48 protein-coding genes and 11 pseudogenes (1 of these 59 cut by a window edge) are annotated in these 55,376 nt (G+C 62.5%); 32 read left to right on the forward strand and 27 right to left on the reverse strand.

The genetic code is table 11. The annotated features are described in order from the left end of the window. A protein-coding gene (locus tag GV044_RS18665; RefSeq protein WP_159873648.1) for a phosphatase PAP2 family protein crosses the window boundary here: on the forward strand, window positions 1-511 show its 3' portion. Its footprint begins 89 nt before the window's first position; the window shows 511 of its 600 coding nt (coding positions 90-600); its start codon lies off the left edge, out of view; the stop codon is at window positions 509-511. Window positions 512-592: 81 nt separating this feature from the next. Here GV044_RS18665 and GV044_RS18670 read toward each other — a convergent pair whose 3' ends face one another. The 10 genes from GV044_RS18670 to GV044_RS18715 form a co-directional block, all read right to left on the reverse strand. Further along, the gene (locus tag GV044_RS18670; protein WP_159873650.1) at window positions 593-2,122 is read right to left on the reverse strand and encodes a peptide chain release factor 3; all 1,530 of its coding nucleotides are present in this window, start codon (window positions 2,120-2,122) and stop codon (window positions 593-595) included. 55 nt (window positions 2,123-2,177) lie between these two features. Continuing rightward, on the reverse strand, window positions 2,178-2,924 hold the full coding sequence (locus GV044_RS18675; RefSeq protein ID WP_159873652.1) for an SDR family NAD(P)-dependent oxidoreductase: 747 nt from the start codon (window positions 2,922-2,924) through the stop codon (window positions 2,178-2,180). Beyond that, window positions 2,921-3,814, reverse strand: a complete 894-nt coding sequence (locus tag GV044_RS18680) for an aldose 1-epimerase family protein (RefSeq protein ID WP_159873654.1) — start codon at window positions 3,812-3,814, stop codon at window positions 2,921-2,923. The genes GV044_RS18675 and GV044_RS18680 overlap by 4 nt, the downstream gene beginning before the upstream one ends. Further along, window positions 3,814-6,222 carry a phenylalanine--tRNA ligase subunit beta gene (pheT, locus tag GV044_RS18685; RefSeq protein ID WP_159873656.1) on the reverse strand — a complete coding sequence of 803 codons (2,409 nt, stop codon included), beginning with the start codon at window positions 6,220-6,222 and terminating at the stop codon, window positions 3,814-3,816. The genes GV044_RS18680 and pheT overlap by 1 nt, the downstream gene beginning before the upstream one ends. Window positions 6,223-6,232: 10 nt before the next feature. Next, the gene (gene pheS / locus GV044_RS18690) at window positions 6,233-7,306 is read right to left on the reverse strand and encodes a phenylalanine--tRNA ligase subunit alpha (RefSeq protein WP_159873658.1); all 1,074 of its coding nucleotides are present in this window, start codon (window positions 7,304-7,306) and stop codon (window positions 6,233-6,235) included. 163 nt (window positions 7,307-7,469) lie between these two features. Continuing rightward, window positions 7,470-7,829: a 50S ribosomal protein L20 gene (gene rplT / locus GV044_RS18695; protein ID WP_159873660.1), complete on the reverse strand. Its 360-nt coding sequence runs from the start codon at window positions 7,827-7,829 to the stop codon at window positions 7,470-7,472. 17 nt (window positions 7,830-7,846) lie between these two features. Further along, window positions 7,847-8,050, reverse strand: coding sequence for a 50S ribosomal protein L35 (gene rpmI, locus GV044_RS18700; protein ID WP_058735573.1), 204 nt, complete (start codon window positions 8,048-8,050; stop codon window positions 7,847-7,849). A gap of 263 nt (window positions 8,051-8,313) precedes the next feature. Beyond that, a complete protein-coding gene (ctrA, locus tag GV044_RS18705) occupies window positions 8,314-9,009 on the reverse strand; it encodes a response regulator transcription factor CtrA (RefSeq protein WP_159873662.1) in 696 nt (231 codons plus the stop codon). 312 nt (window positions 9,010-9,321) lie between these two features. Beyond that, entirely contained in the window at window positions 9,322-10,692 is a 1,371-nt protein-coding gene (locus tag GV044_RS18710) for a DUF5935 domain-containing protein (protein WP_159873664.1), read from the reverse strand. Further along, window positions 10,689-10,862, reverse strand: a complete 174-nt coding sequence (locus GV044_RS18715) for a hypothetical protein (RefSeq protein ID WP_159873666.1) — start codon at window positions 10,860-10,862, stop codon at window positions 10,689-10,691. Before GV044_RS18715 ends, GV044_RS18710 begins: the two co-directional genes overlap by 4 nt. Before the next feature lie 64 nt (window positions 10,863-10,926). On the opposite strand from GV044_RS18715, the gene GV044_RS18720 reads away from it, so the two are divergent. The 5 genes from GV044_RS18720 to GV044_RS18740 all read left to right on the forward strand — a co-directional run bounded on the left by GV044_RS18720 (window position 10,927) and on the right by GV044_RS18740 (window position 20,502). Further along, on the forward strand, window positions 10,927-12,171 hold the full coding sequence (locus GV044_RS18720) for a TIGR04063 family PEP-CTERM/XrtA system glycosyltransferase (RefSeq protein ID WP_159873668.1): 1,245 nt from the start codon (window positions 10,927-10,929) through the stop codon (window positions 12,169-12,171). Between the two features lie 54 nt (window positions 12,172-12,225). After that, a complete protein-coding gene (locus GV044_RS18725; protein WP_159873670.1) occupies window positions 12,226-13,608 on the forward strand; it encodes a hypothetical protein in 1,383 nt (460 codons plus the stop codon). Between the two features lie 250 nt (window positions 13,609-13,858). Further along, the gene (gene gltB / locus GV044_RS18730; RefSeq protein WP_159873672.1) at window positions 13,859-18,496 is read left to right on the forward strand and encodes a glutamate synthase large subunit; all 4,638 of its coding nucleotides are present in this window, start codon (window positions 13,859-13,861) and stop codon (window positions 18,494-18,496) included. Window positions 18,497-18,594: 98 nt separating this feature from the next. Beyond that, window positions 18,595-20,028 (forward strand): glutamate synthase subunit beta, encoded by a 1,434-nt coding sequence (locus GV044_RS18735; protein WP_159873674.1) that lies wholly within the window; start codon window positions 18,595-18,597, stop codon window positions 20,026-20,028. Window positions 20,029-20,184: 156 nt separating this feature from the next. Further along, window positions 20,185-20,502 carry an antibiotic biosynthesis monooxygenase gene (locus tag GV044_RS18740; protein ID WP_159873676.1) on the forward strand — a complete coding sequence of 106 codons (318 nt, stop codon included), beginning with the start codon at window positions 20,185-20,187 and terminating at the stop codon, window positions 20,500-20,502. Window positions 20,503-20,581: 79 nt separating this feature from the next. Here GV044_RS18740 and GV044_RS18745 read toward each other — a convergent pair. After that, a pseudogene (locus GV044_RS18745) lies at window positions 20,582-21,118 on the reverse strand (transposase); the annotation flags it as partial. A gap of 109 nt (window positions 21,119-21,227) precedes the next feature. On the opposite strand from GV044_RS18745, the gene GV044_RS18750 reads away from it, so the two are divergent. From GV044_RS18750 to GV044_RS18765, 4 genes and pseudogenes are all read left to right on the forward strand, one after another. Next, window positions 21,228-21,413, forward strand: coding sequence for a hypothetical protein (locus GV044_RS18750; protein WP_159873680.1), 186 nt, complete (start codon window positions 21,228-21,230; stop codon window positions 21,411-21,413). Window positions 21,414-21,550: 137 nt separating this feature from the next. Continuing rightward, the gene (locus GV044_RS22865; RefSeq protein ID WP_371741650.1) at window positions 21,551-21,697 is read left to right on the forward strand and encodes a winged helix-turn-helix domain-containing protein; all 147 of its coding nucleotides are present in this window, start codon (window positions 21,551-21,553) and stop codon (window positions 21,695-21,697) included. 90 nt (window positions 21,698-21,787) lie between these two features. Then, window positions 21,788-22,935: pseudogene (locus GV044_RS18760) on the forward strand (IS110 family transposase). 340 nt (window positions 22,936-23,275) lie between these two features. Next, window positions 23,276-23,800: pseudogene (locus tag GV044_RS18765) on the forward strand (IS630 family transposase); the annotation flags it as partial. A 430-nt stretch (window positions 23,801-24,230) separates the two neighbouring features. Here GV044_RS18765 and rfbB read toward each other — a convergent pair. The 7 genes from rfbB to GV044_RS22360 form a co-directional block, all read right to left on the reverse strand. Beyond that, window positions 24,231-25,331 carry a dTDP-glucose 4,6-dehydratase gene (gene rfbB, locus GV044_RS18770; RefSeq protein WP_159873684.1) on the reverse strand — a complete coding sequence of 367 codons (1,101 nt, stop codon included), beginning with the start codon at window positions 25,329-25,331 and terminating at the stop codon, window positions 24,231-24,233. Beyond that, the gene (gene rfbD, locus GV044_RS18775; RefSeq protein ID WP_159873686.1) at window positions 25,324-26,181 is read right to left on the reverse strand and encodes a dTDP-4-dehydrorhamnose reductase; all 858 of its coding nucleotides are present in this window, start codon (window positions 26,179-26,181) and stop codon (window positions 25,324-25,326) included. The genes rfbB and rfbD overlap by 8 nt, the downstream gene beginning before the upstream one ends. Further along, complete coding sequence (rfbC, locus tag GV044_RS18780; protein WP_159873688.1) at window positions 26,178-26,723, reverse strand: dTDP-4-dehydrorhamnose 3,5-epimerase; 546 nt, start codon at window positions 26,721-26,723, stop codon at window positions 26,178-26,180. The genes rfbD and rfbC overlap by 4 nt, the downstream gene beginning before the upstream one ends. A gap of 13 nt (window positions 26,724-26,736) precedes the next feature. Next, complete coding sequence (gene rfbA / locus GV044_RS18785; RefSeq protein ID WP_159873701.1) at window positions 26,737-27,621, reverse strand: glucose-1-phosphate thymidylyltransferase RfbA; 885 nt, start codon at window positions 27,619-27,621, stop codon at window positions 26,737-26,739. Between the two features lie 381 nt (window positions 27,622-28,002). Continuing rightward, window positions 28,003-28,197 carry a hypothetical protein gene (locus GV044_RS22350; protein ID WP_236555091.1) on the reverse strand — a complete coding sequence of 65 codons (195 nt, stop codon included), beginning with the start codon at window positions 28,195-28,197 and terminating at the stop codon, window positions 28,003-28,005. A gap of 465 nt (window positions 28,198-28,662) precedes the next feature. Then, window positions 28,663-28,842, reverse strand: coding sequence for a hypothetical protein (locus GV044_RS22355; protein WP_236555092.1), 180 nt, complete (start codon window positions 28,840-28,842; stop codon window positions 28,663-28,665). An 83-nt stretch (window positions 28,843-28,925) separates the two neighbouring features. Beyond that, a complete protein-coding gene (locus GV044_RS22360; protein ID WP_236555093.1) occupies window positions 28,926-29,066 on the reverse strand; it encodes a hypothetical protein in 141 nt (46 codons plus the stop codon). A gap of 597 nt (window positions 29,067-29,663) precedes the next feature. Here GV044_RS22360 and GV044_RS18795 point away from each other — a divergent pair. From GV044_RS18795 to GV044_RS18820, 7 genes and pseudogenes are all read left to right on the forward strand, one after another. Continuing rightward, window positions 29,664-29,900 (forward strand): hypothetical protein, encoded by a 237-nt coding sequence (locus GV044_RS18795; RefSeq protein WP_159873703.1) that lies wholly within the window; start codon window positions 29,664-29,666, stop codon window positions 29,898-29,900. A 167-nt stretch (window positions 29,901-30,067) separates the two neighbouring features. Next, the gene (locus GV044_RS22870; protein ID WP_159873705.1) at window positions 30,068-30,247 is read left to right on the forward strand and encodes a helix-turn-helix domain-containing protein; all 180 of its coding nucleotides are present in this window, start codon (window positions 30,068-30,070) and stop codon (window positions 30,245-30,247) included. 114 nt (window positions 30,248-30,361) lie between these two features. Further along, on the forward strand, window positions 30,362-30,709 hold the full coding sequence (gene tnpB / locus GV044_RS18805; RefSeq protein ID WP_159873707.1) for an IS66 family insertion sequence element accessory protein TnpB: 348 nt from the start codon (window positions 30,362-30,364) through the stop codon (window positions 30,707-30,709). Window positions 30,710-30,772: 63 nt separating this feature from the next. Continuing rightward, window positions 30,773-31,084, forward strand: a pseudogene (locus GV044_RS22875) (IS66 family transposase); the annotation flags it as partial. 15 nt (window positions 31,085-31,099) lie between these two features. Further along, a pseudogene (locus GV044_RS22880) lies at window positions 31,100-31,558 on the forward strand (transposase); the annotation flags it as partial. A gap of 469 nt (window positions 31,559-32,027) precedes the next feature. Continuing rightward, window positions 32,028-33,071 (forward strand): mannose-1-phosphate guanylyltransferase, encoded by a 1,044-nt coding sequence (locus GV044_RS18815; protein WP_159873709.1) that lies wholly within the window; start codon window positions 32,028-32,030, stop codon window positions 33,069-33,071. 105 nt (window positions 33,072-33,176) lie between these two features. Beyond that, entirely contained in the window at window positions 33,177-33,467 is a 291-nt protein-coding gene (locus tag GV044_RS18820) for a transcriptional regulator (RefSeq protein WP_159873711.1), read from the forward strand. A gap of 46 nt (window positions 33,468-33,513) precedes the next feature. Here the strand turns inward: GV044_RS18820 and GV044_RS22365 are convergent, their stop codons facing one another. The 3 genes from GV044_RS22365 to GV044_RS18830 are packed head-to-tail and all read right to left on the reverse strand — an operon-like array spanning window position 33,514 to window position 34,399. Beyond that, a complete protein-coding gene (locus GV044_RS22365; RefSeq protein ID WP_236555094.1) occupies window positions 33,514-33,807 on the reverse strand; it encodes a hypothetical protein in 294 nt (97 codons plus the stop codon). After that, window positions 33,804-34,094, reverse strand: a complete 291-nt coding sequence (locus tag GV044_RS22370) for a hypothetical protein (RefSeq protein WP_236555095.1) — start codon at window positions 34,092-34,094, stop codon at window positions 33,804-33,806. Before GV044_RS22370 ends, GV044_RS22365 begins: the two co-directional genes overlap by 4 nt. Then, window positions 34,091-34,399, reverse strand: a complete 309-nt coding sequence (locus tag GV044_RS18830) for a DUF1778 domain-containing protein (RefSeq protein ID WP_159873713.1) — start codon at window positions 34,397-34,399, stop codon at window positions 34,091-34,093. Before GV044_RS18830 ends, GV044_RS22370 begins: the two co-directional genes overlap by 4 nt. 186 nt (window positions 34,400-34,585) lie before the next feature. Here GV044_RS18830 and GV044_RS18835 point away from each other — a divergent pair, with 186 nt between their 5' ends. The 7 genes and pseudogenes from GV044_RS18835 to GV044_RS18865 all read left to right on the forward strand — a co-directional run bounded on the left by GV044_RS18835 (window position 34,586) and on the right by GV044_RS18865 (window position 40,965). Continuing rightward, the gene (locus GV044_RS18835; protein WP_159873715.1) at window positions 34,586-35,602 is read left to right on the forward strand and encodes a hypothetical protein; all 1,017 of its coding nucleotides are present in this window, start codon (window positions 34,586-34,588) and stop codon (window positions 35,600-35,602) included. Further along, on the forward strand, window positions 35,524-36,690 hold the full coding sequence (locus GV044_RS18840) for a hypothetical protein (protein WP_159873717.1): 1,167 nt from the start codon (window positions 35,524-35,526) through the stop codon (window positions 36,688-36,690). The genes GV044_RS18835 and GV044_RS18840 overlap by 79 nt, the downstream gene beginning before the upstream one ends. Then, window positions 36,615-37,247 (forward strand): hypothetical protein, encoded by a 633-nt coding sequence (locus tag GV044_RS18845; RefSeq protein ID WP_159873719.1) that lies wholly within the window; start codon window positions 36,615-36,617, stop codon window positions 37,245-37,247. The genes GV044_RS18840 and GV044_RS18845 overlap by 76 nt, the downstream gene beginning before the upstream one ends. Continuing rightward, a complete protein-coding gene (locus GV044_RS18850; RefSeq protein WP_159873721.1) occupies window positions 37,244-37,630 on the forward strand; it encodes a hypothetical protein in 387 nt (128 codons plus the stop codon). Before GV044_RS18845 ends, GV044_RS18850 begins: the two co-directional genes overlap by 4 nt. Before the next feature lie 180 nt (window positions 37,631-37,810). Next, window positions 37,811-38,263 (forward strand): hypothetical protein, encoded by a 453-nt coding sequence (locus tag GV044_RS18855; protein ID WP_159873723.1) that lies wholly within the window; start codon window positions 37,811-37,813, stop codon window positions 38,261-38,263. 12 nt (window positions 38,264-38,275) lie between these two features. Beyond that, window positions 38,276-39,085 carry an autotransporter outer membrane beta-barrel domain-containing protein gene (locus tag GV044_RS18860; RefSeq protein WP_159873725.1) on the forward strand — a complete coding sequence of 270 codons (810 nt, stop codon included), beginning with the start codon at window positions 38,276-38,278 and terminating at the stop codon, window positions 39,083-39,085. 388 nt (window positions 39,086-39,473) lie between these two features. Continuing rightward, window positions 39,474-40,965, forward strand: a pseudogene (locus GV044_RS18865) (phosphomannomutase). A 37-nt stretch (window positions 40,966-41,002) separates the two neighbouring features. Here the strand turns inward: GV044_RS18865 and GV044_RS18870 are convergent. Both GV044_RS18870 and GV044_RS18875 read right to left on the reverse strand, forming a co-directional pair. Then, window positions 41,003-42,286 carry a glycosyltransferase gene (locus tag GV044_RS18870; protein WP_159873727.1) on the reverse strand — a complete coding sequence of 428 codons (1,284 nt, stop codon included), beginning with the start codon at window positions 42,284-42,286 and terminating at the stop codon, window positions 41,003-41,005. Window positions 42,287-42,312: 26 nt separating this feature from the next. Further along, a complete protein-coding gene (locus tag GV044_RS18875) occupies window positions 42,313-43,500 on the reverse strand; it encodes a polysaccharide biosynthesis/export family protein (protein ID WP_159873729.1) in 1,188 nt (395 codons plus the stop codon). A 328-nt stretch (window positions 43,501-43,828) separates the two neighbouring features. Here GV044_RS18875 and GV044_RS18880 point away from each other — a divergent pair, with 328 nt between their 5' ends. The 7 genes and pseudogenes from GV044_RS18880 to GV044_RS18910 form a co-directional block, all read left to right on the forward strand. Beyond that, window positions 43,829-44,926, forward strand: a complete 1,098-nt coding sequence (locus tag GV044_RS18880; protein WP_371741651.1) for a hypothetical protein — start codon at window positions 43,829-43,831, stop codon at window positions 44,924-44,926. Between the two features lie 10 nt (window positions 44,927-44,936). Next, window positions 44,937-45,734 carry an ABC transporter permease gene (locus GV044_RS18885; protein WP_159873733.1) on the forward strand — a complete coding sequence of 266 codons (798 nt, stop codon included), beginning with the start codon at window positions 44,937-44,939 and terminating at the stop codon, window positions 45,732-45,734. Beyond that, window positions 45,731-46,393, forward strand: coding sequence for an ABC transporter ATP-binding protein (locus GV044_RS18890; protein ID WP_159873735.1), 663 nt, complete (start codon window positions 45,731-45,733; stop codon window positions 46,391-46,393). The genes GV044_RS18885 and GV044_RS18890 overlap by 4 nt, the downstream gene beginning before the upstream one ends. A 242-nt stretch (window positions 46,394-46,635) precedes the next feature. Beyond that, on the forward strand, window positions 46,636-47,322 hold the full coding sequence (locus tag GV044_RS18895) for a DUF4214 domain-containing protein (RefSeq protein ID WP_159873737.1): 687 nt from the start codon (window positions 46,636-46,638) through the stop codon (window positions 47,320-47,322). 1 nt (window position 47,323) lies between these two features. Then, window positions 47,324-51,037, forward strand: coding sequence for a glycosyltransferase (locus GV044_RS18900; RefSeq protein ID WP_159873739.1), 3,714 nt, complete (start codon window positions 47,324-47,326; stop codon window positions 51,035-51,037). 195 nt (window positions 51,038-51,232) lie between these two features. After that, complete coding sequence (locus GV044_RS18905; protein ID WP_159873838.1) at window positions 51,233-52,321, forward strand: IS5 family transposase; 1,089 nt, start codon at window positions 51,233-51,235, stop codon at window positions 52,319-52,321. Between the two features lie 155 nt (window positions 52,322-52,476). After that, window positions 52,477-52,808: pseudogene (locus GV044_RS18910) on the forward strand (transposase); the annotation flags it as partial. A 49-nt stretch (window positions 52,809-52,857) separates the two neighbouring features. Here GV044_RS18910 and GV044_RS18915 read toward each other — a convergent pair. The 3 pseudogenes from GV044_RS18915 to tnpB (GV044_RS22885) all read right to left on the reverse strand — a co-directional run. Continuing rightward, window positions 52,858-54,384: pseudogene (locus tag GV044_RS18915) on the reverse strand (IS66 family transposase). A 31-nt stretch (window positions 54,385-54,415) separates the two neighbouring features. Continuing rightward, a pseudogene (gene tnpB, locus GV044_RS21935) lies at window positions 54,416-54,619 on the reverse strand (IS66 family insertion sequence element accessory protein TnpB); the annotation flags it as partial. A gap of 13 nt (window positions 54,620-54,632) precedes the next feature. Beyond that, window positions 54,633-54,773 (reverse strand): annotated as a pseudogene (gene tnpB / locus GV044_RS22885) (IS66 family insertion sequence element accessory protein TnpB); the annotation flags it as partial. Between the two features lie 157 nt (window positions 54,774-54,930). Between tnpB (GV044_RS22885) and GV044_RS18925 the strand changes: the two are divergent. After that, complete coding sequence (locus GV044_RS18925) at window positions 54,931-55,134, forward strand: IS3 family transposase (RefSeq protein WP_371741653.1); 204 nt, start codon at window positions 54,931-54,933, stop codon at window positions 55,132-55,134. A 50-nt stretch (window positions 55,135-55,184) separates the two neighbouring features. Here GV044_RS18925 and GV044_RS18930 read toward each other — a convergent pair. Beyond that, window positions 55,185-55,376 (reverse strand): annotated as a pseudogene (locus GV044_RS18930) (hypothetical protein); the annotation flags it as partial.

A 55,376-nucleotide genomic window follows, 5' to 3' on the forward strand; every position in this document is an offset into this window, starting at 1 on the left:
CAGCCTGACCGTGCGCGTCGCCGGCATGCTGAGCGACATCGGCGACCAGCCGCAGGCGCGGATGCTATGTGCCGGCGTTTTGCTGCTGGGGCTGGCGCGACGCGACGCTCGGTTGTTCGGCGCGGGTGCCCGCATGCTCGTCGCGCACGAACTGGCTACAGCGGCCAAGAGCGCGGTCAAGCACCGGGTGGACCGCCGTCGCCCGCGTAGCGCGTCCGATCGCGACGATGAAAAGCCGCGGCCCGGCCACTCGCGTGACAAGGAGGACAACAGCTTCCCGTCCGGCCACAGCGCCGGCGCCATGGCGATCGCGTCTGCCTATGCCGCGGTCTACCCGCAGCACCGGGTACCAGCGCTGCTCGGGGCCGGCGCGGTGGCGGCGGCGCAGATCCCACGTTGCGCGCATTATCCCAGCGATGTCGGCGCGGGGCTGGCGATTGGGGCAGCGTCGAGTGGGGTGGTGAGCCTGGTGTGGCGGATCGTGCTTAGGCTTACTCGCTTGCCGGTCTGAGCTGCCACCAGTGCACCCCCCCATCCCGTTCGTGTCGTGCGAAGAAGGGAGTGGCAGGACGGGGTGAGGCCGGTTTGAGCCTTACCGCTCCTTCGTGGCGCTGAACGCCAGATCCGGGTTGCGTTCCTGCTGGTAGTTCACGTCCCAGGCCGAGCGCGCCATGAACACCGGATCGCCATCGCGGTCGCGTGCCAGGTTCATCTTGTTGAAGTCGGCAAACGTTTTCAGCGCCGCATCGGTGCCTTTCAGCCAGCGGGCGGTGTCGAAGGGCGCGGGCTCCAGCATCGCTTCGACCTTGTACTCGGCTTCGAGCCGCGAGATGAGCACTTCGAGCTGGAGCTGGCCGACGACGCCGACGATCCACTGCGAGCCGATCTCCGGATAGAACACCTGGATCACGCCCTCTTCTGACAAGTCGTCGAGCGCTTTGCGCAACTGCTTGGTCTTGGTCGGGTCCTTCAGCTGGACGCGGCGCAGGATTTCGGGCGCGAAGTTGGGCAGGCCGGTGAAGCGCACATCGTTACGCTCGGACAGGGTGTCGCCCACACGCAAGGTGCCGTGGTTGGGGATACCGATGATGTCGCCCGGCTCGGCGCTGTCGGCGATCTCGCGGTCCTGCGCGAAGAAGAGGATGGGAGAATGCACCGCGATCGGCTTGCCCAGACCGGAGGGCGTCAGCTTCATGCCGCGCTTGAAGGTGCCCGAGACCAGCCGCATGAAGGCAATGCGGTCACGGTGCATCGGGTCCATGTTGGCCTGAACCTTGAAGATGAACCCGGTGACTTCGTCCTTGGACGGCTCGATCGTGCCCTGCTCGCTGGGCTGCGGGCGCGGCGGCGGAGCATAGCGGGCGATTGCATCGATCAGCTCCGCGACACCGAAGTTCTTGAGCGCGGAGCCGAAGTAGACCGGTGTCAGGTTGCCGGCGCGGTACTGGTCGAGGTCGAATTCGGGATAGCCACCTTGCGCCAGCTCCATCTCGTCCGCGACTTCGGTCGGCAGAGTGACGTCCTGATCGACCTTGCCGAGGAACTCACGGCTGGGGCCGTCAGGACGGCTGACCTTGCCAGTCTCCAGGTCGTAGATGCCTTCGAACACGCCACCCATGCCGACCGGCCAGGACATCGGACAGACATCGAGCGCCAGCATGTCGGCCACTTCGTCCATCAGGTCGAAGCAGGCGCGGCCCTCGCGGTCGACCTTGTTGATGAAGGTGATGATCGGCACCGAGCGCAGACGGCAGACCTCGAACAGCTTGCGTGTCTGCGGCTCGATGCCCTTGGCCGCGTCGATCACCATGATCGCCGAATCGACCGCGGTCAGCGTGCGGTAGGTGTCCTCCGAGAAATCCTCGTGGCCCGGGGTGTCGAGCAAGTTGAAGGTGATGCCCTGGCGCTCGAAGGTCATGACCGAGCTGGTCACCGAGATGCCGCGCTGCTGCTCGATCTTCATCCAGTCGGAGCGAGCGCGCCGCGCCGCGCCGCGGGCCTTGACCTGGCCGGCCAAGTGGATCGCGCCACCTTGCAGCAGCAGCTTCTCGGTCAGCGTGGTCTTACCCGCGTCGGGGTGGGAAATAATGGCGAACGTGCGCCGGTTGTCATGGGAACTCATGCGCGGCCCATACTGGTGCCAGGCCACTCTCGCAACGTTACGATCCCGGCAGCGGTCAGCCCTCCCGCGCGACCTGGAAGCCGGCGAAGGACTGGTTCACCGGCATGATCTCCAGCGCGTTGATGTTCACATGCGCCGGCTGGCTGGCGACCCACAGCACGACATCGGCGATATCGGACCCGGTCAGGGGGTTCACACCGGCGTAGAAGCTGTCAGACGCCGCCTGGTCTCCGCCATTGCGCACCACGGTGAACTCGGTTTCCACCATGCCCGGCTCGATCGAGGTCACCCGTACCCCGGTGCCTGCAAGGTCGGAGCGCAAGCCGAGCGCGAACTGGCGCACGAAGGCCTTGGTGCCGCCGTAGATGTTACCACCGGTGTAGGGATACGTCGCCGCCACCGAGGACAGCATGACGATCGCACCCGTGCGCTCGATCAGTTGCGGAAGGAGCTTGTGCGTCAGCGAGGCGAGCGCCGTGACGTTGGTGTCGATCATCGTGCGCCAGGCGTCGAGATCGGCGTCCTGCGCCTTGGAGCTGCCCACGGCCAGGCCGGCGTTGTTGACCAGGCAGTCGATGCCGCGGAACGCTTCGGGCAGATCGGCCAGCGCGGCATCGCGTGCGGCGTCGTTGCGGACATCGTAGACGCAGGGCTGGAAGCGATCGCCAAGCTCAACGGCCAGAGCCTCCAGCCGCTCGGCCCTGCGTCCGGTGCCGACCACCTGCCAGCCGGCGCCGACGAAGGCGCGGGCACAAGCCTCGCCAATGCCCGAGGTGGCGCCGGTGATGAGTGCGGTTTTCATGTGGTCTCCTGCATCACGGTCACATCCATGCGGAAGCTACGCGTCTCACCCGGCGCGAGCGAGACGACGCCCGGCTTGTCGCGGAAGTCGCCTTGGTAGCCCACCGGATCGGCGATGCCCTGCCACGGTTCGATGCACAGGTAGTTCGCCCCTGGCTTCTGCCAGATGCCCAGCATGGGCGTGTCCGGGAACGCGATCTCCAGCGAGGCTGCGGCCGGGGCACCGAACCGCACCGACCGGCTGGTCAGGTGGTCCCAGATCAGCGCGTCTGCTTCGAAGAGTGCCGCGTCGGGTGCCAGCGTGTCGCCTTCGACCGGCGTCGCGGATGTCTGTTCCAGCACCAGACCGCTGTCAGGATCGATGCGGCGGATCGGCTGCGGCTCGGGATCGGCGAAGACCACGCGATGGTCCTGCTTCGCGGCACCACCCGGCAACGGCCAGGCAAAAGCCGGATGGTAGCCGAAGCTGAACGGCAGGGGCTCGTCACCGGTGTTCTTTACGCGGCTCTCCACCTTCAGCGTCGTGCCCGCGAGCCGGAACAGCAAGTCGAGAGCAAAGGCAAAGGGGTAGGACGTGCGGGTCTGCGCATCATCGGTGAGCCGGAGGTGGACACTGTCCGGCTCCGCGGCGAGCACCGCAAAGCGCGAGTGCCGCGCGAAGCCGTGCTTGGGCAGCTCGTACGTCCGCTCATCCAGCCGATAGCGCCCGTCGCGCACCATGCCGACGATCGGGAACAGGATCGGCGCATGCCCCGTCCAGAACGCCGGGTCGGCATCGGTCATGTACTCGCGCCCGCGAGCATCGGTGAGCGACCACAGCTCCGCACCCAGGGGATTGATGCCCGCGGTCAGCTCGGCCGAAGCGATCGAGACGAGTTCGGTCACACCCATCACCCCCGCAGCGTGGCGCCGAGCTTGGCGGCGGCGGCGGTGACCTTGTCGGCGATCGCCTTCAAGTCCGCCTCGGCATAGCTCTTCTCGCCCGGCTGCAGCGTCACCTCGATGCCGAGCGACTTGTGACCCTCGGGCACGCCGGCACCGCGGAAGTCGTCGAAGAGGCGGGCGGCAACGATGTTCGCCTTGTCCGCGCCCTGCACCGCGCGCACGAGGTCGGCAGCAGCCAGCGCGGCGGGCACCAGGAACGCGAAGTCGCGGGTCACGGCCTGCAGCGCCGGCGGCACATAGGCCTGGCGGGCGAACCCGCTCGCAGACTTGCGCGCGGGGATTGCATCCAGGAACAGCTCGGCGATTGCGACCGGACCTTCCAGGTCGAACTGGCGGGCCATCGCTGGGTGCAGCATGCCGAAGCGTGCCAGCACCGTCTTGGGCCCGAGCCGCAAGGTGCCCGACTGGCCGGGATGGAACTGCGGCCCCGCCTCTCCCATGATCTGCAGCTTGTCGACCGGCGCGCCCGCCTCCGCCAGCAGCGCCAGTGCCTCGGCTTTGGCATCGTACGCGTCGAAGCTCGCCGCTTTGCCTGACGCCCAACCGCGCGCGACTTTCTCGCCGGCAAGGACCAGGCCCAGCGCCAGGCGCTCCTCGCTGGCGCCGCCGGCCCCACGCAAGTAGCGGCGACCCAACTCGAACAGGCGCAGGCTCTTGGCCCCCCGATCGAGGTTGCGCTTGGCGGCCGAGAGCAGACCCGGCAGCAAGGACGGGCGCATCGCCTTCATGTCCTCGCTGATCGGATTGGCCAGCGTCCACACCTGACCATCGGCGAAGTGCTCGGCCTCGGCCACCGGCAGGAACGACCAGGTCACCGCCTCGTGTAGCCCGCGAGCCGCGGCGGCGCGGCGCACCCGGCGCTCCAGCTTCTGCGCGGGCGTCGCGGTCGGGCGTGCGACGCCCTCGGCGCGCGGCAGAGGAACACTTTTCACCTCGTCGATGCCGTGGATGCGCACCACTTCCTCGACCAGGTCCGGCGCGCCATCGATGTCGGGACGCCAGCCCGGCACGGTGACGATCCAGCCCGCGTCGAAGCCTGCCTCTTGCGCGACCACGCCGAAGCCGAGGCTCTCCAGGATCGCCTGCTGGCGCTGGGGCGAAACGGCGATGCCGCCGAGCCGCTCGGTCAGCGTGGGATCGAAGTGGATCGTCTTGGGCGTCGTCGGCGCCGCGCCGGCCCGTACGACTTCGGAGGGCTCGCCGCCGCACAGTTCCAGGATCAGGCCCGACAGGATGGCGAGCCCCGCATCGAGGAAGCCGGGATCAATCCCACGCTCGAACCGACTGCGCGCATCGGATGTCAGGTTCAGCTTGCGGCCCGTGCGGGCAATCTGCTCCGGATCGAAGTAGGCGATCTCCAGCAGGACGTCGGTGGTCGTCTCCTCGCAGCCCGAGTGCTCGCCGCCCATGATGCCGGCAATGTCGTGCACGCCTACCTCATCGGCGATTACCGTCATGTCGGGGTCGAGGGCATAGGTCTTACCGTTGAGCGCGGTGACCTGCTCGCCCTCTTGGGCACGGCGGGCCACGACCGCACCGGTCAGCTTGGCCAGATCATAGGCATGCGCCGGACGGCCATAGGCGAGCATGACGTAGTTGGTCGCGTCCACCAGCGCCGAGATCGGGCGCTGCCCGGCGGACGTGAGGAAGTCCTGCAGCCACTGCGGCGAGGCTCCGTTGCGCACGCCCTTGATCACGCGACCGTAGAAGGCGGGGCAGCCCTCCGGATCGTCGGTGCGGATCGCGACCGGGCACGGGAAGGTGCCGGCGACCTGAGCTTCGGGTACCGGCTTCAGCGTGCCGAGGCCCTTGGCCGCAAGATCGCGGGCGATGCCGTAGACGCCCATGCAGTCGGGCCGGTTGGGGGTGATCGACACGTCGATGACCGGATCGACACCGCGGTAATCGGCGAAGGCCTGACCGATGGGCGCGTCCTCGGGCAGTTCGATGATGCCGTCGTGATCCTCGCCCAGCTCCAGCTCGCGCGTCGAGCACATCATGCCGTTCGATTCGACGCCGCGGATCGCGGACTTCTTCAGCTGCAAGCCGTTGGCCGGCACCACCGCGCCGGGCAGGCCGAGCACGCCGACGAGGCCGGCGCGCGCGTTCGGTGCGCCGCAGACGATCTGCAGCGAGTCACCGGCACCGGCATCGACGGTCAGGACCTGCAGCTTGTCGGCATCGGGGTGGCGCGCGGCGGTGAGGACCCGCGCGACCTTGAAACCGGCCAGCTTGGCGCTGGGATCCTCCACCCCTTCGACTTCGATGCCGATGGCGTTCAACGCATCGTAGATCGCCTCGACCGAGGCATCGGTGTCCAGATAACGGCGTAGCCAGGAAAGCGAAAACTTCATCGGGATACCTTTAGGCGGCAGTGCCGACGCCGGCCGACAGGGTCGGCACGTCGAGCGCGGAGAAGCCGTAGTGCGAAAGCCAGCGGACATCGCCGTCGAAGAAGGCGCGCAAGTCGTCCATGCCGTACTTCAGCATGGCAAGCCGATCGACGCCGGTGCCGAAGGCGAAGCCCTGCCATTCGTCAGGGTCGAGCCCGGCGGCGGCGATCACCTTGCGGTTGACCATGCCGCTGCCCAGCACTTCCATCCAGCCTTCCGAGCCGCCGACCACGCGCTTGCCATTGACCATGGTATAGCCAACGTCGACTTCGACAGAGGGCTCGGTGAACGGGAAATAGCTCGGGCGCAGGCGCAGCACGACGTCGTCGCGCTCGAAGTAGGCCTTGAGGAAGGTCTCCAGCGTCCACTTGAGGTGGCCGAGGTGGATGCCCTTGTCGATCACCAGGCCTTCGATCTGGTGGAACATCGGCGTGTGCGTCGCGTCGCTGTCCGAGCGATAGACCCGGCCCGGAGCGATCACGCGGATCGGCGCACCCTGTTCGATCATGGCGCGGATCTGCACCGGCGAGGTGTGCGTGCGCAGCAGCATTTCGCGGCCCTGCTCGTCGCGATCGGGGAAGTAGAAGGTATCGTGCATCGCGCGTGCCGGATGGCTCTCGGGCATGTTGAGCGCGGTGAAGTTGTGCCAGTCGTCCTCGATCTCGGGTCCGGTCGCGACGGCGAAGCCCAGGTCGGCGAAGATCTCGGCCAGCTCGTCCATTACCTGCGATATCGGGTGGACGCTGCCGCGCGGGGTCTCGAGCGCAGGGAGCGTCAGGTCGATCGTCTCGGAGGCGAGCTGCGCTTGCAGCGCGGCATGCTCCAGCGCGGCCTTGCGCTCCGCCAGCGCCTCGGTGACGCTTTCGCGCAGGGCGTGGATCTTGGGCCCCTCGACCTTGCGCTCGTCCGGACTCATGGCGCCAAGAGTTTTGAGCAGGGCGGAGATGTCGCCCTGCTTGCCGAGGTGCTTGACGCGCAGCGCCTCGACTTCGTCGAGCGAGCCGGCGTAGCCTATCGAAGCCAGGATCGTATCTACATCAACCACAAGACACTCACTCTTCGTCAGCCGGCTACGTCAGGCGGTGCACGCCGTAGGACTTCGTGGACCTGTCTAGCAACCCCTCGCGATGCGGCGGGAGAGAGACAAGAAAAAGGCGCGGGAAGCTTTCGCCGCCCGCGCCCTTGTCTGTTTTGCTGAGCCAGCGCGCTTACGCGGGGAGCGCGGCCTTGGCCTGTGCGATCACCGTGCTGAACACGCCGCCTTCGTTCATGGCGAGGTCGGCCATGGTCTTGCGGTCGAGCTCGATCCCGGCGAGCTTCACGCCGTGGATGAACTGCGAGTAGGTCAGGCCTTCGTTGCGCACGGCAGCGTTGATGCGCTGGATCCACAGGGCGCGGAAAGTCCGCTTCTTAACCTTACGATCGCGGTACGCGTACTGGCCGGCCTTTTCGACGGCCTGGCGCGCGACGCGGATGGTGTTCTTGCGACGACCCCGATAGCCCTTGGCTTGATCGAGGATCCGCTTGTGCTTGGCGCGGGTGGTAACACCCCGTTTGATACGGCTCATTGTCTATGCGCTCCTAATCAGCCCAGCCCGTAGGGCGCCCACTTCTTGATCGTCTTCGCATCGGCGTCGGAGATGACGTCGGTGCCGCGATTCTGGCGGATGTACTTGGCGTTGTGGCTGATCAGGCGGTGGCGCTTGCCGACGACGCCGTGCTTCACCTTGCCGGTGGCGGTGAGCCGGAAGCGCTTCTTCACGCCGCTCTTGGTCTTCAGTTTGGGCATTTTCGTCTCCTTCGTCGGGGACACGTACGGCCGGCCCTGGCAGCCCTTTTCGCCAGGCCGGCGCGCGAATCTCTATTGGCGAGATGCGATCGTGCCGATTGAAGGGCGCGCGCTTAGCGATGTGTGGGGTGGAAAGCAAGGAAGAAGAGGGCTGCGTAGGTCGCGCGAGCGGCCGGCGCTTGCGCCAGAAAACGAAAGCGGCCCGTCCCCCCAGTCAGGACGAGCCGCTCGCATTACCCCCCACGGGTACTCGGACGAAAGGATCAGGCGGCTTCGGCCTCGACGTCGGGATCGCGCAGCACGTAGCCCCGGCCCCAGACGGTCTCGATGTAGTTGGCGCCGCCGCAGGCATGCGCCAGCTTCTTGCGCAGCTTGCAGATGAACACGTCGATGATCTTCAGCTCAGGCTCGTCCATGCCGCCATAAAGGTGGTTCAGGAACATTTCCTTGGTGAGCGTCGTGCCCTTGCGCAAGCTGAGCAGCTCGAGCATGGCATATTCCTTGCCCGTCAGGTGGACGCGGGCGCTGTCGACTTCCACGGTCTTGGCGTCGAGGTTCACCACCAGCTTGCCGGTCTTGATCACCGACTGCGAGTGACCCTTCGAACGGCGCACCACGGCGTGGATGCGGGCGATCAGCTCTTCGCGGTGGAACGGCTTGGTGACGTAGTCGTCCGCGCCGAAGCCGAAGGAGCGCACTTTGCTGTCCATCTCGGAGATGCCGGAAAGGATCAGCACCGGCGTCTGCACCTTGGCCACGCGCAGCTTCTTCAGCACGTCGTAACCATGCATGTCAGGCAGGTTCAGATCCAGCAGGATGATGTCGTAGTCATAGAGCTTACCGAGATCGAGGCCCTCTTCGCCAAGGTCGGTGGAGTAGACGTTGAACCCCTCCGCTGTCAGCATGAGCTCGATGGCTCGGGCGGTTGTCGGCTCGTCCTCGATCAACAGCACACGCATTCGAATTTCCTTTGGTTGCCCCGAAGTGTGCGACCTTTCGCGCTCCGAAAGAGTGCTGCCGCGAATTAACCATGAGACGTATGAAGATTAAAGGTTAATTCGTTGTAAACGCCAGGACCGGGATACGACACATGCGAGTGGTGGCTTTTCAGTCACTTGATGGGCTTGATGCGCGGCTGATTGAGTGAGGGCAAGCGTTGCGCGCGTAAAGGGTTGAGTGAACCGTGACGGGCAGCCGGCGGGCTTCGACAAGCTCAGCTCTGGCAATGTGGTGCCTGGCGCGAAGCGTAGCAGCCGACCTCGCAGCCTGACTCAAGCCGGCACTGCGGCAGCCTCAACCCGCATCGCCCGCCGCTGCGCCACTCGCCCGGCGAGCTTGGGCTCCACGCGGCGCAAGTAGGTCCACAGGCCGCATTGGACCCCGATCAGCATCAGGATGAACGGCTGAAAGGCAATTCCCACGAACAGCGAACCGAACATGTAGATCACTTGCGCCAGCTGCAGCGAGACCGCGAGCGGTGCTTGCCATTGCTCGTCCGGGCCGGTGCGCTTGCGCCAGCGGCGGCGGATCATCTCCATCTGCACCAGGCCGGACACCTGCAGCGTCAACCATAGCAGGAAGCCCGGCACGCCCTGCTCACCCAGCATCTCGAAATAGCTGGAGTGGAAGGCGCGGCTGCTGTCTTCCTGCGTCTGGGTGGTCAGGATGGTGGTGTTACCGCTCGTCTGCGCCACTACGGTTTCGAAGCGCAACGTGTTGCCGAGGTAAACCTCGAAGCCGCCACCGAACGGATGGCTGCCGACATAGCCGAGCGTCCATTTCCACACCGCCAGGCGCGTGCTGGCGGACTTGTCGGACTGGTTGTTCTCGATCGTGCCCATGCGCTCTGTATAGGACGCGGGCAGGAACGGCACCGCCAGCGCCACCGCGCCCGACATGAGCGCGACGATCAGGAATCGGTGCTTGGCCGTGCGCAAGTACAGCACGGCAAGGATGCCGAGGCAGATCAGGCCGGTGCGTGCCTGGGTGCCCACCGGGATCAGCGCGCAGGCGAAGATGAGGGCGACGGCGAAGGTCCAGACGCGCCAGTCTGATGGAAACACCGTGCCGTGTTTGGCCATCCACAGGATCAGCGGAATGATCGCGATCGCCACGCAGCTGATGATCGAGCCTTCGTAGAGCCCCGTGTTGTTGTCGACGAAGAAGCGCAGCGCGCCGTAGCCGCCACCGCCACACAGCGTCTTGATCGCGCCGTCGATGATGATCGCGCTGGCCGCCAGAACCATGACCAGAATCACCGCTTCGATCCGCAGCCGCGTCCGCAAGGTCAGCGGCAGGAACATGGCGAACACCAGCGCCTTCCACACCCACGACCACTTCTCCGCGGCCTCCTTGGGGAAGTCGGCCGTGATCGTCGAATACCCGCAGTAGAGCAGCAGAAGGAAGATCATTCCCTGTCGGATGGAGAAGCGCGAATCGGTCTTGTCGTCGAAGAACAGCCAACCGGCGAACGCGGCGGCGAAGAAGATCAGCGACGTCGGAATATGCGAGAGGATGCCCCAAGAGATGATCTGCGGCGCGACGATGTCGACGTAGAGATAGGCCAGCACCCACAGGAACGGCCGCTTGCAGCCCAGTGCCAGGTAGAAGCAGAGGAACGCCGTGAGGCACAGGTCGATCACGCCGGCGGCTCCGATTCGCTGCCGGGTTCGACCTGCGACAGGCCCTTGCGGCGCCAGCCGAACGGCCGTTTCGCGCCGCCCTCGTGGTCGAGGTCGTCGCGCAGGAACAGCCGGATGCCGGCCAGCACCAGCAGCCCATGTGCAACGGACAAGGCGAACATGTCGACCATGGCCGGCAGCGTTAGCTGGCTCGAGTTGACGGCGCGTTAAGCGTTCCTGCGCTAGACAATCGCCATGATCAGGGTCCTCCACGTCCTCGACCACTCGCTGCCGATGCACAGCGGTTATACTTTCCGCACGCGTGCGATCCTGAAGGCGCAGCAGCGGCTCGGCATCGAAGTGCGCGGCATCACCGGCCTGCGTCATACGATGCCGAGCGCGGCGGCTGAAGAAGCTGACGGACTGCTGTTCCACCGCACGGCGGGTCAGGCGAGCGGCATGTCGGGCCTGCGTGAATGGCGCGAGGTCGGCCTCTTCGCCGATGCCATCGAGCGCGTGGTGGAGGACTGGCGCCCCGACGTGATCCACGCCCACTCCCCCGCGCTGTGCGGCCAGGCCGCCCTGCGTGTCGCCCGCCGCCAGGACATCCCGCTGGTCTACGAGATCCGCGCCTTCTGGGAGGATGCGGCGGTCGGCAATGGCGTCACCAAGGCTGGATCGCTGCGCTACCAGCTGACGCGGCGCCTGGAAAACTTCGTCGTCGGCCATGCCGATGCGATCGTCACCATCTGCGAGGGCCTGCGCGGCGACCTGATGGCGCGGGGCATCGCCCCTGAGCGAGTCACCGTGGTGCCTAACGGCGTCGACCTCTCGCTGTTCGGGGCACCGCCCGAGCCGGACATGGCGCTGGCTCGCGAACTCGACCTGCTCGACGCCCAAGGCAACCTTCGCCCGGTCGTCGGCTTCATTGGCAGCTTCTACGACTACGAAGGGCTCGACATCCTGATAGAGGCGATGAAGCTGCTGGTGCGCTATCATCCCGAGGCACGGCTGCTGCTCGTCGGCGGGGGACCTTGCGAGGAAGCGCTGCGCCGCCAGGCGTCCGAGTCGCGCGAGGCCGAGGCCATCCGCTTCGTCGGCCGCGTGCCGCACGATCAGGTCGAACGCTATTATGCGCTGACCGACATTCTCGCCTTCCCGCGCAAGCACAGCCGCCTGACCGACCTCGTCACACCCTTGAAGCCGCTGGAAACGATGGCGCAGGGCAAGATCGTCTGCGCCTCCGACGTGGGCGGCCACCGGGAGCTGATCCAGGACGGCGTGACCGGCCGCCTGTTCGCGCCCGACGATGCCCAGGCCTGCGCCGGTGCGCTCGCCTCGCTGCTGACTCATCGCGGACGCTGGCCGGTTATGCGCGACGCTGGACGCCGGCACGTCGAAGAGCGCCACGACTGGGCACGCAATGCTGCGCGTTATCAACTTGTTTACCAAGCTCTCCTAGGCCTGACCGCTCAACCGAGGCTGGGGGCAGCCGCCTAGACCCGTTCGTGGCCAGGCTCTCCCTGCAGTCGCTGATGCAATTGGGGTAAGACTTTGGCCGACGCAAAGCGCAGGAAACCGGCAGCCAGCCCGCCGATCACCAGCCATCCGCTGTTCCCGGTGACGGTCGTCCTGTGGTTCGGTGCGCTGTTCGGGCTTACCAGTGTTGCGATTCGCACCGGCCTGATCGAGCATGCGGTGCTGGTCACCGGCATCGATCGCGTGATCCCCATGGCCGCTCCGCCGCTCGGCACCACCACCCGCATTCTGCTGGCGCTGATGATGACGGCGATCGGCTGCCTTGTCGGTCTCCTCGTCGCCCGGCGCCTGGCGAAGCCCGCACCGCAAGCTGTCGCTCGCCGTCGCCGCTCGACCACTTCGACGGCTGCAGCCGATGACGGTGAATCGCCCGTCGCGCTGTTCGGCGCCGCGCGCCAGGCGGAACTCGCCGACGAGCCGGACGACGATGCGGAGGAGCCGGAGCATCAACCGGCGACTCGCCGCCGCCAACTGGCCGTGATCGCGCAAGAAGAGCGCTTCGACGATCACGCTCCGGTGCCCGGGGCCTCACCCATCCTCAACGTTGCCGATCTCGAGATCGAGAGCTTCGATGCAGCGCTTGATGAGGAGGTGTGGATCCGCCGTAGCGAGCCGCTGCAGCTCGCACCGCGAGAGCATGCCGAGGCCATCGAGGCAGAGCCTATGCAGGCCGAGACTACGCAGGCCGAGCACTCCGAACCGGAAGAGCCGAAGCCTGCCAACCGCCTGTTCGATGCCTACGTCCGTGCCGCTCCGGTCCGAACGGCTGAGAAGGACGACGTGCCGACACCCGGTTTCGAGCTTCTGCCGCGCGAAGACGAGATCGTCGGCGCCGAGCCCGCCGTCATCGCCGACGAACCCGTGGCACACACGATCGACGTCGAGGAAGTTGCCGCACCGGCCAGGGACATGACCGCCGCCGAGCGGATCGCGTCCGCTCCGCTCGACACGCTCTCGCACCTGGAACTGCTGGAGCGCCTGGCGCTCACCATCGCGCGCCGCCGGGCGGCGAATGGCCAAACCTGCGAGCCGACCGCTGCGATCGAGGCGCCTGAGATGCCTCTCAAGCCGCCCGCCAAGCCGGTCCTGGACCTTCCTGTGGGGCTGCGCGCTGTGCCGACCGATCCGCACGACGATGCCCTGCCCGGCTACCTTCCGCCGCGTCATATCGGTCGCAGCGACGATGACGCGCTGGATGCCGGCTATGTGTCACTGCGGAGCCTGACCCGCCCTGCCCTGGCGGAGACCGGCGAGAACACGCAAGGATCGACGGCCCTTCAACAGTCGGATTCGAACACGGCGTGGACGTTCGATGCTCCCACAGCGGCGGGCGATCGTACCGAGCAGGCGCTGCGCGCCGCGCTTGCCACGCTGCAGCGGATGAGCGGCGCCGCCTGAGGTCCGCCTCCCTCGCTCGCCACGCTGCGGCCGGCAACAAAGCGTCTCGCCCTGCCCTATCGCACGCCCGGATCGTTCCGCTTAACCGGGCTTCGCAGTTGCAAATATTACCCGCAAACGTCATGGGGGCAGCTCGGGTCAACTTGCCACGGGTCGCACCGATGCGATTCGTGTTCTTCGCGGACGGTCGCTCAGGCGGTCGCCTGGGAAGAAGGGCTGGCCCGGCCAACGACAGGACGGGTATTTATCGATGGCATTTCCGGAGCCCCAGGGCCTCTACGACGCGCGTAACGAGCATGATTCCTGCGGTGTGGGCTTTGTGGCCCATATTAAAGGCATCAAATCGCACGCCATCGTATCGCAGGCGCTGGAGATTCTGAAAAACCTCGATCACCGCGGCGCGGTGGGCGCCGACCCGCTGCTGGGCGACGGCGCGGGCATCCTGATTCAGACACCCGACGCCTTGTTCCGCAAGTGGGCGGAAGGCGAAGGCCTGAAGCTGCCCGCGCTCGGCGACTACGGCGTGGCGATGTGCTTCATGCCGCAGGACCAGGCCAGCCGCGACCTGATCACGCAGATCTTCGAAAAGTTCATCGCCAAGGAAGGCCAGTCGCTGATCGGCTGGCGCGACGTGCCGACCACGATGGACGGTCTAGGCAAGGCGGTGATCGAATCCATGCCGGTGATCCGGCAGTGCTTCGTCGCGCGCGGGCTTAACTGTTCGGACCAGGACGCGTTCGAGCGCAAGCTGCTCGCCATCCGCAAGCAGACGCAGAACCCGCTGGAACAGATGGCGGAAAAGCACGGGCTGCCGGGGCTGAAAGAGCTCTACATGCCCAGCTTCTCGACCCGCACGGTGGTCTACAAAGGCCTGCTGCTGGCGACCCAGGTCGGCTCGTTCTACGACGATCTTCGCAACCCGGAATGCGTCTCGGCGCTCGGCCTGGTGCACCAGCGGTTCAGCACCAACACCTTCCCCAGCTGGAAGCTGGCGCACCCTTACCGCTTCATGGCGCACAACGGTGAGATCAACACCGTGCGCGGCAACGTGAACTGGATGAACGCGCGCCGCCGCACGCTCGAATCGGACCTGCTCGGCGCCGATCTCGACAAGATGTGGCCGCTGATCCCGCACGGCCAGTCGGACACCGCCTGCCTCGACAACGCCTTCGAGCTGCTGCTCGCAGGGGGCTACAGCCTCAGCCACGCAATGATGATGCTCATCCCCGAGGCTTGGGCCGGCAATGCGCTGATGACGCCCGAGCGCCGCGCGTTCTACGAGTATCACGCGGCCCTGATGGAGCCGTGGGACGGCCCGGCTGCGGTCGCCTTCACCGACGGTCGCCAGATCGGCGCCACGCTGGACCGCAACGGCCTGCGCCCGGCGCGCTTCCTCGTCACCGACGACGACTTGTGTGTCATGGCGTCGGAGAGCGGCGTGCTGCCGATCAAGGAAGACAACATCGTGCGCAAGTGGCGGCTGCAGCCGGGGCGCATGCTGCTGATCGACTTCGAGCAGGGCCGCATCATCGAGGATGAGGAGCTGAAGGCCCAGCTCGCCGCCGAAGAGCCCTACCAGCAGTGGCTGGACCAGGCGCAGTACAAGCTTGAAGACCTCGACGTCATCGATCCCGAGCTGACCGAATTGCCCCAGCCGACCGGCACGCTGCTCGATCGCCAGCAGGCGTTCGGCTACACCCAGGAAGACGTCAGCCGCTTCCTGGAGCCGATGGCCGTCAACGCCGACGATCCGATCGGCTCGATGGGCACCGACACCCCGATCGCGGTGCTCAGCCGCAAGTCGCGGCTGGTCTACGACTACTTCAAGCAGAACTTCGCCCAGGTCACCAACCCGCCGATCGACCCGATCCGCGAGGAACTGGTGATGAGCCTGGTGTCGATGATCGGCCCGCGCCCCAATCTGCTCGGCCACGTCGCCGGCACGCACAAGCGCCTGGAAGTCAGCCAGCCGATCCTCACCGACGAGGAGTTGGCGAAGATCCGCTCGGTCGAGGCCGCGCTCGACGGCGCGTTCCGCACAGCGACGATCGACATGACCTGGGACGCCAGCGCCGGGGCCGAGGGCCTTGAGCTGGCCATCAAGGAAATGTGCTGGACCGCGACCGAAGCGGTGCTGGCGGACAAGAACATCCTGATCCTGTCCGACCGTGCGCAAGGGCCGGACCGCATCCCGATGCCGGCGCTGCTGGCCACTGCCGCCGTCCACCACCACCTCGTCCGCCAGGGGCTGCGCATGCAGACCGGCCTGGTGGTCGAGACCGGCGAAGCGCGCGAAGTGCACCACTTCTGCGTGCTGGCGGGCTACGGCGCCGAGGCGATCAACCCCTACCTCGCGTTCGAGACGATCGAGAACCTGCGAGTCCGCAAGGAGCTGCCGATTGAGGCCAGGCAGGCGCAGAAGAACTACGTCTACGCCATCGGCAAGGGCATCCGGAAGGTCATGTCCAAGATGGGCATCTCGACCTACCAGTCGTACTGCGGCGCGCAGATCTTCGACGCGGTGGGCCTGTCGAGCAAGTTCATCGAGAAGTACTTTACCGGCACCGCCACCACCATCGAGGGCGCCGGTCTCGCCGAAATCGCCGCCGAGACCGTCGCACGCCATGCCGCGGCCTATGGCGACAGCCCGGTCTACAAGAACATGCTCGACGTGGGCGGCATCTACGGCGTGCGCGTGCGCGGCGAGGAGCATGCCTGGACGTCCGAGAACATCGGCAACCTGCAGCACGCGGTGCGCGGCAACGTGCCCGAGAAGTACGCGGCCTTCGCCCGGTCGATCAACGACCAGTCGGAGCGCATGCTGACGATCCGCGGCTTGATGGAGTTCGTGCCCGGGACCCCGGTTCCGATCGAGGAAGTCGAGCCGGCCAGCGAGATCGTCAAGCGCTTCGCCACCGGGGCGATGAGCTTCGGCTCGATCAGCCGCGAGGCGCACACCACTCTGGCGCTCGCCATGAACCGCATCGGCGGCAAGTCGAACACCGGCGAAGGCGGCGAGGAAGTCGATCGCTTCACGCCGCTGCCCAACGGCGATTCGATGCGCTCGGCAATCAAGCAGGTGGCCAGCGGCCGGTTCGGCGTGACCACCGAGTACCTCGTCAACGCCGACGACATCCAGATCAAGATGGCCCAGGGCGCCAAGCCTGGCGAAGGCGGCCAGCTGCCGGGCGACAAGGTCGACAAGACCATCGGCCGGGTGCGCCACTCGACGCCGGGTGTGGGCCTCATCAGCCCGCCGCCACATCACGACATCTACTCGATCGAGGACATCGCGCAGCTCATTCACGATCTCAAGAACGTGAACCCGGGCGCGCGCGTCTCGGTCAAGCTGGTGTCCGAAGTGGGCGTGGGTACGGTCGCCGCGGGCGTCTCCAAGGCGCGCGCCGACCACATCACCATTGCCGGCTACGAAGGCGGCACCGGTGCCTCGCCGCTGACCTCGCTGACGCACGCGGGCTCGCCCTGGGAGATCGGCCTGGCCGAAACCCAGCAGACGCTGCTGCTCAACAACTTGCGCAGCCGCGTGGCGGTGCAGGCGGACGGCGGCATCCGCACCGGCCGCGACGTGGCGATCGCCGCGCTGCTCGGCGCCGACGAGTTCGGCTTCGCCACGGCACCGCTGATCGCGGCGGGCTGCATCATGATGCGTAAGTGCCACCTCAACACTTGCCCGGTCGGCGTGGCGACGCAGGACCCGGTGCTGCGCGCGCGCTTTACCGGCCAGCCCGAGCACGTGGTGAACTACTTCTTTTTCGTCGCCGAGGAACTGCGCGCGATCATGGCCGAGCTCGGCTTCCGCACGCTGGCGGAGATGACCGGCCGCGTCGACCGGCTCGACACCCGCAAGGTGATCTCGAACTGGAAGGCCAAGGGCGTCGATCTGTCGAAGATCCTCTACAACCCCGGCAAGGGCGACAGCCCGACGCTCAACTGGTCCGAAACGCAGGACCATGGGCTGGAGAACGCGCTCGACAACGAGCTGATCGCCGCCTCAGCCGATGCGCTGGAAAGCCGCCAGCCGGTGAGAGTCGAGAAGTCGGTCATCAATGTCAACCGCACGGTCGGCGCCATGCTCTCGGGCGAAGTCGCCAAGCGGTTCGGCCATGCCGGCCTGCCCGACAACACGATCAACGTGAAGCTCACCGGCGTCGCCGGCCAGAGCTTCGCTGCCTGGCTCGCCCACGGTGTGACGCTCGACCTGACGGGTGACGCCAACGACTATGTCGGCAAGGGTCTCTCCGGAGGCCGCGTGATCGTTCGCCAGCCCGGCCACGTGAACCGCGAGCCGACGCAGAACATCATCGTCGGCAACACCGTGCTCTACGGCGCGATCGCGGGCGAGGCGTTCTTCAACGGCGTCGCCGGCGAGCGCTTCGCGGTGCGCAACTCGGGCGCCGTTGCGGTGGTCGAAGGCTGCGGCGATCATGGCTGCGAGTACATGACCGGAGGTGTCGTCGCGGTGCTGGGCAAGACCGGCCGCAACTTCGCAGCGGGCATGTCGGGCGGCATTGCCTACGTCTACGACGAGGATGGCGTATTCGCGCAGCTGGCCAACACCTCCATGGTCGACCTGCAGCCGATCTCGGCGGAGCGTGACGAGGACGACGGGGCGGGCCGTCCGCAGCAGCGCACCAACGGCGTCAACGACGCCGGCATGGGCGACCCGCTGCGCCACGACGCGGACCGCCTGCGCGTGCTGCTCGAACGCCACCATCTGCACACCGGATCGAAGCGGGCGCGTGCCCTGCTCGACGACTGGTCGAACGCTCTGGGCAAGTTCGTGAAGGTCATGCCGCGCGACTACGCCAAGGCGCTCAAGCAGATGGAAGCCGAGCGGCTCGAAGCGGCCTCCGTCGCCGCCGAATAAGCTTGGTGGCGCACCATCTCGCACGGGCGCCCCTTTTCTGGCATATATGATGAAGCGGGAGCGCTGCTGGGATCGGCGCTCACGGGGAGTATCTCAAGATGGGTAAGGAAACCGGGTTCCTCGAACTCGACCGGCACGATCGCGGCTACGAAGCGCCGGAAGCGCGGCTGAAGAACTACAAGGAGTTCATCGTCCCGCTGCCCGAGGCCGACCTCAAGGCCCAGGCCTCGCGCTGCATGAACTGCGGCGTGCCGCACTGCCACACCGGTTGTCCGGTCAACAACATCATCCCCGACTGGAACCACCTGGTCTACGAGAACGACTGGAAGAACGCGCTCGAGGTCCTGCATTCGACCAACAACTTCCCGGAATTCACCGGCCGCATCTGCCCCGCGCCTTGCGAGGCGGCCTGCACGCTGAACATCATCGACCAGCCGGTGACCATCAAGTCGATTGAATGCGCGATTGTCGACAAGGGATGGCAGAACGGCTGGATCAGCCCCGCCGTGCCCGCCAAGCGCACCGGCAAGACGGTCGCGGTGGTCGGCTCCGGCCCCGCAGGCCTCGCCGCCGCGCAGCAGCTGGCGCGCGCGGGTCACACCGTCACCGTGTTCGAGAAGAACGACCGTCTGGGCGGGCTGATGCGCTACGGCATCCCCGACTTCAAGATGGAGAAGCACCTCATCAACCGGCGCGCCATGCAGATGGAAGCCGAAGGGGTGACGTTCCGCACCAGCACCGAAGTGGGCGTAACCGTCTCGGTCAATTCGCTGAAGGAGAACTTCGACGCGATCGTCTTTGCCGGCGGCGCGGAAGAAGCGCGCCGGCTCGACATTCCGGGTGCGGAACTGCCGGGCGTGCGCCTGGCAATGGAGTTTCTGACCCAGCAGAACAAGCGCAACGCCGGCGACGACGAGCTGCGCGCCGCGCCGCGCGGCTCGCTGACCGCGACTGGCAAGCACGTCATCGTCATCGGCGGCGGCGACACCGGCTCGGACTGCGTCGGCACGTCAAACCGCCAGGGCGCCACCTCGGTCACCCAGATCGAGATCATGCCCAAGCCGCCCGAGATGGAAGACAAGGCACTCAGCTGGCCGTTTTGGCCGCTGCGCCTGCGCACCTCGTCGAGCCACCAGGAAGGCTGCGAGCGTGACTGGGCGGTGCTGACCAAGCGCGTCGTCGGCGGCAACGACGTCTCCGGGCTCGAATGCGTGCGCGTCGAGTGGAAGGACGGCAAGATGGTCGAGATTGAAGGCAGCGAGTTTACGCTGCAGGGCGATCTGATACTGCTCGCCATGGGCTTTACCGGCCCGCGCAAGGCCGGCATGCTCGACCAGGCGGCCGTCGAGCTGGACCCTCGCGGCAACGTCAAGGCCAACGTCTTCGAGTACAAGACCAGCGACGACAAGATCTGGGCCTGCGGCGACATGCGCCGAGGCCAGAGCCTGGTGGTCTGGGCGATCCGCGAGGGCCGCCAGTGCGCCCGTGCGGTGGACGAAGCGCTTATGGGCGTCTCCGAACTCCCCCGCTGAGGCGATAAGGCCGATAGGACTGCGTACCGGGCTTGACCCAGCGGCGGTTTCGGCAGTGATGAGTCCGAAGGCTTGCGCCGGCAAGCTCGCGACATGGTGCAACCTGGCCAGGGTCGAGCCCGCGACGACGTTGTAGCGCATTCAGGGAGGAACGCGATGCTGCTCGAAATTGCCGAAGTAGAAGTTAAGCCGGGCAACGAAGACGCGTTTAGCACGGCCATGCGCGAGGGCGGCATCGCCCACCTCGCCGCCTGCAAGGGCGTGATCGAAGCCCGCTTCGGCCGCGGTGTCGAGAACCCGAGCAAGTTCCTGTTCCACGTTGTCTGGACTTCAATCGAGGATCACATGGCAGCGCGAGAACTGGAGAGCTTCGGGCAGTTTCGCGCTGCCATGGACTATCTCACACAAGGCGGCTCGATGAGCCACTACGTGCTGCATGAGCAGGTGGCTGGGGCCAGCTATAAAGCTGTCTGACGGCCGGATACTGCGTAGCCACCGGTGAGTACCGCGGCGGCGTGAGGCGCGATCGTAGTCGGATTGGCCGTGTGCGCGATTAGGCGGTGACGGGCAGCTGTGCGTGCAGAGCGTGCCAGTTCCAGGGCAGCAGCTCGTGCAAGCGCTGCTGCGGGATGTCGGCGGTGCGGGTGAGGACGTCGGCCAACCAGGCTTGCGGGTCGACGTCGTTGAGCTTAACAGTGGCGATGAGGCTGAATATGAAAGCAGCACGCTGACCGCCGCGATCGGATCCTGCGAAACGCCAGGCTTTTCGGCCGATGGCGATGCCGCGCATGGCACGCTCGGCGCAATTGTTGGTCAGGCAGATGCGTCCATCCTCAAGGAAAGCGGTGAACGCGGGCCAGTCCTTGAGCATGTAGTCCATGGCCTTGGCGACATCGGACGAGCGTGAAAGGCTCGAACGCTGCTCGGCCATCCAGGACCGCAGATCGTCGGGGAGAGGAGCCACGTGCTGCTCGCGGGCGATCTGCCGCTGAAGGGCGCTCTGGCCCACGACGGTACGCTCGACCGCAAAGATTGCGTCGATGCGGCGCACGGCCTCGACAGCAAGCGGCGCGATCACCGGCGAGCCCTTGCGGCACTTGTTGAGCTGATACCAGGCTGCGGTGAGGCTGACTCACGTGCGGGTTCCCAAGGGGGTGAAAGTGTGGATCAGTAGCGTCCTGGATCAGGAGGATGCGCGGATGGGACAAGCGATCGGCTTGCGAGAGGATTTCGGCGGGTCGACGCTGCGGCGTTTTGGCGCGGGCATCAAGAGTGCGCCGCAGGCTCGGCGGCTGCTGACGTTGGCCCAGATTCACGATGGCGGCAATCGAAGCCAGGCGGCGCGGATTGGCAATGTTACGTTGCAATCATCCGCGACTGGGTGATCCGCCTTAACGCCCGCGGCCCTGACGGGTTGCTCGACGGCAAGGCTCCGGGCAAGCGGTTGATCCTCAGCGACGCGCAGCGCCACGCTCTGGTTTAGGCGGTTCGACGCGGGCCGCTCCCGGCGACTCACGGCGTCGTGCGCTGGCGGCTGATTGATCTGGTGCAATGGTTACATTACGAGTTCGCGGTGTCGCTGGACGAGACTACCGCCAACCGTGAGCTGAAGCAGCTGGGCTACGTGAAGCTGACCGCCGCCAGCGTCCCTATGCCGAGAACGAGTTAGCCAGGGAGGCGTTCAAAAAAGATCTCATGGGCGCGGGCTGGCGCCGGTTGAGGCAGACTGGCCTTCCCGCTTTGTCGTGAAGGAGATTGCCTGTGTCCATTTCCGTCCCATGCCGCGGTTAGTACGCAGCTAAACGCGATCTTCGTGTCGCTAGAGTTGAGCCGTTCCAATTGGTTGGTAACATCGCTGTCGCCGGGCGCCGCGATCGCATTTCGCGCCATCAGGTGAAGGGCAGCGATGTGCCGGCACTTTTGGAGCGGTTCGCGCAGTTGCAGGTGAAAGCGCGGGAGCGGACGTGCGAGCTTTATTTGCTGGTCGTCGTCCGGGAGGCAGGGCTGGACGGCTTCTGGATTCACCGTTGCCTCATCCGCGAAGGCTTTGAGAGCCATGTCGTCGACGCCGCCTCGATCGCAGCCTCGCGGCGCAGCCTTCGGGCGAAGACGGACAAGCTCGACGGCGAGGCGCTGGTCCGCACGCTGCTTGCCTACAAGCGCGGCGAGCCACGGGTCTGTGCCATGGTGACCGTGCCGAGCGCAGAGGACGAAGACCGCCGGCGCGTCTGCCGCTAGCGGCGCTCGCTGGTCGTCGAACGCATCCGGCGCAATGAGGGCGTGCTGTTCGCGCAAGTGGTGGCGATTACGAACCGCTGCGCACGAACCGGCGCGCGCGGCTGAAGGAACTAGTCACCGGTGATGGCCAGCGACTGCCTTCCCATGTGAAGCGCGAGATTGAGCGCGAGTTAGACCGGCTGGAGCTGGTCATGCGCCAGATTAAGGAGGTGGAGCGCGAGCGCGACGCGATGCTGGAGGCGGCGACGGACGAGGCACCTAAGCCGGCGAGCGCCCGACTGCTCCAGCTGCGCGGCATCGGCCCCGAGTTTGCCGGCGTGCTGCATGGCGAGGCGCTATTCCGCAGCTTCAGCAACCGTCGCCAGGTCGCCTGCTATGCGGGCCTCGCGCCATCGCCATGGCAGAGCGGCAACATGGACCGCGAGCAGGGCGTATCCAGGCCGGCAACAAGCGGCTACGCACGACCAAGATCCAGGTCGCGTGGCTATGGCTTCGGCATCAGCCTGAGTCGGAACTGACCCGCTGGTACGCCGAACGGGTGCAGGCGAACGGCGATCGTGTCAGGCGCGTGATGATCGTCGCGCTCGCCCGCAAGCTGCTGATCGCGCTTTGGCAGTTTAGTTCGGCCGGCGTCTTGCCGCGAAAGGCGCGCTGCTAAAGGCAGGCTGAGCGAGTCACCAATTCCGAGTTCCCGCAGGCATTGCCCTGCCGGATCCAGGCGGACGGACTCGTAGAGGCCTCTTGGCTTCACTCGCCGGTAAAAAGGATGATCGTCTTCCTGAGCCAGAGCCGACGCAAGCGGGATTGTGGCTGAGCCGCGTACGAGCGGCGACCGGATGTGAGTTAAAGCGAACCGGTTGGCGGGACGCTTGTAGCAGCAGGCTCAGACCATGGATCTGACAAACGCGAGATTGCCAATTGTTATAGCGGCGCAAAGGCTTGATCCGATTATCCCCGTCTGAGGCGCTTTGCCGCCGCAGTGGCAGAGGTCTGGGCCACTCTCCCGCAAGGCACGCCCATAGAGATTTGGTTTCAGGATGAAGCCCAGGTCGGGCAGAAGAACACCATCACTCGCCGCTTGGCGCGGCGCGGCACACGGCCATCGGCACCCAAGGATTAGGGGACGAAATCGGCCTTCATCTTCGGCGCCATCTGCCCCGAGAAGGGCAAAGGTGCCGGACTGGTCCTGCCCTCCTGCAACACCGAGACAATGTCGCTGCACCTCGCCCAAATTGCGCGTGCCGTCGCACCGGGCACCCATGCCGTGGTGCTGATGGATCAAGCCGGGTGGCACATGACCGGCAAGCTCAAGCTACCTGCCAACATCAGCATCGTCGCTTTGCCGGCCAAATGCCCTAAGCTGAACTCGGTCGAGAATGTCTGGCTGTTCATCCGCGGCAACCGGCTGTCGAACCGAATCTTCACCTCCCATGACAACATCATCGACCATTGCTGCGAAGCCTGGAACAAGCTCGTCGATCAGCCCTGGCGCATCCTAATCATCGGACGCCGCAAATGGGCGCGCCGGTTCTGATCAGTGCAGGTTGGTATCACGGTCGAATTGGATCTCTTTGAGAAGAACTCGCCGCGCATGAGGCAACGGTGGGCCGCCCGGGCGTGAGGCGGTCCAGATGCCGGGTCAGGACGACATCGGAGCGCTTGGATATGCGGCTAGGCCATCCTGACAGGTGATGTAGGCAATATGGTAGATTACGTCATCTCAGGATTACCGACCGGAGATTTTCAGCCAGTGCGAGAATGCCGGTAGTGTTGTCACGGCTCCCATGTAGGCCTTTGCGCTCCGTGACTTGCCCTCCTGGTTCAAACCGGCTCGGTGCGAGTTTCGTTCTGCAGGGCAGTACGATCTATTCGTTTTGAAGAATACGTCAGGCGGTGTCGCACTTGGCTCCGAAAGGCAAGCTTCGATCCTAACGAGCGTAGCGCGACTTGCCGGCTTTAAGTAGCTAGTGCGGCTCACATGAACAATCGGTCACCACGGTACATATCTGAGGTGGTTCTATAAGCGGAGCCCACCAGTCCTCGTGCGTGAGATACCATCCAAGCGTCTCACCGAGGCCTTGAGGAAAGTCTCGCCGTGGAGCGTAGCCCAGTTCCGTGCGCGCCTTCGTTTCATCAATCGCGTAGCGGCGATCGTGTCCTTTCCGGTCGGTGACAAAGGTCTTCGATTCCAGACTGCTGCGTCCGTGAGCAGGTGGCGCATCGGGGAAACGCTTGGCCAGGTTCGGATCGGCTGCAAACGCCTTGTCCACGGCATGGCAGATCTCCTCAATTACTCTCATGTTCGGCAGTTCCTGCCCGCCGCCTATGTTGTAAGTCTCGCCTGGGCGACCCTTGCGCAGGCACGCCTCAATGCCACGGCAATGATCCTCGACATGTAGCCAATCCCGAATGTTCAGGCCGTCCCCATAGATCGGCAAGGGGCGCCCGTACAGAGCATTAAGCGCGAATAGCGGGATGAGCTTTTCAGGATACTGGAACGGCCCATAATTATTGGAGCAGTTGCTCGTGGTCGTCTCAAGTCCATAGGTATGGTGATAGGCACGCACGAGGTGATCGCTGGCTGCCTTCGAGGCAGAATAGGGCGAATTTGGCGCGTAACGCGTGGTCTCACTAAAGGCCGGCTCGTCTGGTGAAAGCGAACCGTAGACCTCGTCAGTCGAGGCATGGTGAAATCGATGCGGCCTGCCACTACCTTCGTCAAGCCACGCCTTTTTCGCTGCCTTGAGCAGGCTGTGAGTGCCGATGACGTTGGTTGTCACGAATGCATCAGGCCCGGTGATCGACCGGTCAACATGACTTTCTGCGGCGAGGTGCACAATCGTGTCGATTGCATAATCCGCCATCAGGCTTGATACGAGCGGCGTGTCGCAGATATCGCCTTCGATCAGCGTAACCCCATCCAGACCGTCGAGGTTCGCCCGATTGCCTGCATAGGTCAGCAAGTCCAGCACGACTATGTTGTCCTGAGGCGAAGCCCCGCGCCAATAATGGACGAAGTTGGCGCCAATGAAGCCAGCACCGCCAGTGACCATGAGATTAGCCATGTATTTTGATCTCAGCAATCATTGTGCGCAGTTGAGTTCGCCAGTGCGGTGCGGGGCCACCTAAAATATCAAAGGTTGATGTCTTATCGAGGACTGAGTAGCTTGGGCGCCGTGCGGGCGTGGGGTAGTCCAAGGTGCGGATCGGAATGACCGGAACGGCTCGGGCCAGCAAGCCCGCCGCAAAAGCTTCCTCTTGGATAGCCACGGCAAAGTCGTACCAACTGCAGGCGCCCGCGTCGCTGAAGTGATGGATGCCCCGCGCCTGCCTCAGCGCCATCGCCCAGAGCGCGGCGGCCAAGCCAGGAGCATAAGTTGGCGTGCCGATCTGATCGGCCACGACGCGTACCTCGGGACATTCACTCATTAGGCGCAGCATGGTTCGTACGAAGTTCGCGCCTGTCGGCGCATAGACCCACGCGGTCCGCACGATCAAAGCATCTTCGCCGGCCGCGATTTCGCCCGCCAGCTTAGTCCGTCCGTACACCCCGAGAGGCGCGGTGAGTGCATCGGGAGCGTAAGGCCTGCCGGATAGCCCATCGAACACGAAGTCGGTTGAGACGTGGACAAAGCAACCCCCAACCCGGTTGGCGGCGCGGGCGAGGTGGCCGACAGCGGTCGCATTGACAGCAAGTGCCGTTTCCTCGTCAGTTTCGGCCTCATCCACTGCGGTATAGGCGGCTGCGTTGAACACGATATCGGGCCTAACCTGTGCAACCGCCGCAGCGACCGCACTACCATCGGTGATGTCGAGCGTATCTCTGCCGTGACTGAAGACGGTCGCAACATTCGGCGCCGTCGCCAGCAGTTCCCTGCCGAGCTGGCCCTTGCTCCCTACGATCAGGACTTTCATGTAAGGGCCTGAACATCACCAAATCGCCTGCCCAGCTTGTCCTTGGCAGACAATTGCGGATCGATCCCTTCAAGCGGCCAGTTGATTCCAATGCTGGGATCATTCCATGCCAGCGTATGCTCGTTTGCGGGATCATAAGAGACGGTGCACTTGTAGAGAAAATCAGTGTCGTCTTCCAGGCTAACGAAGCCATGGGCGAATCCAGGCGGCACCCAGAACATGCGCTTGTTCTTAGCTGAGAGTTCCACGCCAGCCCATTGCCCATAGGTGGATGAGCCGGGCCGCAAGTCCACGGCAACATCCCAAGCCTTACCAGAGACGACCCTGACGAGCTTCCCCTGCGGATTGGGTTGCTGGTAGTGCAGGCCGCGCAAGACACCCTTCGCGGAGCGGCTGTGATTGTCCTGAACAAAATTCCAAGCCAGGCCGAGTCGTGCGAACGTCGCCCGATTCCAGCTTTCCAGGAAAAAACCTCTTTCGTCCCCGAACACCTGTGGCTCAATGATAAGCAGGCCTTCAATTTTGGTGGGGATCAATTCCATTCTACATGCCTGCCTAACGATCGGCCGAGCGGCCATTTAGAAGATTGAGCAAGTATGCGCCATACCCACTCTTCACGAGCGGGAGGGCGATTGCTTCAAGTCTGGCGTCGTCGATGAAGCCTTGGCGCCAGGCAATCTCTTCCGGACATGCGATCTTTAGGCCTTGCCGCTCCTCAATGATCCGCACGTAATTGCCGGCATCGAGCAGAGAGCCGTGCGTACCCGTATCGAGCCAAGCATAACCACGCCCCATGATCTCGACCGACAACTCACCGCGTTCGAGATAGAGCCGATTTAGATCGCTGATCTCCAGCTCACCGCGGGCACTCGGCTTCAGATCGGCCGCCAAGTCAACGACCTTGCCGTCGTAGAAGTAGAGGCCGGTCACGGCGTAATTCGATCTAGGATCTTTAGGCTTCTCCTCGATGCTGACCGCCCGTCCATTCTCATCGAACGAGACAACCCCATAGGCGGTGGGATCTTTGACGTAGTAGCCAAAGACGGTCGCGCCTATCTCTCGAGATCCTGCGCTGCTCAGCAAGTTGGGCAAACCATGGCCGTAGAAGATGTTATCGCCTAAAATCAGAGCCGAAGGATGACTACCCAAGAAATCGGCACCTATATGAAAGGCTTGGGCCAGACCGGCCGGCGCTAGTTGCACCGCGTACTGCAAGTTGACGCCGAAGTTGTGACCGTCGCCAAGAACGGCTTGGAATGCAGCCTGATCTTGCAGCGTTGTGATAACAAGTATTTCCCTGATACCCGCCAACATCATAACTGACAAAGGATAATATATCATCGGCTTGTCGAAGACGGGCATAAGCTGCTTTGATACACCTCTTGTTAGAGGATAAAGTCGAGTTCCTGAACCACCTGCAAGTATCAATCCCTTGCGCATTTCAAACGGCCCCCAACTCGTAGTAATGGTTAATCGCATAAACAGATCATGGACCGTGCGATGTTTTCGTATGCATCGTTATTCCACAATCCGGCAAATGCGGGAGATGTGGAGATAAAACTTAACTGTACCCTGCGCCGTTGACATGAGCCGCCGACCGGCGCCGAGCGCCACTACCTACTCCGCGGGCGCCGAACCGCGCAAGATGGTGAGCTCTTGCGCTTTCAACGAGATGTCTCGCTCGTTGCCCGCTGCTTCGGTATGGTAGCGCAACCCGGGTGCATTTCCGCTGGGCCTCAAGTGAATGGAAGCGCGCCGGCAATCGCGTCAGCAAGGTCGACAGCGGCATGTCTTGGCGCTTCGCCTCCTCCAGCACCACGATCATCGGCAGCGCCGCATTACGCGTTGGCAACGCGGCCAGCATGCGCCGCTCGCGCAGATCGCCGAGCTGAGGATGAAGCCATTGGCCTCGTAGCCGCAGACCAGGATCGAACCTTTGACCAATGCACTCATCGCTTCAATCACGTAGGGCGAGCCGATGCGGGTGCAACGAATCTGGTCGAACGATCCGGACAACTCTAGTTACGAGTTGCAGGTGACCGGGGTCGCGATCGCTTCGATCCTCAGCGCCTGCGCGCACATGATGCCGAGCACATCGCCACGCAACCAGGTGCCGGTTTCGTCGGACAGTAAGTGCCGGTCGGGATCGCCATCGGTGAATAAGCTCGCATCGAGGCCGAACTCGGCCGCCCAACCATTTGCCAGTTCCTGAGCCTAGGGACGAACGGCTTCCGTGGCGAGGAATGAAGATGCCAGAGCGTCCAAATCGGGTCACTTGCGCGCCGAGACCTCCCAGGCTCGTAACTAGGATGTCGCGCCCTACTGCGGAAAGCTCGTAGACGCCCAGCTTGAGCCCTGACACGGCATCGCGACCAGATAAGTCAGTATAGCGCGCAATGTAGGCGTTCCCGACATCGATCACCGGCTCAGTCACCTCAAGCGCCTTCAGCATGCCCTCTTCGTCGAACAGGTCGGACAGGGTCACCTCCTGCGCTCGCATAGCCATTTCGTCAGGCTTCGGCATTTCTCCATCGGCACGACAAACTTGATGCCGTTCCGGTCGGCGGGGTTGTGGCTGCCGGTGACCATGATAGAGGAGAAGGCCTTGCCGGACCCGTAAGCTGCGACAGCCGGAGACGGCACGAAGCGCAACGGTCGCATTCGCCACCCATGGTGTGGATCGCTGCCGCACAAGCTGCGACGATGCGAGGTGTCGACGAACGCAGATCACCCGCGATGGCGACTTACATGCCCGACGAGAATTGGCCGATACGCGTCAAGTGCTGAAGGAACGCGCACGTGTAGACGAAGCACACCAGGTCAGTCATGTCGACAACCTGGCCCCGTGCGCCGCTCGTGCCGAACGTGATCTCGGAGCTTTCCATCGAGCGCGAGATCGAAACTATCTGTGTTATGGTATTCCGCATGCTGCTTTAAAGTCTACTATAATGGGCTGATGGTGCTCGTGGTCGCGCGGCGAGAAGCGGCCCAACTGGCTCTTGAGAGACTCTAAAGCACACGATGCTCTCATCTGGCTCCATTTCACCGGACACCGTCAAGAGCATTGCAAACTGAGCCGCTTGAAATTCGCGTGGTGAGCGCATCTTCAGCCCTGGACGGGTAAATTCTGCGGAAGTTCTAGTTCAGTTCTGAGTGACACCAGTACTCGAGAGCGGCCATCAGAGATGAGGCGTGCGAACTAACGAAAAGCCGTTCAATCATTCCTGAATTCTGATGATAGTCATGCCTGCATTATCTCACGTTTTGCAAGTTGTTATAACGCAAAGAAGCCCCTCCACTGCGTCAGTCGTTCAGCGATGAGCAGTCCCGCTGACTGGACACCACTCGCCAGAGGTATGAGATCTTAGTCTTAGCGGACCGGGGACCCGCCGTGCTACCCTCAGATTTGCCCGCAAGAGCGTGCGTGAGCGCAGATTCTTTTACCAGATCACCGAAGCGCCGCGGCAAGAGCCTTGGGGGCGATGGATGCCAAGCTGGAAGCACAGCTGGCTGATTATCGCGCTGTAAAAGATGCGTTTAAGGCATGCATGCGGACAATGCATCCTGCCTTGGCCGAGGCGGTCGCACTCTATCGAGCGTTGCGGTTGCCGCTGCTTTCATCTGGTGCCGGGCCGATGCTGCGCAAACGCGATTGGCAGAAGTTGCGGTGCTCGCACCGTCTGGTCGTCGGACCGATGCGATCGCGGGCTACATCGTAGCGGCGAAGGGGTAAACAAAAGGCGATCGACTGGTTGAGGAAGCCTGCCAAGCGGAGACATGAGCGCGTAAGAGACGTCCATAATGACGTCGTTACGGACGTCCTAAGCAAGAGCGAGGGACGTCGGTGGAGCACCGCGGAGAGGCTCGAGATCGTCGCGGCGGTGGGGTGAACGGCGAGACCTTGGCACGTGTTGCGCGGCGCTACGATGTCTCACGAAGCCAGATCTACCAATGGCGACATCAGTTCAGGAAGCGAGGGTTATTGCCTGCGCCGCCTGGACCGACCTTCTTGCCGGTGGACCTTGAGGTGCCCATGCGACACGCGGAGCCCGTGCCCGAGGGATAAAATTGCCTCGCCTGTGATTGTCGAGCTGTGCCTTGCGCATGGGCGGTGCCTTCGCTTCGATGCCGGCATCGAGGCTGCTGCCCTGACCCGGCTGATCCGGTCGGTGGAAGCTGCATGATCGGACCCGGGACCGGCGTAAGAGTGTATCTCGCCTGCGGCGTCACTGACATGCGCCAAGGGATCTCGGGTCTTGCCATGCTTGCCAAGGCTGAGCTGCGACAGAAACCTGCCAGTGGCGCTGTATTCGCCTTTTGTGGCCGGCGGGGCGACAGGCTGAATCTGCTGTACTGGGATGGCCAGGGGTTTTGCCTCTATTACAAGATCCTCGAGCGTGGCCGCTTTCCCTGGCCTTCCGCGGCCGACGGAACGGCGCGACTGACATCGGCCCAACTTGCAATGCTATGGGAAGGGATCGACTGGAGACGCCCGAACTGGGGCGCACCACCGACACACGCCGGGTAACTTTTCGTCGGGCAGAACGGCTGTTTTGCTAGGCTTTTCGGTGGTTTTACCGTAGAAAAAGCCATGCGACAAGCGGCGCCCGATCTTCCTGAAGACCCGGCTCTCCTCAAGGCCATGGTCGCCCGGTTGCAGGCCGAGAACACGAAGCTGACGACGACGCTGCGTGCCCATGACTTGGTCGTGCAGTCGCGGCGCGTGCACATCGCCAAGCTCAGAAAGCAGGCTTTCGGCAAATCCTTCGAGAAGATCGAACGCGAGATCGAGCAGCTGAAACTCGCACTCGAAGACGTGCTCGTCACCGTCGCCCAACAGGGCCTGACGACGAGCGTCCAGAACGATCCCGAGGCGCAAGCCGCGGCCGCTTCTCCCGACACCAGCTCCGCATCGCGATCATCGCGCCGGCCGCGTGTCTTGGCGGATACACCGCGCGAGCGCCACGAGATCGATCCTGGCAGCACGTGCCCGGATTGCGGCGGCGATCTGCGTCTCGTCGGCGAGGACGTGAGCGAGATCCTCGAGATGCGCACGGCAAAGCTCAAGGTCATCGAAGTCGCACGCCCGAAGAAGTCCTGCCGTTGCTGTGAGAAGATGGTCCAAGCGCCCGCTCCGAGCCGACCGATCCCCGGCAGCATGGCAGGAGGAAGTCTCCTGGCTCACGTGCAGGTCTCAAAGTTTGACGACCTTTTGCCGCTGTATCGGCAAAACGAGATCTTCGCGCGCATGGGCGCCGACATCCCGCGCAGCACGCTGGCCGACTGGTGTGGCCGCTCGATGCGGATCCTGCAGCCCGTGATCGACCAGATTGAGGCATCGGTGCTGAGCAGCGACATCCTGCATGCCGACGACACCTATGCGGCTAGTGGTCGGATTGATTTTGTGCATTGTTCGTTGGCGCTGTCGCACGAGCCGTTCTGCCAAGCTGGCAATTGCGGGGAGCATGGCAGCACGCTCGCTGCGCCTACCTATGTGGGACGGCGGGAAACAATTTATGCAGGCCGCATCTCCCGAGGCGTTCGCCCACACCATAGCAGGCGAGCAGATCGGTACTGCCAATCGCAGGTGCTGGAGGCCTGTGAAAAGCGCGCGAACAAGGTGCAAAAGCCAAGCCGTGCACGATCAGCGTTGCTTCCAAAAGGGCTCGAGCTGATTCGGGCACCTTAACCCGGCACCTAGTACAGCGCATAATGCGATAGACACACGCCTAATTTCGATGAAATCGATTTTGTCTAGGCAGTTACCGACACCATGACATTGCATTGGTGACGGCAACCTCTAAGAAACCGCCATCGGTCGCCAATTACCTTAGCGAAGGACGCATATGCCAACCATAATTCCCGCCATCCTTTGCGGCGGTAGCGGCACACGGTTGTGGCCGCGCAGCCGGGCGGTGAAGCCGAAGCCGTTTCTGACCCTGGTTGGCGATTGCACTTTGTTCGAAGCTGCAGTGCGTCGTTGCCCGGCGTCGGGGGGCTTTTCCCCGCCTGTCGTGGTGACCGGCGGCAAGCATGTCGAGCACGTCGAAGCGCAACTGGGTGAAATCAATGGCGCGCAGGTCATCGTTGAGCCTTCCGCGCGCAACACTGCGGCCGCGATCGCGCTGGCCGCGTATCGCCTGCCCGAAGATGCGGTCATGCTGGTGTGCCCGAGCGACCACCACATCGGTGATGCCGATGCGTTTGCGTCCACGGCCTGTGCCGCTGCAGACTTGGCTAGCGAAGGCTGGCTGGTATCCTTCGGGATCGAGGCAAGGGCGCCGGAGACGGGCTTTGGCTATTTGCGTCGCGGTGAAAAGATCTCGGACACCGGCTATCGTACCGCGCAGTTCGTCGAAAAGCCTGATCTTGAGCGTGCCAAGTCCTTCCTGGCCAGGGGCGATTATGCTTGGAACGGCGGCATATTTGCCTTCCGCGTCAAGGACTTTGTAGCTGAACTTGAGCGCCATCGCCCCCAGATTGCGGCCGGCGTCAAGGAGGCCGTCGCCAACGGTCATGAGGATGGTCATCGGTTTTATCCCGATGCCGAGGTCTTCGGAAACGTGCCCAGCGATTCCGTAGACTATGCCGTCATGGAGAACACTGAGCGCGCCGCAATGGTGCCTGCCGTCATGAACTGGTCTGATATCGGCAACTGGCATGCCCTGCATGAAGCGTTGGAGCGTGATACCTCGGGCAACTCGGTGCGCGGCACCGGTACGGTCGAGATGGTCGACTGCCGCAATGTCCTTGTCGACAGCGATGGACCGCGCGTTTCGGTGATTGGGCTTGAGAACGTGATCGTCGTTGTCGATGGCGATGACATCATGATCACCACCGTTGCCGGCGTGCAGAAGGTCGGCAAGCTGGCGGGTGCCGTCAACCAGTAGTTCTGCCAGGAACGTTCGGGCACACACCAAGAACGCTCAGCTTCCTATCCGTCAGGTCGAAAAACCACCAAGGCCACGGTGGATGGAACGTAAGGAGCGTAAGCGGTGTCGGACTTTGGCAAGGACCTGATCGTGGCGATGGAAGAAGCCGCAGCACATGCTCAGGGCAAGGGCGCGGTGGCGCGCGTTCATAGCAGCGAGGTGCTTGACGTGCGTTCGATCCGCGAAGAACTGGTTCTTTCGCAACAGGCCTTCCCCAGCGCCTATTGCATTCCGCTGGCGACCCTCAAGGGCTGGGAACAGGGTCGCCGTCATCCCGACGTCACCGGCAGCGCCTATCTTTCGGTCATCGCCCGTCTACCGGATGCGGCTCGTGACGTGTTGTGCAAAGCCTGACCGGACGAATTTTCTCCCCGGGTCGCTTCTCAGTGGCAATCAACACTCAGCCGTCCGCCTCAGCGTCGAGGGCGGTTCTTTGCTCGGCATTGGCGAGACGCCGAACCGTCGCCATCGGCAGGAACAGCCGCAGGCCATCGGACGGCAGCGGCTCGAAGCCATAGCTGGTGTACAGTGCGAGCCGCTTTGCCACCTTCTCGGGATCGCCGCAGTCGAGCACGTCGAGCATGACGACAGCAATGCCCAGCGCTTCGGCGGCGCCCGCCAGGCGCATCAGGCAATCCACTAGCAAGTCGCCGCCATAGCCGCGGCCCTGATATCGGCTGTCGACGCCGATCATCGAGATGTAGGCCGCTGGGATGCTGCCATGAGCAGGGCGGGTGCGGGCAGACCGCTCGGGCAGCTCGGTATAGTCGATGGCGCGTTGATGGCGTAGAAACCGATCAGTTCGCCTCCAAGCCCGATCATCACGAAGGTGCGAACGTTGCCGGCCTTGGTGAGCTTGTTGGCAGTGCGACGAAAGAAGTTGTCGACCTGGTCGATGCCGCAGGAAAAGGCCGCTCGATCGTGCCTCGCGGGATCGAGCGGCTCTATGACGATAGGCTTCGCGTCCTCAGGCGCGGTCACCGGCTGACAATCGTCTCACGATGACGCGCGAAGGCTGCCTGCAGCCGATCGGTGGGGGCCGGCGGCGTATCAAGCGCGGCGAAGAAGGCGGCGTGGTCGACCGGGTGCAAGCTGGTGCGCTCATGCGCTGCGATCGTCTCCATCGCCGAGCGATAGGCGGCATTCATCGTGAAAACGGAATGATCCACGCCGGACAGCGCGGCAGCCTGCTGGATGGCGCGCTCGATGCGCGGCTTGATGCGCAAGTTCATCCGCTCGCTGTTGCGCTCCTCGATGGCGCTGACCTGATCCTCGAACCCGAGCATGGCAATCTTCTATCTTCTGCTATCATGTACGCCTTAACGGCGTACATTTCAACAAGCGGGTAAAAATCGCCAAATTCAACCGCCAACATCTCTTCTGTTGACGGAAACTAGTGATAATGTCCTGACCAGTACGGCCATCAACAGCTATACCCGCTTGTCCGCAATCAATGCGTTTCAGGCGGAGTGGTGAACAACGGCTCCATCGCCATCGCAAATTCGGTCGGATCGGCAACCCCGGCAAGTGCGATCTATTCTGCGAAAACCGTGACCAACGCCGGGACCATTTTCGTTTCGGGCGGCGGCAGCGTGATCAACTATGCGCCGAGGGTGGTCAATTCCGGTACGATATCGGGAACTGGACAGTCCACAGGCTATGTCGCCTGCGGGCCTCACGTCGATCGGTTCGCTGGACAACAGCGGCATCATCCGGTTCGAAGGCGATGCGGTGCTGATGGGCAATGCCTATCTGTCCGGCCCGAAAGTAACCAACAGCGGCACTATCGAAAGCCTGAATGGCACGGCGATAAGGCTTGCCTACGACACCGTCCTCACGAACGCTATGGGCGGCACGATCCGTGGCGGCCTCGCAGTCGACATCGCCTCGGGCGGCACCATCATCAACCGCGGGTCTATCGTGGGGATGTGTATTCTTCCATTAACTATATCTCGAATGCGGCGACCTTCTTGGCGGATGGCGGCACGGTGGAGGGCAATGTCGCCTTTGGGGCGAACAACGGTATCTTTCTTCAGGCTGGGCAGGACAGCGGTGTCAGCGGCATCGTCGATGGCGGCGAGGGTAATGCTATCTGGGGATACGCCCTTCGCGACAGCGCCACCGTTTCGCTGGTGCCGGTTGCGCAGTTCGTCAATTTCGAGAATGCGGCCGTGCTGGCTCTGGGCGAGGATACCGTGGTCACGATCACGGATCCTGCGGCATCGGCAAGCGCGCCGCTTGCGAGCACCTTACAGGTGGGCGGTGACGGTAAGGTGGTCAACACGGCCACGATCGCCGGCCGCGTGATAGCCGAATATCCTTACTCGCTGAACCGGTCCTTCGAGCAAACCGCCGAGGGTCTTGCTGCCTTCGAGAACCAGGGAACCCTTACCGGTGGATTTCCGGCACCGTGGCCGATTTCGTCAATAGCGGCAGCGTCTCGGACGATACCTCGCAGGGCAGCTACCCGTACTTTCCGAAGGGCCTGAACATCCAAGCGGCCGGACCGCTCGCTTTCGCCAACAGCGGAACGATCTCGACGCCGGTCATGCTTGGCGGCAACCTGGTGACGACGAGCAACAGCGGCTCGATCACTGCCGACACCCGAGGCGTGGCGCTGCTCATCACCCTCAATCAGGCGACGGATGGCAGCGCTCTTTCCGCCGGCCTGGTGAACAGCGGTACGATCAGCGGCTCTTCCGTGGGCATGATAGGGGTGTACCTGCCGGATTACTGGTCGTCCCAGCTTCCCGATCCTGCCAATATCTCGCTTGCGATTACCAACACCGCAACGGGCGTGATCGCCGGGAAGGACAGCGGCCTGATCGTGTATGATGCACCTCTGACGCTGGACAATGCCGGCACGATCAGCGGTGGCGCGGATGGCATGGCCGTGATGACGTATGCCGACATGGGCCACACTATCCGCAACAGCGGCACGCTTGTCGGCGGTGTGGCGTTGGGCGGGGGCGATGACCGCATGGAGAACAGCGGCACGATCACGGGACCGGTTTTGCTGGGCGAAGGGATTGACACCTTCGTGCACTTCGCGGGCGCCAACTCCGGTCCCCTCGTCGACGGTGGGCTCGGGACCGATTATTTCGTGTTCCAAGCCAATGGCGACCGCGCGCTTTCGGCCACGCAGATCACCGGGTTCGAACAGTTGACCCAGACGGGGACGGGGACGGGCACATATTCCGGCACCTTTGCCGTCGATACGATCGACCTGCAGGAAGGAACGCTGGCGGTCGCGGCCGGGCAGACGCTTGCTACGGCAGGCACAGTAGCGGTGACGGACGTTGACAGCGGCGCCAACGTTGTCAACCGTGGCACAATCACGGGCGCATTCCGGCTTGGTACCTACAATAACAGCTGCACCGAATATGCTGGCAGCCTCGTTACTGGCGCGTCGATGGTGGAGCCGGGGTGGACCTTTACCGAGTGGTTCTCTCGGGCGACCACACCGGCATCGGTGCGCGCACCGGATTTGAGCAGCTCTCGGTGGAAGGCTCCGGCACGCTGGCACTGCCCCTCGATCAGAACTTCCAGTCGATCGCACTGGCGGGCACGAACCTGACAGCCACGATCGGCAGCGGCTTCTCCGTTGGCCGCATCAACGGCAGTGCGGCCGCAGAGCATGTGGTGCTGGATCGCAATGTCGCTGCCGTTGCGCTGGGCGATGGAGACGACAGCCTGACACTGGGACTGCCGGACCAGACGGGCGTCGTTTATGACGGCACCTTCGACGGCGGCGCGGGCAACGATGTCCTACGGTTCGCTTCCACCGGGCGGGTCACCATCGGCGGCACGGTTGCAGGTTTTGTAAGCATGTCGCTGGCTTCGAACGAATTGGTCGTGGAAGGCACGCTCGATCTGGCGGGTGACATGCTGACCTTCGCCGGGAATGACGCGCAGACCTTGCGTGTCGGCCTGACGGGCGTGGTGAACGGCACGATCGACATGGGCGCTGGGGACGATCTGCTCGAACTCGGTCTGGGTGCCACTCTGAACGGTACTGTCTCCGGTGGCGACGGGTACGATACGGACACAGTGGCGCTGGCGGGTGCCCGCACTCTGACCGCAGGTGTGCTGCCGGCTTCGAGCGTCTGCAGACCCAGGGATCGGGTGGCTTGACGCTGACCGGTGGCCGCTTTGACTTTGACCTGATCGACCTGGCAGGAAACCTGACCGTCGCCTCTGGCACCTCGCTTGCGGCTTCGCGCGTCGGTTTTGGCGTGGCAGATTCCAGCCTGGCCATCGCCGGAGAGTTCACGGGGTCAGTCCAGGGGGGCGCGGGTAGGAACACCATTGAGGTGTCGGGCAATGCCGTTTTCGCTTCGATATCGAACGTGGAAGCTCTGCGCATGAGCGCTGGCCTTGCTACCGTCACGGGGGCGGCATCTCTTAACACCATCGCGCTAAACGGCGGCCGGTTTGTCGGGCTTGTGGGACGACGATCACCGCGTCCACGATCGAGGTGGCGCAAGGGGCGGTTTTTGGATCTGCCGGCACGATAAACGGCAACGTCACCGTGGCCGGTACGCTCAGCCCTGGCGCATCGCCCGGCACCATGACGGTGAACGGCAATGTCGCGCTTGTGGGGACATCGGTTTCGGTGTTTGAAATCACACCCACTGTCTCGGACAAGCTGGTGGTCAACGGCAACCTTGCGATCGCGCAGGGCGCCACGCCAGATTGTGGCCGACCAGGCTGTCGCGCCGGGTCAGTCGCTGGATCTCATCACAGCCAGCGGCGGGATCACCGGCAGCTTGTCCACCATCATCAAGCCCGCATCGCTGTTCGGCTTTGTCGTCCAGCGCGACGGCACGATCTCCCTCCTCGGCCAATCCCTCAACAATATGAGCTACAGCAGCCAGGTGCGCGGCGCGATCGACTACGTCAACGGCGTGCTGGTGAGCGGCACAGCAAACGATGCCTTCGTGGCAGCCATGCCCTCCCTGGTGACGGCTTCGGGCACTATCTATCAGGCAGCCTTCGCGCGGTTGACCCCCGAGGCCTATGCCTCTGCCGGACAGATCGTGGTCGAACAGGGCCTTGAACTGGCAGCCGTGGGGCGTTGCGCCGCTTTTGCGGCGCCTGTCAACCTTGCTGGCGACACGCCGTCCCATTCACCTTTGCCAGCGCTCTGAGCTCCCCCCCGCATGCTGGAGCGCGGATCGAACGGTACCGCACAGGCACGCACCAATGGGTACGGCTTCCTGGGCGGTTTGGGCTGGACCGGTACAGGCGGGAGCGGCGCACAGTGGTCGCGCGGCGCCTTCGTCGGCTATCTCGACAGCAAGCAGGTTCTGGCAGGGCGCAGTGCAAGCACTGAGGTCGACGGGGTCGTGGCCGGTGTGCATGGCCGCTGGAACAGTGCGGGCGGCATCAGGGTAAAGGCAACGATCGCATACACCGGCGGCAATGCCACGACGCGCCGCGGGCTGCCCGGCGGCAACACCCTGTCCGCCACCGGCAAATACGACCTGAAGGGTTGGACGGGAGACATCAGCGTCGATTATGCGGTGCCGCTCGGCCGCGACTGGACAGTCCAGCCCGGCCTTGGCGTAACAGCAATCCGCTCTACGCGCGATGGCGTGACGGAAACCGGCGGCGGCGCGTTCTCCCTCGATGTCGCAAGCCGGCGCGACACTGCCGTGTTCGTGGATGGTGCGCTGACCTTCCAAGGCGGCATGCGTGAGAACGCGATCCTGCGCCCGTTCCTGTCGCTCGGAGCGCGCTACCAGCTGGACGGACGCACCCCTTACGCACTTGCCGCGCTGGGCGTGGGCGACTTCGGGCTGGCAGCAGCCGGAGCCGCCCGCGCGCGGCTTCTCGCAACGGCGACACTGGGGGCCGACGTTGCTGTGTCCTCAAGGCTGACGCTGTTCGGCGCACTGAGCGGCGAAAAGCGGGGACTCACACAACCGAGCCAGCGCCCGCGCCGGCCTGCGCTTGGCGTTCTAAACTGAAAGGGTGGGACGGACCTTAGCAAAAAATCGTAAGGTTCGCCCGCCCCCACCCACTAGGCGCATATTGGCTGGATCCCGCTTCTGGAGGCCAAAGGAGTCTGCCGTTCGAACCATGCCGCCACCAGCACATCCAGCTCTACGGCCACCGCAACTAAGATGTCTCCCTGGCAGAAGTGGAGCGCGCGCGGTCATAGCTGATTACACCTTCGTCATTTCATCGATCTCGTTTTGCATGCGCCCAAGTCTGGCTATGCCGCGCCATCGCTTAAACGCGAGTTCTCATGACCGGCAGTTTTACGATCGTTCCCATTATCTTGTCTGGTGAGTCCGGCACTCAGCTTCCGCGCGAAAATCGCGACGCCGCGCTGCTGCAAAGAGCGGAATGACGATGACGCGAACCGTATCGATCGCCACGATCATGGCGGATTCAGGCGTTGGCTTCGGCACCAGTGGCGCGCGTGGCCTCGTCACCGCGATGACGGACGAAGTCTGCTTCGCCTATGTCTGCGGCTTCCTGCAGCACATGGCCGACATCGGACAATTCACCCCGGGCAGGGCAGTGGCGATCGCCGGAGACCTGCGTCCATCGAGCCCGCGCATCCTCGCCGCCTGCGCCGCCGCGATCCGGCACATGGGCGGGCAGGTCGCTTACTGCGGCTTTGTGCCGTCACCCCTGTAGCGGCCTACGGATTCGCGCAAGCTATCCCATCGCTGATGGTGACGGGAAGCCACATTCCCGATGATCGCAACGGCATCAAGTTCAACCGGGCGGACGGCGAAGTGCTCAAGCCCGACGAGCTGGCAATGCGGGCGCAGACGGTGACATTGCCCAATCTATTTGACGGCGCGGGCATGCTGGCACAGCCAGGGGACTGCGGCCCACTCATCGACGTGGCAGCGCCCTATGCCGCGCGTTACGTTGATTTCTTCGGCACCAAAGCGCTGCGCGGCGTGAAGCTGGACGTCTACGAACATTCTGCGGTCGGCAGGGACGTGCTCGCTCGGATCGTCACCGAATTGGGTGCAGAAGTCGTGCTCTTGGGCCGTTCCGAAAAGTTCATTCCCGTCGACACCGAAGCCGTCCGGTCCGAGGATCAGGCGCTTGCGCTGGACTGGGCGCGCGATCTTAGCCTCGATGCGATCCTTTCGACCGATGGCGACAGCGATCGCCCGCTGTTGGCCGACGAAACCGGCGCATGGATGCGCGGTGACGTGCTAGGAATCCTGTGTGCCCAGGCACTTGGGATCGAGGCCGTTGCCACTCCGGTCAGCTGCAATTCGGCGGTGGAACTGTCCGGCGCCTTTGCCGCCGTGCGCCGCACCCGCATCGGCTCACCTTTCGTGATTGAGGCGATGAACGCCCTGTTAGCCGATTTCGGCAGCGTTTGCGGTTACGAGGCGAACGGCGGTTTTCTGCTCGCTACGCCGGTGAAAGCAGGCGGCCGCATACTCGCAGCACTGCCAACCCGTGATGCGGTGCTCCCGATGCTCGCCGTGCTTGCCGCAGCCCGCAGCCCGCAGCCCGCAGCCAGGGAATGACGCTGGGTGCGCTGCAGGCAAAGCTACCCGCGCGTTACACTTTCAGCGACCGGCTGCAGAACTACCCTACCGCCCAGAGCCGGGCGCTGCTGACAAGGCTTCAGGAAGGCACCAGCGAGGACGTGCTGGCCCACACTTCGGCAATGTTCAGCGAATTGGCCGGCAAGGCCACCGCCTTCGACGCCACTGACGGCCTGCGCATTACCTTCGACCGAGGCGATATCATCCATCTGCGCCCCAGCGGCAATGCTCCCGAACTGCGCTGCTACACCGAAAGCGCTACGCCGGAACGCGCGGCCACGCTGGGCGGAAAGGTGCTCGAGATGATGCGAAAAAGTTGACCGTCGCGGCGCGGGTTACAGACCCGCGCGGCTTCGATCAGGCCGTAAGTGCAGCCGGCTCGGGCTGGTGATCCAGCGCATCAAGGATGACCGAGGCGGATTTCTTCCAGTTGGCGTCCGGGGCCGTGACCGCCGCGCGGCCCAACCTGATGTCCGTGACCCAGTCACGGATGGAGGCCCCCAGCATTGCTGCATCGCCGGATGCGGGAAAATAGCGAACCCCACGTTCCGCATGGATGCGAAAGATTGGCAGGTCGCGCGCCAGCACGGGCTTGAGGTGTCCGAGCGCTTCGATCAGCGGCAGGCCGAAGCCCTCGGCATGCGATGCAATGATGACACCTTCGCAAGCCTGATAGATCTGTTCCAGTTCCAGATCCCCGACATCATCAAACCACATCAGCTTGTTGCCATGTTCGGGATGATTGCGAATAGCGTCGCGCAGCGCTTCGATCTGCCAGCCCATCCGACCGACCAGCACCAGGCGGTGCTCCGCACCCTGCCGCCACAACTCGCTGAAAGCCGCGACGATATCGGCATGCCCCTTGCGCGGCTCCAGCGTTCCCACCATCAGCGAGAACGGCTGCGTCATGTCGAACCGCGCGGTAGGCGGCGCCGCAGCGGCGGCTTCCTGCAACATGGAATCCATGATCGCATGCCCCATGGGAACGATGCGTGTCGCGTAGCCGTCATTGAGACCAAAGCGAGCGGCCAGCACCCGGCGCAAATCGTCCTCAGTCTGCTCCGATATGCACAAGAAGCCATCAGCGATGCTGGCAATGATCTCCAGCCACGCCTTGTAGCGGATGACATTGTTGACGGAGAACCACTCTGGTCGCTCAACAGGCAGCAGGTCGCACACCAAAAACCACAAGCTTCCCCCAGCGCGCCGGAACCGGGCTAGCTGGGCGCGATGGAAACGCACGGTGTCGAGTGAGAAATCCAAGCCGATGAAAACATCGCCGGGTCGACCCTCGATTGGTGTTCGGTCGATCGCCTCGCCAGCCTGCGGCCAGGAGATTACATGATAGAGGCTGCGCCTGTCGGCTGCGACAAACCGCACGTCCCATTGCTCTGCCGGAGCTTCGGTCAGCGCCAGCGCCAGCGCGCGGACGACTCGCTGGATTCCGGTACCAGCGTCGTGTCGGCTGATCACTGCAAGGTCCACGTAGAGGCGACGTCTCTGCCCGGAAAGTACAGGCCCCATGACTTTGGGCACCTTGCGGAGGCGCCTTATCCGCAGTCGGCGCAAGGCGGGACCAGCGAGGCGCTGATCCAGGCGGAACGGCAGCAAATTAAGAAAGGGACGCAAAGCGATAGCCACGTGTCTTAGTAAATCCTTACGCGAAGCTACTGCTGCGAAATCACCGCTGCGGTGGTCGCAGCCGGCAGGATCGTGGAGAAGACCGCGCCAAGGAACTTCTGGAAGTCGGCCAACGGCGCGTTGGAAACGTAGAGTACGTCCTTGTTTTGCATCGGGAAGCTCTGCGACACGAAGAGCGTCGCAGGATCCTTCAGGTTGATGCGATAGATGACCGGAATCCTGCCATCAGGCGTTGGCCTACCCAGCTGCCGCAGGTTCTGCGGCAGGGCTTCGGGTCGCTCGAAGCGGAAAATGAATGCACCCTTCGCGTTGGCACGGGCGTCATCTAGACCGGAAACGCGACCGAGTGCTTGCGCCAAGGTCAGGCCGGTTGCCTCGAACGGCAGTTCCCCATTTCTGCCCACTGCGCCGAGCGCGGTGAAGCTGTAGGGCTGGAACAGCAAGGTCATGACGTCGTCGGGCTGCAGGCGAACGTTCTGGCGCGGATCGCGGATCACCGTTTCCAGCGGCAGCGTCGATACACTGGCGCCGCGGGTGATTTGAATCACCATTTTGCCTACCGGCTGCTTCACACCGCCGGCTGTCGCCAGAACGTCGAGCACACGTTCGCCCCGCGCGGTCAGCGGCACCCGTGCGCTGGTAGCGACATCGCCGACCACGGTTACGTTCGCTGCCGCGTTTCGCACAAGGCGTACAATCGTCTGGGGCTGGTGTGCCTTGCCGATGAGGCGCTCGTTGATAGCGCGCCCGATTTCCTGGGGAGTACGTCCGGCCGCCAGGATGCGGCCCACGAATGGCACTATTATCTGGCCATCACTATCGACCATCTGCTCGGGCAACGACGTTCCCCTGGCAGTTGCACCCGAAGCTGTCAGCTGCGTCGCACCTCCGGCGACCCCGAAAAGCGCGGCAGGGGGCGCTTCCCAGATTCCGATATCCAGCACGTCGCCTTTGCCGATCACCGATCCGATCGCCTGACCTTCCCCAAGGCTTTCTGAAAAAGGCACTTGGCGATTTCCGGTTACGATCTCGCGTGCGACAGCGTCATTAACATCGATGATGGCGATGCCAGCATCGTTGGCGGACGGCGTTTTGGTGGCACGAGCGATCTGCCCGGTCGATGGGCCAGAGCTCGGCAGCGCTGCACATCCGGACAAAGCCGAAGCCACGAGCAATGCGGCGCTCAGCCGGGCAGGCGTAATCAGCTTGGTCATATTGAAATCAGCTAGCACCGTGTACAGCCGTCCAAGATGGACGAATGACCCGGCGTATGGAGCAAGCGGGGTTCCGGATCAAGGAATGCCGCTCACATGCGCGAAACGGTACGCTTGTTAAGTCAAGTGGTGGCACGGCCATGAAGGCCGATGATCGATGCTGGACGCCGATAGCAGTCACGGCTAGGGCTTCGAGCGGGTAGCTACGGGCCTTCAAATCCCGCAGCGAGACTTGAAAACTATGATTGCTTGTTCCGTAGCTGACGGCGCTGGCGATCTGCAATGGTGCCACGGCTACGTGGTGAATAAGGGCTGAATGAAACCGTCGTTGAAAGCAAGCATCGGAAAATTACGCCCGCTCTTCCTTCTCGTGGTCGTCATTCCCACCATGCTATCGATATTATATTTCGGGATATTTGCGTCTGACGTTTATATTTCTGAATCCCAATTCGTCGTCCGCAGCCCGGACAAGCAGACGCCCAGCGGTTTAGGGATGCTGCTCAAAAGCACAGGTTTTGGCAGTTCGGGTGACGAGATTTACGCCGCCCAGGAGTATATGCTCTCGCGCGATGCGTTGAAGGCTCTGAATCGCAACGCAGCCTTTACGCGCGCCTATGCGGCTCCATCCATATCAGTTTTCGACCGTTTTGATCCTTCGGGCATGAATCATAGCTTTGAGGATTTATTCATATATTACAAGAAGAAGGTCGAAATTCAGCAGGATACGACCTCCTCAATCGTAACTCTTGATGTGAAGGCGTTCACACCCAAGGACGCTGTCAGCATCAACGAGCAGCTTCTGGAAATGGCTGAGGCTACCGTCAACAAGCTCAATGAACGTGGGCGGCAAGACCTCATTCGCTTTTCACAAAGAGAGGTCGATGAAGCGAAGGCTAAATCCAGGGCTGCGGCGTTGGCGCTGTCAGCTTATCGCAACCAGGCAGGTGTGGTCGATCCGGAGAAACAGGCGACGGTTCAGTTGCAGATGATCTCCAAGATTCAGGACGAACTGATCGCCACCCGCATGCAGCTGCGCGAGTTGCGCGCCTACACCCCAAAAAATCCGCAGATAGAGATCCTTGACGTTCGGGCTAACGGCCTGGCGCGGGAGATCGACGAGCAGCTCGGCCTTGTGGCTGGAAGCCGCAAATCGCTTTCGTCGCGCGCCGCTGAGTATCAGCGGCTGGCGCTGGAAAGCCAGTTCGCGGATAAGAATCTCGCTAGCGTCATGGCTTCGCTGGAAGACGCCCGCAACGAGGCCCGGCGCAAACAGGCCTATGTGGAGCGGATCGTTTCCCCTAACGTACCTGATGATCCGCTGGAACCCCGCAGGTGGCGTGGCATCTTCTCAACCTTGATCCTCGGTCTTGCTGCCTGGGCGGTTATCAGCATGCTGGTCGCAGGCATGCTGGAACATAAGGACTAATCGCCAGACCATGGCCTTCCAGCAGATCTCGGAATTACGAAAAAGCGCGTCAGTTCAGTGGCGGGTCATCTACGCCCTACTGATGCGCGAGATCCTGACCCGCTATGGTCGGCACAATATTGGCTTCCTGTGGTTGTTCGTGGAGCCGATGCTGTTCACCACCGGCGTAACCATCTTGTGGACCCTGGCGAAGGCGGTTCACGGATCTTCCCTGCCGATCGTGGCTTTCGCTCTGACCGGCTATTCCAGCGTTCTGCTATGGCGTAACATGCCAGCGCGCTGTATCGGAGCCATCGAGCCCAATCTGGCCCTAATGTACCACCGTAACGTGCGGGTGATTGACGTCTTCCTGGCCCGCTTACTCCTTGAGGCCGGTGGCGCCACGATATCATTTATCGTCCTCAGCCTGTTTTACATCTACATTGGCTGGCTTCAGCCACCGGAAGACGTTCTGACCGTGGCTCAAGGATGGCTTTTGCTCGGGTGGTTCGGCGCTTCGATGGCGATGCTGCTGGGCGCTCTTGCAGAAAAGAGCGAACTTGTTGAGCGTCTATGGCATCCTGCCTCGTACATCATGTTTCCGCTCTCCGGCGCAGCGTTTATGGTCGATGCGCTACCCCCAGCTGCTCAGCGCTACGCTCTATACGTGCCCATGGTGAACGGCGTGGAGATCGTTCGTGACGGTTATTTTGGCGACCATATCCGGACACATTACGACCTGACGTATCTGGTGGTATGCTGCATAGCGCTATCCGTGCTGGCCTTGGCGCAAGTCGCCCACGTCAACCGAAAGATCACGCCCGAATGATTAGCGTAGATCATGTTTACAAGGTTTATCCGACCCGCCAAGGCGACCGCGTCGTCCTAGACGACATTTCCTTCAGTTTGGAACGCGGGGAGAAGCTGGGCATTCTGGGCCGCAACGGCGCCGGCAAATCGACACTGATCCGCTTGGTCAGTGGGGCCGAACAGCCGACCTCGGGGGAAATTACCCGTACAATGTCAGTGTCTTGGCCGCTGGCATTCGGGGGCGCGTTTCAGAATGCGCTGACCGGTCTAGATAATGTTCGCTTTATCAGCCGCATCTACAATCAGGACTATCGACAAAATATAGATTTTGTCTCCGACTTCACTGAACTCGGGATATATTTGCGCGAACCTCTCCGGTCCTATTCACAAGGTATGCGTGCTCGATTGGCTTTCGCCATTTCCATGATTATTGAATTTGATTGCTACCTGATTGATGAAATCAGTGCAGTTGGCGATGCGAAATTTCACCAGAAATGCGCAGTCGAGTTGTTTCACAAGCGTGGTGATCGTGCGATGCTGATTATTTCTCACGATACAGAATACGTTCGTCATCACTGCGGAAAGTTTGCCGTCTTGAACGAAGGCCAACTAGTGTTCTACCCTGACTTTGATCAAGCAATCGAGGCACATAACCGCAACTTGCATCTCCACGCCTGAATTTAAGCTAACATGAACCTTGGAACTGCGAGTGTCTCAAGCGTGGTTGAGCAATGCACAAAACTGCGATATCTTAGTCTGGACACCACAGGTCATCTGAAGAAACGCATGGTAGACTGAAAGTAGATACTCGCTAGCTAATGATATAGCACCCATAAGCGGCTCGGGATCTGATAGGGCCTTTCCTGCATCTACATGACCGCGACAAATTCAAGGTTATAGCAATAAACGAGCAATGATACATGTATACTGGGCAAATTAACTCAGTCCTTGATCTCATATCATTGCCAATCGATGATTTCGTAGACGAGTCTTACCGTATTTTGTTGAGCAGGACCCCTGGCCTACCAGAAAAAACTGAGCGTGCCGGAGTTTTGCGTGCTGGGTTAGGCCGCATTCAGTTTTTAGCCGATATGGGACGATCGCCGGAATATCTGCAACGCCATGAGCAGATGCTGCGCACAGGCGATGACACCACCTTCATTCATGCCTTGTTTCACCGTTATCTAAACCGTGCTCCCGATAGCGATGGACTGCATCATTATACTAAACTGCTCATGAAGGGCAAAGGCCGCACGCGTATCGCGCGCGACGTTGCCCGCTCGCGGGAAGCGCGCGGGAAGCGCACATTCTGGTATGAACTAGAGCATCTAATCGCTGTTAACCGGGCCGAACGGCATTGGCTGCGGCGCTGGTTCGGCCACGGCCCACGGCAACGCCTGCTCCGCAACTTAGGACACGAAGCATTGCTGCAGCACAACCTTACGCATGCAAGAGTACCACAGCATTTGCCTGCAGCGGTCGCCCACGCCGCGCTAAATCCTCATGTTCCAGATAATGCCGCCCATTTGCACATGGATACCCGAAACCAGGGCCATGATACACGAAGGGCCATGTCTCGCCTGCAACATGCAGCGAGGAGTTTCTAAGATGCGCATAGTAATCGATCTGCAGGCAGCCCAAGGGCCAAGCCGTCATCGCGGCATCGGTCGCTATTCCTTGGCCTTGACACAGGCCATGGCGCGCACCCGGCCGGAACATGAGATATTCGTACTAATTAATGGGCTGGTCCCCCACACCATTGAAGACGTTCGAGCCGCTCTGGCCCACTCGATACCGAACGAGAACATCGTCGTGTGGACTGCACCTGGCCCCATTGACTCGGGCAATCCGCACAATGAAGCCCGCCGCGAGGCTGCAGAACTGATACGCGAAAGCGCTCTTGCTTCGCTTTCTCCCGACTATATCCTCGTGTCCTCTTTGTTTGAAGGCTACGGCGATAACATTGCGACAAGCGTAGGGTCCCTGCACTCAGCGATTCTCACTGCGACGGTGCTTTACGACCTTATTCCTTTGATCCACAGCCACATCTACTTGCCCAATGCCAGCGTCAAAGCCTGGTACCAAAATAAGCTGGGGCACATGCGCCGTTCCGACCTGCTTCTTTCCATTTCGGAATCTGCACGGCAGGAAGCGCTAGACTGGCTCGGCAGCAATCCCGAACAGGTCGTCAATATCTCAACCGCGGCAGATGATCACTTCACTCCCGGAGTGGTCAGCCGGAACATGAAATCGCACCTTGCGGCGCGCTATGGTCTTGTCCGGCCCTTCGTGATGTACACCGGCGGCATTGATCACCGCAAGAACATCGAAGGCCTGATCTCCGCCTACGCGAGCCTGCCTGACACCGTTCGTCGATCCCACCAGCTTGCCATCGTCTGTTCGGTCCAAGATGCTGAGCGTAACCGTCTTCTCAAACTGGCCGCCGACGAAGGCCTTGCCTCTGACGAAGTGGTGCTGACCGGCTTCATTCCTGAAGACGATCTTCTCGCTTGTTATCGTTCGTGCAAGCTGTTTGTCTTTCCTTCCTGGCACGAAGGTTTTGGCCTGCCGGCGCTGGAAGCAATGAAGTGCGGCCGTGCAGTGATTGTGGGCGACCGTTCCGGGCTTCCTGAAGTTGTGGGGCTAGAGCGTGCCTTCTTCGATCCCTTCAACATTGCTTCCATCAGTCAGAAAATGTGCGAAGTCCTAACAGACGACAAGATGCGCGCGGGCCTGGAACGTCATGGACTGAAGCAGGCATCAGAGTTTGATTGGGAAAAAACGGCGGTGCGGGCATGGTCTGCCTTGGAGGCCAGTTATGCGCAACACGTCGCATCGTCACTACCTTCAGCCGTACCTTGTCGCGCATCTTCGGAGCGGCGGCCACGGCTAGCCCTGGTGTCACCCTTCGCACCTGATTCCAGTGGCATTAGTAACTATAGTGCAGAATTGCTTCCTGATCTGACACGCCACTATAGAATTGATGTCATCACAGCCAGTGGCAAGGCTAGCGAAGCGTCAGTGCTGGGTAATTGCCCGGTCCGAGATCTGACTTGGTTTCAGCAGCATTATCATGAATTTGACAGAGTTCTGTACCACTTCGGCAACTCGCACTTTCATACCCACATGTTCGATTTACTGCATGCTATTCCCGGCGTGGTCGTTCTGCATGATTTCTTTTTATCGGGGGCCGTTTCCTATCGAGAAGGTTCGGGCAAAGTACCGGGCGCATGGACACGCAACCTTTCCTACTCGCATGGTTGGCCGGCCGTTACCCGCCGTTTCCAAGCGCAAGACCCTCATGACGTCCTTTGGGAATATCCCTGTAATTTGCCAGTGTTGCAAGATGCACTGGGTGTCATTGTCCATGCCGAACATTCCCGACAACTTGCGCGCGAATGGTACGGTAACGAGACTGCGGAGGACTGGCATGTCATTCCGCATCTTCGCAAAGCGGCCATTGCAAATGACCGCGTCGATCCACGTCGCGAACTCGGCATTCCTGTGGGCGATTTTGTTGTATGTAGCTTTGGGTTACTAGGCCGGTCGAAGATGAACCATCGTCTGCTCCAGGCATGGCTTGATAGTCCTTTGGCGCGGGATCCGCGATGCCGCCTTGTGTTCGTAGGCCAGAATGCCTCGGATAAGTACGGCGAGAGAATTGAACAAATGGTTCGGTCCGCCAGTGTTGCGGGGCAGATTGAAATTACCGGATGGGCAGATCACAAGACTTTTGAGCAGTGGCTCAAAGTAGCGGACGTTGGTGTTCAGCTACGTCAGCTCTCTCGAGGTGAAACGTCGGGAACCGTATTCGATTGTATGAATCACGCCATGGCAACGATCGTCAATGCCCATGGCTCAATGGCGGAACTGCCCGAAGATGCCGTCTGTCTGTTGGATGACGATTTCGACGACGTAGAACTGAGCACCGCACTTACGGAACTGTGGCGCGACGCGGATCGACGCCGGACACTAGGCCGAAAAGCCAAGGCGCATATGCAGCGTCATCATCAGCCACGACTTTGCGCCGACGCTTATGCCAAGGCGATCGAGCACTATTACGACAAAGCTGCGGTCGGCGATTATGGCTTAATGAAGGCGCTGCTTGAAAACGGTGCAGGCCTGACGCACGCCGACTGGAACGGCGTGGCCACTGCTATCGCACGCAACAATCCTGCCAATCCCCGCCCTAAGCGCCTGTTGGTGGACGTTTCGGTGTTGGTTCAGGTTGATGCCCGCTCGGGTATCCAGCGGGTCGTCCGCGCTATCCTGTCACAATGGCTGGAAACGCCGCCGTCAGGCTGGGTTGTGGAACCGATCTATGCAGATTTGGGCAACAACTGCTATCGCTATGCCCAAAAGTTCACTTGCGGATTTCTTAGCATCCCCGACGACTGGTGCGACGATGACATCGTCGAGCCCTGCGCGGGTGACAGCTTCATCGGTCTGGATTACCATCCCGACATCGCTTACCAGCAGCGGGCCATCCTGCACGAGTGGCGACAACGCGGCGTCAAGGTGCAATTCGTGGTCTACGATCTTCTGCCCGTCCTTCTGCCCGACCGTTTTCCCAGCGGCACCCCGGAAAGCCACGAACGGTGGTTGGAAACCATCGCCGGCTTCGACGGGGCGGTCTGCATTTCGCGAGCAGTAGCTGGCGAGTTCAAGGGCTGGATCGAGCGGCGAGACCCCGAACGTAAGCGGCCGTTTGCAATAAATTGGTTCCATCTCGGCGCAGACACTCACGCGAGCAAGCCGACAAAGGGTGTGCCAGACGACGCAGAGCGCACCTTGGCGCGGCTGCGTGCTTCCACATCTTTCCTAGCCGTTGGCACCATAGAACCGCGCAAGGGTCATCAGCAGCTTCTGAACGCTTTCGACGCACTATGGGCTGAGGGCGTCGGGGCTAACCTAGTGATTGTCGGCAAGCTGGGCTGGATGATGGAAGACGTGGCAGACAAACTGCGCAACCATCCGCAGTACAACAAGCAACTCTTCTGGCTTGAATCAATTAGCGATGAGTATCTCGAAGCTGTCTATGCAGCTTGCACCGTTCTGATTGTCGCGAGTGAAGGCGAAGGCTTCGGTCTCCCCTTGATTGAAGCGGCGCGCCATGGGCTTCCTGTCCTTGCGCGCGATATTGCAGTATTCCGTGAAGTCGCGGGTGCAGATGCATCTTTCTTCGCTAATAGCCGCGATCCAGAAGTGATACATCAAGCTATAACGTTGCAATTAAAACTAACGTCGAAAATAAACCATAAAAAATTGTCATGGAAGACGTGGGCCAGTAGCGCTGATGACCTGGCTCGATATTTGACATAGTAGGGCACTAATGCAGTACCTCTGATCCGGAGTGTTGAAAATTTTTTTAATTTGTAGTGACCCTGTCCCGGAAAATGCCTCCAGCACAAATGAGAGGAATCTGGCAAAATCGAAGCTAGTTGGACGCCTCGAAAAACCGGTAGCATCTGACGGCCGGAGATGATTCACTGCGTCGGCGCGGCAGCGGAGGCAGAGATGGTGGGACAGCCTGGTTTCTTCGATCTCTCGGACCGGTACGAGGCGCTGAGCGCGGCAGGCGATCCCCTCGAGCGACTGGCCGCGGTAGTTGACTTTGAGGTTTTCCGCGGATCTCTCGTTGCGGCACTACGCCGCAGTCCTCGGGGCAAGGGTGGACGCCCGCCGTTCGATCCGGTGCTGATGTTTAAGATCCTGGTGCTGCAGGCGCTCTACTCGCTGTCAGACGAAGCAACCGAGTTCCAGATCAAGGACCGGCTCTCGTTCCAGCGCTTCCTCGGTCTTGGTCTCGACGGCACGGTGCCGGATGCAACGACGGTTTGGCTGTTCCGCGAGCGCCTGGTGAAAGCCAAGGCGATCGACAAGCTCTTCGCCCGGTTCGATACCGCGCTCACTGACCGAGGCTACCTCGCGATGGGCGGCCAGATCATCGATGCCACCGTGGTGCCGGCACCCAAGCAGCGCAACACCCAGGAGGAGAAGGCCGCGATCAAGGACGGCCGCATCCCCGAGCGCTGGAAGGAGAAGCCTGCCAAGCTCCGCCAAAAGGACCGCGATGCGCGCTGGAGCATCAAGTACACCAAAGCCAAGGTGAAGGACAGCACCCACCCCAAGACGTTCAAGCCAGTCGACCTCGCCATCCCGATGTTCGGCTACAAGAACCACATAGGCATCGACCGCACGCATGGCCTGATCCGCACCTGGGACGCCAGCGCCGCCAATGCTCATGATGGCGCAAGGCTGCCGGTCCTCATCAGCCCGGACAACACGGCCTCGGGCGTATGGGCCGACACGGCCTACCGATCCAAGAAGAACGAGGCCTTCCTGGCCAGAGGCATGTTCACCAGCAACATCCATCAGCGAAAGCCGCACCGCCGTTCGATGCCCGAACGCGTCTCGCGCGCCAATGCGAAGCGGTCGGCAGTCCGCTCGGCCGTCGAGCACGTCTTTGCCGGGCAGAAGCACCGCATGGGCCTCGTCGTGCGTACCATCGGCATGGCCCGAGCCCGCATCAAGATCGGCATGGCCAACTTGGCCTATAACATTCAGCGGCTCGCCTGGCTCGAGGGGCGTACTGCGCCCGCATAATGCCCATGCGGCTCTGAGTGACACATCAGGTCCCGCGAAACAGCAAGAACCGACCCGTGATCACACAACCAACGCTGGCATGACCACTCCTGGCACCGTTCTCACGCCCAAATCAACGGTTCTTCGGGGCGTCCAGTTTGAGCTGGAGATTTTGCATGAAGAAGTCGAAGTTCACGGGCGAGCAGATCGCGTTTGCGCTGCGCCAGGCGGAGGTCGGCAGGCCGGTCGCCGAGGTATGCCGGAAGACGGGCGTGTCGGAGGCGACGTACTACCGCTGGAAGCGGTTCTATGGCGGGCTGGGTCCATCGAAGTTGCGCAAGATGCGCCAGCTTGAAGAGGAGAACCATAAGCTGAAGCGGCTTGTGGCGGATCTGCCGCTGGACAAGGCCATGCTCCAGGAGGTTCTGGCAAAAAAAGTGTAGCGCCTGGTCGGCTTCGAGAGATCGTCCATTGGGTGCAGGATCGTTATCGGGTGAGCGAGCGTAAGCATCCGGCGAGTACCGCGGCGGGCATGCGATAGGTGGTAAGCGGTGTTCTCAGGCCACGGTGATCCAAGGCATGAGCTCGCCGACGCGATTGGCCATATGACCCTCGGCGAGGCTTGAGAGCGTAGCTGTCAGCCACTGGTGTGGGTTGATGCCGTTGAGCTTGCAGCACTCGATAAGCGTAGCGATCACGGCCCAGTTATCGCCCCCTTTATCAGATCCGGCAAACAAGGCGTTCTTCCGGTTGAGCGCGAGCGGACGGATGGAGCGCTCTACGGTGTTGTTGTCGAGGTCGACGCGACCATCGTCGATGAAGAGCGTCAGGCCATCTCAACGCGTGAGCGCATAGCGGATCGCCTCGCCGAGCTTGCTCTTGGCGCTGACCTGGCGGGTGCGAGCCTCCAGATACTGCTTCAGCTCGTCGACAATCGGACGGCTGTGTTCGGCACGCAAGGCGCGGCGCCTTTCGGCAGCCTCTCCACGGGTACGATCCTCAACAGCGTATAGCTCGGCAATGCGGCGCAGCACCTCGGTTGCGACCGGAGAGCTGCTGACCAGCTCGTAAAACTTACGCCGCACGTGCGCCCAGCAGAAGGCGAGCCGCACCTGCTGCCGGCGCTTGGCGAGCGCGGCGTAGCCGGAGTACCCGTCCACCTGCAGGGTGCCAGCAAAGTCGCCAAGATGCTCCCGGGGCCGATCGGCCTTGCGATCACCGGCATAGACATAGGCGACCATCGGCGGGTCACTGCTGCCCCAAGATCGGTCGTCCCGGGCGTAGGCCCATAGCTGGCCGGTCTTCGTTCGGCCTCGCCCCGGATCGAGCACCGGTGCCGTCGTTTCGTCAGCAAAGAGCCGCTCAGAGTGCCGAAGCTCTGCCAAGATGTGGTCCCGCAAGGGGCGCAGGTACCAGGCGGCTCGGCCGACCCAGTCAGCCAAAGTGGAGCGGTCCAGCTCGATGCCCTGCCGTGCGTAGATCTGTGCCTGGCGGTACAATGGCAGGTGATCGGCGTACTTGGATACGAGGACCTGCGCGATCAGCGCCTCGGTCGGAATGCCGCCCTCCACAATGCGAGCTGGCGCGGGCGCCTGGACAACGGAGTTCTCGCACGAGCGACAGCCGTAGCGAGGCCGGCGCGTGACCAGCACGCGAAACGTGGCCGGCACGACATCGAGCCGTTCGGACACATCCTCGCCGATCTGGTGGAGCGTGCCACCGCAACAAGGGCAAGCCTTGCTGTCGACGTCGACCACCTGCTCGATACGTTCCAGATGTGCCGGCAGGGAGCCGCGGTTGGTTTTGCGTGGCCGAGCGCTGCCAAGCTTGCCAGCATTGGCCTGGATGGTGGCCTCAGCCTGTGCCAGTGCAGCTTCGACTTCCTCAAGGCAAAGCTCGAGCTGGTCGGGATCGAGCTGCTCCGATCGGCGGCCGAAACGATGGCGCTGCAGAGCATCGATGATGGCTTTCAGTCGCTCCACCTCGGCCTGCGCCGACTGGAGCGCATCGATCCGACGGGACTGATCGAGGACAAGTGCGCGAAGCGCATCTACGTCATCGGGTAGGTCCGCTTCGGCGAGCATGAGCCAATTGAATCAGTAGCGAGAGAGCCCGTCAACCGGCGATCTGCGGCGCTTGCGGACGTCTGCCACCATGCACCCGGCGCCAGTCCAAACCCTCGAGCAATGCGCCGAGCTGGGCCGCGGTGATGCGCATCACGCCGTCCTGAATGCCTGGCCAGCGGAAGCCTCCTTGCTCCAGCTTCTTGGCCATCAGGCACAGACCGGTGCCGTCCCACCACACCAGCTTTATCCGATCGGCACGTTTGGCCTGCGAAGACGTAGATCACGCCCGAGAATGGATCACCGCCATACTCAGCGCCAACCAGCGCTGCCAAGGCGTCGGGCCCCTTGCGAAAGTCTACGGGGCGGGTCGCGACCATCACCCGCGCACCAGCGCCAGGGCCGATCATCGAGATAAGCGCGTCCTATAGGACGTCCTCTGCAATCAGCGCCGCTCAGCCAAGGCGGCACTCACCGGAGGGATACGAGCGAGCGGCGTAGCTGCGCGGTTCTCCGGCTCGATCGCAAGACGCACCGCTATAGGTCATCCCGAGCGACCAGGCGCCGCTGGGGAATAGGATCAAGGAAATAGCGGCGACCGGCGTGCGCTATGGCTATCGCCGTATTCACGTGCTGCTTCGGCGCGAAGGCTGCCCGGTCAATGTGAAGCGGGTTCACCGCCTTTGTCGTTTGGAAGGCCTTGATTTACGGGCCAAAAGACCCCGTCGCCATGTCAAGGCCGCACGGCGTGTGGAGCCGCCGCTGCGTTAGCGTTGCGAGCGGGCCACGGGTGTTTTCGGTTGCCGGAGGGCAGTGGTCGTTCAGCCTCGATCTGCCATGTAGGTTGGCTGGTGGTGTTCGCGCAGCGCGACCACAACAGAAGCGGTGTCGGTGTGCGCTTCGTCTTCGATGAAGGCAGCGGTTTCAGTCCCGGGGCGCGGCGGCCCCAAGACTGGCAGGCCCTTGTCGCTTTTGCTGTAGATGAAGATCGGCAGGAATAGGCCAAAGAGCCT

The sequence above is a fragment of the Novosphingobium sp. 9U genome, from assembly GCF_902506425.1.
In the GTDB taxonomy this organism is placed as follows: Bacteria; Pseudomonadota; Alphaproteobacteria; order Sphingomonadales; family Sphingomonadaceae; genus Novosphingobium.

Bases quoted from the DNA above. Each gene is read 5' to 3' on its own strand.
- GV044_RS18670 (WP_159873650.1), bottom strand. From the start codon at position 2,122: ATGAGTTCCCATGACAACCGGCGCACGTTCGCCATTATTTCCCACCCC.
- GV044_RS18675 (WP_159873652.1), bottom strand. From the start codon at position 2,924: ATGAAAACCGCACTCATCACCGGCGCCACCTCGGGCATTGGCGAGGCT.
- GV044_RS18680 (WP_159873654.1), bottom strand. From the start codon at position 3,814: ATGGGTGTGACCGAACTCGTCTCGATCGCTTCGGCCGAGCTGACCGCG.
- pheT (WP_159873656.1), bottom strand. From the start codon at position 6,222: ATGAAGTTTTCGCTTTCCTGGCTACGCCGTTATCTGGACACCGATGCC.
- rplT (WP_159873660.1), bottom strand. From the start codon at position 7,829: ATGAGCCGTATCAAACGGGGTGTTACCACCCGCGCCAAGCACAAGCGG.
- rpmI (WP_058735573.1), bottom strand. From the start codon at position 8,050: ATGCCCAAACTGAAGACCAAGAGCGGCGTGAAGAAGCGCTTCCGGCTC.
- ctrA (WP_159873662.1), bottom strand. From the start codon at position 9,009: ATGCGTGTGCTGTTGATCGAGGACGAGCCGACAACCGCCCGAGCCATC.
- GV044_RS18715 (WP_159873666.1), bottom strand. From the start codon at position 10,862: ATGGTCGACATGTTCGCCTTGTCCGTTGCACATGGGCTGCTGGTGCTG.
- GV044_RS18720 (WP_159873668.1), top strand. From the start codon at position 10,927: ATGATCAGGGTCCTCCACGTCCTCGACCACTCGCTGCCGATGCACAGC.
- gltB (WP_159873672.1), top strand. From the start codon at position 13,859: ATGGCATTTCCGGAGCCCCAGGGCCTCTACGACGCGCGTAACGAGCAT.
- GV044_RS18735 (WP_159873674.1), top strand. From the start codon at position 18,595: ATGGGTAAGGAAACCGGGTTCCTCGAACTCGACCGGCACGATCGCGGC.
- GV044_RS18740 (WP_159873676.1), top strand. From the start codon at position 20,185: ATGCTGCTCGAAATTGCCGAAGTAGAAGTTAAGCCGGGCAACGAAGAC.
- GV044_RS18750 (WP_159873680.1), top strand. From the start codon at position 21,228: ATGGGACAAGCGATCGGCTTGCGAGAGGATTTCGGCGGGTCGACGCTG.
- rfbB (WP_159873684.1), bottom strand. From the start codon at position 25,331: ATGGCTAATCTCATGGTCACTGGCGGTGCTGGCTTCATTGGCGCCAAC.
- rfbD (WP_159873686.1), bottom strand. From the start codon at position 26,181: ATGAAAGTCCTGATCGTAGGGAGCAAGGGCCAGCTCGGCAGGGAACTG.
- rfbC (WP_159873688.1), bottom strand. From the start codon at position 26,723: ATGGAATTGATCCCCACCAAAATTGAAGGCCTGCTTATCATTGAGCCA.
- rfbA (WP_159873701.1), bottom strand. From the start codon at position 27,621: ATGCGCAAGGGATTGATACTTGCAGGTGGTTCAGGAACTCGACTTTAT.
- GV044_RS22355 (WP_236555092.1), bottom strand. From the start codon at position 28,842: ATGCGACCGTTGCGCTTCGTGCCGTCTCCGGCTGTCGCAGCTTACGGG.
- GV044_RS22360 (WP_236555093.1), bottom strand. From the start codon at position 29,066: ATGGAAAGCTCCGAGATCACGTTCGGCACGAGCGGCGCACGGGGCCAG.
- GV044_RS18795 (WP_159873703.1), top strand. From the start codon at position 29,664: ATGGATGCCAAGCTGGAAGCACAGCTGGCTGATTATCGCGCTGTAAAA.
- tnpB (WP_159873707.1), top strand. From the start codon at position 30,362: ATGATCGGACCCGGGACCGGCGTAAGAGTGTATCTCGCCTGCGGCGTC.
- GV044_RS18815 (WP_159873709.1), top strand. From the start codon at position 32,028: ATGCCAACCATAATTCCCGCCATCCTTTGCGGCGGTAGCGGCACACGG.
- GV044_RS22365 (WP_236555094.1), bottom strand. From the start codon at position 33,807: ATGATCGGCGTCGACAGCCGATATCAGGGCCGCGGCTATGGCGGCGAC.
- GV044_RS18830 (WP_159873713.1), bottom strand. From the start codon at position 34,399: ATGCTCGGGTTCGAGGATCAGGTCAGCGCCATCGAGGAGCGCAACAGC.
- GV044_RS18860 (WP_159873725.1), top strand. From the start codon at position 38,276: ATGCTGGAGCGCGGATCGAACGGTACCGCACAGGCACGCACCAATGGG.
- GV044_RS18875 (WP_159873729.1), bottom strand. From the start codon at position 43,500: ATGACCAAGCTGATTACGCCTGCCCGGCTGAGCGCCGCATTGCTCGTG.
- GV044_RS18885 (WP_159873733.1), top strand. From the start codon at position 44,937: ATGGCCTTCCAGCAGATCTCGGAATTACGAAAAAGCGCGTCAGTTCAG.
- GV044_RS18890 (WP_159873735.1), top strand. From the start codon at position 45,731: ATGATTAGCGTAGATCATGTTTACAAGGTTTATCCGACCCGCCAAGGC.
- GV044_RS18895 (WP_159873737.1), top strand. From the start codon at position 46,636: ATGTATACTGGGCAAATTAACTCAGTCCTTGATCTCATATCATTGCCA.
- GV044_RS18900 (WP_159873739.1), top strand. From the start codon at position 47,324: ATGCGCATAGTAATCGATCTGCAGGCAGCCCAAGGGCCAAGCCGTCAT.
- GV044_RS18905 (WP_159873838.1), top strand. From the start codon at position 51,233: ATGGTGGGACAGCCTGGTTTCTTCGATCTCTCGGACCGGTACGAGGCG.